This window comes from Pontibacter russatus (assembly GCF_009931655.1).
Lineage (GTDB): Bacteria > Bacteroidota > Bacteroidia > Cytophagales > Hymenobacteraceae > Pontibacter > Pontibacter russatus.
On record NZ_CP047984.1, the window covers coordinates 3,126,568 to 3,182,941 of the forward strand.

Annotated in this window: 52 protein-coding genes and 1 tRNA gene (2 of these 53 running past the window's edge); 32 read left to right on the forward strand and 21 right to left on the reverse strand. The window is 56.8% G+C overall.

What is annotated here, in order from left to right:
• A protein-coding gene (locus GSQ62_RS12795) for an O-methyltransferase (protein WP_161889865.1) crosses the window boundary here: on the reverse strand, positions 1-618 show its 5' portion. 258 nt of this gene lie to the left of the window's left edge; only the first 618 of its 876 coding nucleotides appear in the window; its start codon is at positions 616-618; its stop codon lies beyond the left edge, outside the window.
• A gap of 218 nt (positions 619-836) precedes the next feature.
• On the opposite strand from GSQ62_RS12795, the gene GSQ62_RS12800 reads away from it, so the two are divergent.
• Positions 837-1,283, forward strand: a complete 447-nt coding sequence (locus GSQ62_RS12800; protein ID WP_161889866.1) for a PepSY-like domain-containing protein — start codon at positions 837-839, stop codon at positions 1,281-1,283.
• A gap of 89 nt (positions 1,284-1,372) precedes the next feature.
• Here the strand turns inward: GSQ62_RS12800 and GSQ62_RS12805 are convergent, their stop codons facing one another.
• A complete protein-coding gene (locus GSQ62_RS12805) occupies positions 1,373-1,735 on the reverse strand; it encodes a hypothetical protein (RefSeq protein WP_237586616.1) in 363 nt (120 codons plus the stop codon).
• Positions 1,736-1,788: 53 nt separating this feature from the next.
• Entirely contained in the window at positions 1,789-2,520 is a 732-nt protein-coding gene (locus GSQ62_RS12810) for a YoaK family protein (RefSeq protein ID WP_161889868.1), read from the reverse strand.
• Between the two features lie 289 nt (positions 2,521-2,809).
• Here GSQ62_RS12810 and GSQ62_RS12815 point away from each other — a divergent pair, with 289 nt between their 5' ends.
• The 3 genes from GSQ62_RS12815 to GSQ62_RS12825 all read left to right on the forward strand — a co-directional run bounded on the left by GSQ62_RS12815 (position 2,810) and on the right by GSQ62_RS12825 (position 5,410).
• On the forward strand, positions 2,810-3,265 hold the full coding sequence (locus GSQ62_RS12815; RefSeq protein WP_237586617.1) for a PepSY-like domain-containing protein: 456 nt from the start codon (positions 2,810-2,812) through the stop codon (positions 3,263-3,265).
• Between the two features lie 119 nt (positions 3,266-3,384).
• A complete protein-coding gene (locus tag GSQ62_RS12820; protein ID WP_161888298.1) occupies positions 3,385-4,734 on the forward strand; it encodes a transposase in 1,350 nt (449 codons plus the stop codon).
• A gap of 247 nt (positions 4,735-4,981) precedes the next feature.
• Entirely contained in the window at positions 4,982-5,410 is a 429-nt protein-coding gene (locus GSQ62_RS12825; RefSeq protein ID WP_161889869.1) for an ATP-dependent Clp protease ATP-binding subunit, read from the forward strand.
• A 348-nt stretch (positions 5,411-5,758) separates the two neighbouring features.
• On the opposite strand, the gene GSQ62_RS12830 is transcribed toward GSQ62_RS12825, so the two are convergent.
• Together GSQ62_RS12830 and GSQ62_RS20690 are read right to left on the reverse strand one after the other, a co-directional pair.
• Positions 5,759-6,064, reverse strand: coding sequence for a type II toxin-antitoxin system RelE/ParE family toxin (locus GSQ62_RS12830; RefSeq protein WP_161889870.1), 306 nt, complete (start codon positions 6,062-6,064; stop codon positions 5,759-5,761).
• Positions 6,065-6,304, reverse strand: a complete 240-nt coding sequence (locus GSQ62_RS20690) for a hypothetical protein (protein ID WP_202621782.1) — start codon at positions 6,302-6,304, stop codon at positions 6,065-6,067.
• A gap of 262 nt (positions 6,305-6,566) precedes the next feature.
• Here GSQ62_RS20690 and GSQ62_RS12835 point away from each other — a divergent pair, with 262 nt between their 5' ends.
• From GSQ62_RS12835 to GSQ62_RS12860, 6 genes are all read left to right on the forward strand, one after another.
• Positions 6,567-7,364: a hypothetical protein gene (locus GSQ62_RS12835; RefSeq protein WP_161889871.1), complete on the forward strand. Its 798-nt coding sequence runs from the start codon at positions 6,567-6,569 to the stop codon at positions 7,362-7,364.
• A gap of 166 nt (positions 7,365-7,530) precedes the next feature.
• Entirely contained in the window at positions 7,531-10,911 is a 3,381-nt protein-coding gene (gene mfd, locus GSQ62_RS12840) for a transcription-repair coupling factor (RefSeq protein WP_161889872.1), read from the forward strand.
• Between the two features lie 166 nt (positions 10,912-11,077).
• Positions 11,078-12,703 (forward strand): PAS domain-containing protein, encoded by a 1,626-nt coding sequence (locus GSQ62_RS12845; RefSeq protein ID WP_161889873.1) that lies wholly within the window; start codon positions 11,078-11,080, stop codon positions 12,701-12,703.
• Positions 12,704-13,114: 411 nt separating this feature from the next.
• Entirely contained in the window at positions 13,115-13,522 is a 408-nt protein-coding gene (locus GSQ62_RS12850) for a response regulator (protein ID WP_161889874.1), read from the forward strand.
• Positions 13,523-13,694: 172 nt separating this feature from the next.
• The gene (locus GSQ62_RS12855; protein WP_161889875.1) at positions 13,695-14,534 is read left to right on the forward strand and encodes a hypothetical protein; all 840 of its coding nucleotides are present in this window, start codon (positions 13,695-13,697) and stop codon (positions 14,532-14,534) included.
• A 163-nt stretch (positions 14,535-14,697) separates the two neighbouring features.
• Complete coding sequence (locus tag GSQ62_RS12860) at positions 14,698-15,177, forward strand: hypothetical protein (RefSeq protein WP_161889876.1); 480 nt, start codon at positions 14,698-14,700, stop codon at positions 15,175-15,177.
• Between the two features lie 69 nt (positions 15,178-15,246).
• On the opposite strand, the gene GSQ62_RS12865 is transcribed toward GSQ62_RS12860, so the two are convergent.
• On the reverse strand, positions 15,247-15,828 hold the full coding sequence (locus GSQ62_RS12865; RefSeq protein WP_161889877.1) for a hypothetical protein: 582 nt from the start codon (positions 15,826-15,828) through the stop codon (positions 15,247-15,249).
• A 103-nt stretch (positions 15,829-15,931) separates the two neighbouring features.
• On the opposite strand from GSQ62_RS12865, the gene GSQ62_RS12870 reads away from it, so the two are divergent.
• From GSQ62_RS12870 to GSQ62_RS12880, 3 genes are all read left to right on the forward strand, one after another.
• On the forward strand, positions 15,932-16,519 hold the full coding sequence (locus GSQ62_RS12870) for a uracil-DNA glycosylase family protein (RefSeq protein ID WP_161889878.1): 588 nt from the start codon (positions 15,932-15,934) through the stop codon (positions 16,517-16,519).
• Between the two features lie 52 nt (positions 16,520-16,571).
• Complete coding sequence (locus GSQ62_RS12875) at positions 16,572-17,717, forward strand: methionine aminotransferase (RefSeq protein ID WP_161889879.1); 1,146 nt, start codon at positions 16,572-16,574, stop codon at positions 17,715-17,717.
• Positions 17,718-17,852: 135 nt separating this feature from the next.
• On the forward strand, positions 17,853-18,626 hold the full coding sequence (locus tag GSQ62_RS12880) for an amidohydrolase (RefSeq protein WP_161889880.1): 774 nt from the start codon (positions 17,853-17,855) through the stop codon (positions 18,624-18,626).
• A gap of 69 nt (positions 18,627-18,695) precedes the next feature.
• Here the strand turns inward: GSQ62_RS12880 and GSQ62_RS12885 are convergent, their stop codons facing one another.
• Complete coding sequence (locus GSQ62_RS12885; protein ID WP_161889881.1) at positions 18,696-19,091, reverse strand: hypothetical protein; 396 nt, start codon at positions 19,089-19,091, stop codon at positions 18,696-18,698.
• Positions 19,088-21,337, reverse strand: a complete 2,250-nt coding sequence (locus GSQ62_RS12890) for a T9SS type A sorting domain-containing protein (RefSeq protein WP_161889882.1) — start codon at positions 21,335-21,337, stop codon at positions 19,088-19,090. Before GSQ62_RS12890 ends, GSQ62_RS12885 begins: the two co-directional genes overlap by 4 nt.
• A 173-nt stretch (positions 21,338-21,510) precedes the next feature.
• On the opposite strand from GSQ62_RS12890, the gene GSQ62_RS12895 reads away from it, so the two are divergent.
• Positions 21,511-22,797, forward strand: coding sequence for a UDP-N-acetylmuramoyl-tripeptide--D-alanyl-D-alanine ligase (locus tag GSQ62_RS12895; RefSeq protein WP_161889883.1), 1,287 nt, complete (start codon positions 21,511-21,513; stop codon positions 22,795-22,797).
• 135 nt (positions 22,798-22,932) lie between these two features.
• Here GSQ62_RS12895 and rfbC read toward each other — a convergent pair whose 3' ends face one another.
• Together rfbC and GSQ62_RS12905 are read right to left on the reverse strand one after the other, a co-directional pair.
• Positions 22,933-23,475: a dTDP-4-dehydrorhamnose 3,5-epimerase gene (gene rfbC, locus GSQ62_RS12900; protein WP_161889884.1), complete on the reverse strand. Its 543-nt coding sequence runs from the start codon at positions 23,473-23,475 to the stop codon at positions 22,933-22,935.
• 136 nt (positions 23,476-23,611) lie between these two features.
• Positions 23,612-24,721 carry a glycosyltransferase family 4 protein gene (locus GSQ62_RS12905; RefSeq protein WP_161889885.1) on the reverse strand — a complete coding sequence of 370 codons (1,110 nt, stop codon included), beginning with the start codon at positions 24,719-24,721 and terminating at the stop codon, positions 23,612-23,614.
• A 134-nt stretch (positions 24,722-24,855) separates the two neighbouring features.
• On the opposite strand from GSQ62_RS12905, the gene GSQ62_RS12910 reads away from it, so the two are divergent.
• The 3 genes from GSQ62_RS12910 (at position 24,856) to GSQ62_RS12920 (ending at position 28,001) form a co-directional block, all read left to right on the forward strand.
• The gene (locus GSQ62_RS12910; protein ID WP_161889886.1) at positions 24,856-25,581 is read left to right on the forward strand and encodes a SirB2 family protein; all 726 of its coding nucleotides are present in this window, start codon (positions 24,856-24,858) and stop codon (positions 25,579-25,581) included.
• A 3-nt stretch (positions 25,582-25,584) separates the two neighbouring features.
• Positions 25,585-26,772: a GTPase HflX gene (hflX, locus tag GSQ62_RS12915; protein ID WP_161889887.1), complete on the forward strand. Its 1,188-nt coding sequence runs from the start codon at positions 25,585-25,587 to the stop codon at positions 26,770-26,772.
• Between the two features lie 77 nt (positions 26,773-26,849).
• On the forward strand, positions 26,850-28,001 hold the full coding sequence (locus GSQ62_RS12920) for a DNA-methyltransferase (protein ID WP_161889888.1): 1,152 nt from the start codon (positions 26,850-26,852) through the stop codon (positions 27,999-28,001).
• Here GSQ62_RS12920 and GSQ62_RS12925 read toward each other — a convergent pair.
• A complete protein-coding gene (locus GSQ62_RS12925; RefSeq protein WP_161889889.1) occupies positions 27,973-28,731 on the reverse strand; it encodes an MjaI family restriction endonuclease in 759 nt (252 codons plus the stop codon). The two genes, GSQ62_RS12920 and GSQ62_RS12925, sit on opposite strands and share 29 nt — an antisense overlap.
• Before the next feature lie 331 nt (positions 28,732-29,062).
• Here GSQ62_RS12925 and GSQ62_RS12930 point away from each other — a divergent pair, with 331 nt between their 5' ends.
• Both GSQ62_RS12930 and ppk1 read left to right on the forward strand, forming a co-directional pair.
• On the forward strand, positions 29,063-29,557 hold the full coding sequence (locus GSQ62_RS12930; protein WP_161889890.1) for a SixA phosphatase family protein: 495 nt from the start codon (positions 29,063-29,065) through the stop codon (positions 29,555-29,557).
• Between the two features lie 49 nt (positions 29,558-29,606).
• Positions 29,607-31,715: a polyphosphate kinase 1 gene (gene ppk1 / locus GSQ62_RS12935; protein WP_161889891.1), complete on the forward strand. Its 2,109-nt coding sequence runs from the start codon at positions 29,607-29,609 to the stop codon at positions 31,713-31,715.
• Positions 31,716-31,792: 77 nt separating this feature from the next.
• On the opposite strand, the gene GSQ62_RS12940 is transcribed toward ppk1, so the two are convergent.
• Positions 31,793-32,830, reverse strand: a complete 1,038-nt coding sequence (locus GSQ62_RS12940) for a DUF6268 family outer membrane beta-barrel protein (protein WP_161889892.1) — start codon at positions 32,828-32,830, stop codon at positions 31,793-31,795.
• An 86-nt stretch (positions 32,831-32,916) separates the two neighbouring features.
• Positions 32,917-36,744 carry a BamA/TamA family outer membrane protein gene (locus GSQ62_RS12945; protein ID WP_161889893.1) on the reverse strand — a complete coding sequence of 1,276 codons (3,828 nt, stop codon included), beginning with the start codon at positions 36,742-36,744 and terminating at the stop codon, positions 32,917-32,919.
• Positions 36,745-37,126: 382 nt separating this feature from the next.
• On the opposite strand from GSQ62_RS12945, the gene GSQ62_RS12950 reads away from it, so the two are divergent.
• From GSQ62_RS12950 to GSQ62_RS12960, 3 genes are all read left to right on the forward strand, one after another.
• Positions 37,127-38,326, forward strand: coding sequence for a Pycsar system effector family protein (locus tag GSQ62_RS12950; protein WP_161889894.1), 1,200 nt, complete (start codon positions 37,127-37,129; stop codon positions 38,324-38,326).
• An 86-nt stretch (positions 38,327-38,412) separates the two neighbouring features.
• Positions 38,413-38,484 (forward strand) — tRNA-Arg (locus tag GSQ62_RS12955).
• A gap of 278 nt (positions 38,485-38,762) precedes the next feature.
• Entirely contained in the window at positions 38,763-39,116 is a 354-nt protein-coding gene (locus GSQ62_RS12960; protein ID WP_161889895.1) for a hypothetical protein, read from the forward strand.
• A gap of 89 nt (positions 39,117-39,205) precedes the next feature.
• On the opposite strand, the gene GSQ62_RS12965 is transcribed toward GSQ62_RS12960, so the two are convergent.
• Positions 39,206-39,592 carry a T9SS type A sorting domain-containing protein gene (locus GSQ62_RS12965; RefSeq protein ID WP_237586618.1) on the reverse strand — a complete coding sequence of 129 codons (387 nt, stop codon included), beginning with the start codon at positions 39,590-39,592 and terminating at the stop codon, positions 39,206-39,208.
• Between the two features lie 166 nt (positions 39,593-39,758).
• Between GSQ62_RS12965 and GSQ62_RS12970 the strand changes: the two genes are divergently transcribed.
• The 4 genes from GSQ62_RS12970 (at position 39,759) to GSQ62_RS12985 (ending at position 43,133) form a co-directional block, all read left to right on the forward strand.
• On the forward strand, positions 39,759-40,874 hold the full coding sequence (locus tag GSQ62_RS12970; RefSeq protein ID WP_161889896.1) for an NAD(P)/FAD-dependent oxidoreductase: 1,116 nt from the start codon (positions 39,759-39,761) through the stop codon (positions 40,872-40,874).
• Positions 40,875-41,061: 187 nt separating this feature from the next.
• Entirely contained in the window at positions 41,062-42,189 is a 1,128-nt protein-coding gene (locus GSQ62_RS12975; protein ID WP_161889897.1) for a type III polyketide synthase, read from the forward strand.
• Positions 42,164-42,871: a methyltransferase domain-containing protein gene (locus GSQ62_RS12980; RefSeq protein ID WP_237586619.1), complete on the forward strand. Its 708-nt coding sequence runs from the start codon at positions 42,164-42,166 to the stop codon at positions 42,869-42,871. Before GSQ62_RS12975 ends, GSQ62_RS12980 begins: the two co-directional genes overlap by 26 nt.
• A gap of 52 nt (positions 42,872-42,923) precedes the next feature.
• Positions 42,924-43,133 carry a hypothetical protein gene (locus GSQ62_RS12985; RefSeq protein WP_161889898.1) on the forward strand — a complete coding sequence of 70 codons (210 nt, stop codon included), beginning with the start codon at positions 42,924-42,926 and terminating at the stop codon, positions 43,131-43,133.
• 186 nt (positions 43,134-43,319) lie between these two features.
• Here GSQ62_RS12985 and GSQ62_RS12990 read toward each other — a convergent pair whose 3' ends face one another.
• Positions 43,320-44,222, reverse strand: coding sequence for a histone deacetylase family protein (locus GSQ62_RS12990; protein ID WP_161889899.1), 903 nt, complete (start codon positions 44,220-44,222; stop codon positions 43,320-43,322).
• Between the two features lie 804 nt (positions 44,223-45,026).
• Here GSQ62_RS12990 and GSQ62_RS12995 point away from each other — a divergent pair.
• Together GSQ62_RS12995 and GSQ62_RS13000 are read left to right on the forward strand one after the other, a co-directional pair.
• Positions 45,027-45,656 (forward strand): porin family protein, encoded by a 630-nt coding sequence (locus GSQ62_RS12995; protein WP_161889900.1) that lies wholly within the window; start codon positions 45,027-45,029, stop codon positions 45,654-45,656.
• A 163-nt stretch (positions 45,657-45,819) separates the two neighbouring features.
• Positions 45,820-46,557, forward strand: a complete 738-nt coding sequence (locus GSQ62_RS13000; protein ID WP_161889901.1) for a YceI family protein — start codon at positions 45,820-45,822, stop codon at positions 46,555-46,557.
• A 246-nt stretch (positions 46,558-46,803) separates the two neighbouring features.
• On the opposite strand, the gene GSQ62_RS13005 is transcribed toward GSQ62_RS13000, so the two are convergent.
• A complete protein-coding gene (locus GSQ62_RS13005; protein WP_161889902.1) occupies positions 46,804-47,361 on the reverse strand; it encodes a type 1 glutamine amidotransferase domain-containing protein in 558 nt (185 codons plus the stop codon).
• Positions 47,362-47,534: 173 nt separating this feature from the next.
• On the reverse strand, positions 47,535-47,912 hold the full coding sequence (locus tag GSQ62_RS13010; protein WP_161889903.1) for a hypothetical protein: 378 nt from the start codon (positions 47,910-47,912) through the stop codon (positions 47,535-47,537).
• Between the two features lie 281 nt (positions 47,913-48,193).
• On the opposite strand from GSQ62_RS13010, the gene GSQ62_RS13015 reads away from it, so the two are divergent.
• The 4 genes from GSQ62_RS13015 (at position 48,194) to GSQ62_RS13030 (ending at position 50,969) form a co-directional block, all read left to right on the forward strand.
• Complete coding sequence (locus tag GSQ62_RS13015; protein ID WP_161889904.1) at positions 48,194-48,817, forward strand: C40 family peptidase; 624 nt, start codon at positions 48,194-48,196, stop codon at positions 48,815-48,817.
• A gap of 342 nt (positions 48,818-49,159) precedes the next feature.
• Complete coding sequence (locus GSQ62_RS13020) at positions 49,160-49,705, forward strand: YkvA family protein (protein WP_161889905.1); 546 nt, start codon at positions 49,160-49,162, stop codon at positions 49,703-49,705.
• A 9-nt stretch (positions 49,706-49,714) separates the two neighbouring features.
• Entirely contained in the window at positions 49,715-49,966 is a 252-nt protein-coding gene (locus GSQ62_RS13025; protein WP_161889906.1) for a hypothetical protein, read from the forward strand.
• Positions 49,967-50,228: 262 nt separating this feature from the next.
• A complete protein-coding gene (locus tag GSQ62_RS13030; protein WP_161889907.1) occupies positions 50,229-50,969 on the forward strand; it encodes a M48 family metallopeptidase in 741 nt (246 codons plus the stop codon).
• Between the two features lie 143 nt (positions 50,970-51,112).
• Here GSQ62_RS13030 and GSQ62_RS13035 read toward each other — a convergent pair whose 3' ends face one another.
• The 4 genes in view from GSQ62_RS13035 to GSQ62_RS13050 are tightly spaced (at most 20 nt apart) and all read right to left on the reverse strand, a layout consistent with a single transcriptional unit that may run on beyond the window.
• Entirely contained in the window at positions 51,113-51,373 is a 261-nt protein-coding gene (locus GSQ62_RS13035; RefSeq protein WP_237586620.1) for an acyl carrier protein, read from the reverse strand.
• A 6-nt stretch (positions 51,374-51,379) separates the two neighbouring features.
• A complete protein-coding gene (locus GSQ62_RS13040) occupies positions 51,380-54,787 on the reverse strand; it encodes an efflux RND transporter permease subunit (protein WP_161889908.1) in 3,408 nt (1,135 codons plus the stop codon).
• A gap of 20 nt (positions 54,788-54,807) precedes the next feature.
• Positions 54,808-55,971: an efflux RND transporter periplasmic adaptor subunit gene (locus tag GSQ62_RS13045; protein ID WP_237586621.1), complete on the reverse strand. Its 1,164-nt coding sequence runs from the start codon at positions 55,969-55,971 to the stop codon at positions 54,808-54,810.
• Positions 55,972-55,983: 12 nt separating this feature from the next.
• Positions 55,984-56,374, reverse strand: the final stretch of a protein-coding gene (locus GSQ62_RS13050) for a TolC family protein (protein WP_161889909.1). It continues 1,079 nt past the right edge of the window; only the last 391 of its 1,470 coding nucleotides appear in the window; its start codon lies beyond the right edge, outside the window; its stop codon occupies positions 55,984-55,986.

Sequence of the window (56,374 nt, forward strand, 5' to 3'; positions counted from 1 at the left end):
CTCGTGCTGCCCGTCAATAAACACGCAGTCGAAGGTGGCTTTCTCCGCCAGCAGCACATCAATGGCCTCATCAAACAGCATGTTCATGATGCGGTGTTTGGTTGAGAAGCGGTCCATGTTGATTCTGGCGATCTCGCACAGCGCCTCCGACCCTTCTATGGTCACCAGCTCCGTGCCCGGCACAGACAGAAAATAGCAGCCGGAAAAGCCGGTGTTGGTGCCCAGCTCCAGGATTCTTTTCACTCCTGCCCCGGCCACGATGCGGCGCAGCAGGATGCCGTTGAACGTGGAGGAGCCCGTTTTCATGTGGCCCTCTACCGAGCTGCCTATATATTCCCCGGGCAAGGCCTTGCCTTTCTCGTCGGTTTTAAAAGTGTTGGAGTGGGGCGAGGTATAGCTGTAGACCTCCTTTGCCGTGCTTACGGACGGGATTCTGGAGCGAAAGCTTTCGATCTCGCCCGCCAGTTTCTTTTCCTCCGCCGTGAAGGTAAAGTAGAAGAGGAGTTTGGCCGCGCCGTGGAATTTCTGCGGCAGCCGCCTCAGAAACTCATTCCTGAATTTGCCGTAGTGCAGCACCCGCTGCACCAGGTTCGAAACATAAAAGCCTATCTTCTTCATATAGCTGTTCCTTTCGTGAAGTACCGGTAAAGCACCGTTCTATAGTCCCGCCCGCCCGGGCAGGGCGGGACAGGCCGCTATTTCTTAAAATTACGCAGTCCTTGCAAATCTCTTTTCACTGGGAAAGGCACTATCCCGCTTAAGTGCCAGATTTCCTTCAGATTCGGGCCATACCTTTACACCTGTCAACAATTTATTTCACCTTTAATTTTACAAACATGAAGACGATCTTATTGGCAGTGCTTTTCTCTGGCAGCGCTGCCCTGGCAGCTAATGCGCAGGATATAAAAGCGGCAGATGTGCCGCAGGCCGTAACAAGCGCCCTGGCGCAGAAATATGCGGATCCCAAGGGCCTTGACTGGGAGATGGACGGCGCCAACTATGAGGCGGAGTTCGATGTAAACCGCACGGACCATACGGTGCTCATTGCCCCTTCGGGCGAAATAGTGATGGCCAAAAGCGATATGATGCAGAGCGAACTGCCGCAGCCTGTGCGAAACGCCATTGACCAAAAGTACAAAGGAATGCCCGTGGATGATGTGGAACAGGTTGAGAAGGGTGGCGAAACCTACTATCAGGTGGAGCTGGACGAGAACGGAACTGACCGCAAGCTTGTTTTCACGGCAGATGGCCAGGAAGTAACGGAGCCCGCCTATTGGGACTAACGAAACAGCTTCTATATAAAAAGCGCCCGGGGCCGTGGCCCCGGGCGCTTTTTATATAGAAGCCTTCTTATAGAGGATACTGCCGCCGCCTACAAGGCCTTGAGCCATCCCTCGGCGGCGGCAATGGTGTCGAAGCCCTTCACTATCCCCTTTTCCACCATCCGGATGGCTTTGTCCATTGAGAGGCGGCTGTAGATGTCGCTGGGGTACACGCAGGCGTGGTACTGGAGGCCCAGCGCCTCTGCCCTGGGGTGCCAGTTGCGGGCCATCCACTCGGCCTGTTCCACCCACATGCCCTGCACCTCCAGGTGGTTGTCGAGCAGCTTGTGGCAGAACTGCTTCTTCAAAAAGGAACTGATGTGCTCATACCCGTCTACAATTTCTTCTTTTGCAAGTGGGCCGGTCCAGTTGGCCACCACAAAATCATCTATCATATTGTACTCGATTTCCAAATATGAGGTAGTGAGAAGTTTGATGTGTTTCATGCTGGTACGTGAAATTTGCCTTAGGCCCGATTGCGCCCCCTGCGCAGGCGGTAGTACCTGAATTTCAGTGTGTCGTAAGCGAGTGCTACGGCCAGCAGCCCCGCCGCTACGGCCAAAGTGTGCAAAGTTAGGGTTTTATAAACATAACCGCCAACTATGCAGCCCGCAAAAAACGAGGAAATGATGACGAGCTTCAGATGCACGCTGCGTGTCAGCTTCTCCTGCTGCTCCTCCCTTTTGTAGAAGAGCAGCTGCGACAGCTCAATGCCCAGGTCCGTGAAAAGCCCGGTCAGGTGCGTGGTCCGGACAACTGATTTGGAGACCCGCGTCACCAGCGCATTCTGCAGGCCCATCGCAAACAGCAGCAGCAGGGCGATGTCGATGCCGCTTACCCCGGCCAGCAGCATATCGTCCGCCGCGAAGCCCAGTCCCAGCAAAATCGCGATTTCGAGTAGCATTGGCACCACGTGCACCGTTCTGTAGCCATTGCGCAGCGACGCCTCCATGGCCAGGCTCGACAGAAACGAACCCAGGAAGTAAGCCAGGATATAGAGCAGGAAGTTGAGCGCCGGGCCATATTCTCTCTGCTGCAACTGCTCGGCAAAGTAGGCGAAGTGGCCGGTAACGTTGGTGGTGAGCGTATGGACCGACAGCACCCCGCAAATATTGACGATGCCCGCGATAAACGACAGCAAACCGGCCAGTTTGATGTTGTGCCTGTACGTTCTGCCCCTCTCTACGTGCCGAAACATGCGTGTTGTGCTTTGTGCTGCAAATATACGGGTTTGTCTTCAGCAAAGGTAAGCAAGGGAAGGTATATAGCCGCTGAACGGCGCGGAACTCCGAAGTGCGCGCAGCCCGGGCGTGCTACGGAGGGCCAATCAAATCAAAGCCGGTTGCCTCACCTTTACGCTGCAAGCCCATCGGCCCGGGCCATATATAGCCTGCGCTGCTTCAGATTGTGTACAGGTTTGCTCCAGATTGCATACAGATTCGCGCCTTAAACTTGTGGGAACATTTGTTTAACCTAACACACTTACAATGAAATTAACAGCCAGCCTGATGTTGCTCCTGGGCCTGATCCAGTTCTCATGCGACGATGACAAAGACAACGACGTAAAGCCGGACAGCGTGCCGGAAACCGTAAAAACCACCCTTGCCGCTAACTTCCCGAACACCGTTGGCCTGGAGTGGGAGAAGGTAGGAAACGACTACGAGGCAGACTTTGACGTGGACACCGTGGACCATGAGGCCCTGATCAGCGCAAGCGGCGAGATGCTGAAGTACAAGTACGATATCACGGAGGCAGAGCTGCCGGAGGCCGTAAAGACGGCAATCAGCCAGAGCTACAGCAACCTGCGCCTGGACGACGCCGAGAAGCTGCTACAGGGCAACAGCGAATACTACCAGGTGGAACTGGACGACAGCGGCGCGGACAAGAAACTCGTTTTCTCTGCCGACGGCCAGGAGCAAACGCAGCCCGCCTATTGGGACTAAGGCCATATATGGCAGCAGTAACAAACATGAGTCATCCCGGAGTTTAGGACTGGGATAAAAAAGGAGAACCTCCTGTTTTAGTGGTACAGTCTATGTATCACCAAAGACGGGAGGTTCTTATGTTTACTACTTTCAAAAACGCAGCACGCCAAGCCGAGGTTCTCTCCCAGGCTCTGTTTTTCTCCTACCGCCTCGAAGGATTTCTTTCTCCTTTCCTTGCCAGGCTCGATGAGCTGCTGGACCGCCGCCTGGTCTACACTTTCCAGAACCTATGCCGGGCGCTGGTGCGCCACCGCAGCCGCTCCACCGGTCTGCTTCTAAGCGAGCTGGGTGGGGTTGTGCTCTCGCCCGACAAAGCCCCGGCGGGCACCAAGCGCCTGTCTAACCTGCTGCGCAGTAAGAAGTGGTCTGCCCAACTCATCACCGACTACCTGAGTCAAGAGGCCCAAACATACGTAGAGCAGCTGCTGGAAGCGGAACGTGAGCTGCCCCTGCTTTTGTGGGACGAGAGCGTGCAGGAAAAGTGCGAAAGCCTCCAAAGCGAGGGCTTATGCGCCGTGCGCAGCGTCAAAGCTAAACGGCAACTCAGAATCAAGAAGGGCTATTATGATCCCCCCACCCGGGAGCCGGTGCACGTGCCAGGCTTTCGGTGGGTGGGCCTCTTGTGCTGCGGCCTGTGGCAGGCTCCACGCATCGCCCGCTTTGCCTGGTGGAGTAGCCGGGGCAAAGAGGCCACCTCCCTGGAGCAGGTGAAGCTCACGCTGCTCTTGTGGGCCCGCCAGACCTTCGGCCAGGCCGTGCTGCACGTCTTTGACCGCGGCTATGCCTCCTCTAAGTGGCTGGGGCTGCTTTTAGGCCGCCACGACCGCTTCCTCTTGCGCTGGCCCTCCAGGTATAAGCTCGTGGATGGGCGTGGGCTTCTAAAGAATGCCTACCGCTTTTCGGTCGGCCGCAAAGCCACCTCCTCAAGAGTAGTAAGGGACATGGTCCGAAAGATCACTTACCGGCGCAGCCTCTTGTGGCAGCCCTGCCTGCACCCGGACTATGACCAGCCGCTCACGCTCCTGATCTGCCGGCCAGGTAAGAAAGGCCGCCAACCCTGGTATTTGCTCACCAGTGAAGAAGTCAGGAGTGATCGCCAGGCCTGGCGCCTGGTCTTTGCTTACGCCAGAAGGTGGCAGGTGGAGCAGGCCTTCCGCTTCAACAAATCAGAAATGGGCATGGAGTCGTGCCGGCTTTGGTTCTGGTCGAGCCGCATGAAGCTCTTGCAGGTGGTCACCCTGGTGTATGCTTTTCTGCTCTCGCTGCTGGATAAAGAGCTGCGGGAGGCGGTCTCCCATCTCCTTAGGCAGGGCTGCCATAGAACAGGAAAGCGGTGCAGGAAAACTCCTACACCGCTTTACCGTATCCGGCTGGCACTGGCCAACCTCTGGAATCTACTCTATCTATCCCTGCAAACTCCGGGATGACTCATGCTTGTTTTATATATGGAGTTTGAAGTAATGATATATGAATATTGAAGTAATGCCGCCAGTTTGTAAAGGCGAAAGTAGGCCTTGGAGAACGCCTTTACAAACTGGCATCACGGGCAGCCACATTTGCGCTGGCGCTAAACTTGCGGCATGGGAATGCAGAAGCTATTCTACGAAAAAGATTATTGTATCCAAATAAAATTACCTTATCTTGATGTAGTATATCACAAACAGCAAATTATATATGGAAGCCAAATTTTCTAAAAGAGTGAAAGAAGTCATTTCGCTCAGCCGCGAGGAAGCATTACGATATGGACATGACCATATCGGTACCGAACACTTGCTATTGAGCATGATCTGGGAAGGAAAAGGGAGTGCCATCTCCCTGCTCAAAAACCTGGGAGTTTCGGTAAATGAGCTAAAGCATGCTTTAGAGGACGCCACACGTAGTGCCTATACGCAGCGCCAAAATACGAACGGCAGTATTCCTCTCACCACACAGGCAGAGCAGGTGATAAAAACGACTTACCTGGAAGCCAAATTCGATGATAGTAAAGTCATCGGCACTGTACACCTTTTGCTTGCCATACTTAGAGACAGAGACGATCCGACTTCAAAAATTTTATCCAAGTATAACGTCACTTACGACGCAGTAAGGGATTTTGCCTCCTGAAATCCGGATGTTTTAGACGCAGCCGAAGATTCAGCAGGATAGCAAATGGCTGTAATTATACCTACTAATGCTATTCTGAACTCAGGATTCAAGCGGCAACCGTATCTTACTGGTAAGGCCCCCGCGCGCGTGAGCTTTTATGGTCTTTCTCAGCTCTCGCTTTTAAGCAAACCATACCACCAGTTTAAGCGAAGCGGTAAAGGTGGTTATATATGGCCGCCAGTTTGTAAAGGCGAAAGTAGGCTTTGGGTAACGCCTTTACAAACTGGCCTCATGGCAAGCCACATTTGCGCTGGTGCTAAACTTGCGGTATGGGGCATACATTCGTAGGCTGCGATTATGGCTGTGTTAAAGCTTTAATTTATCCGGACTTTGCCTGGTGTCGAAAACAGAAAGTAGCTGGATGTGCTTTTCCTGCTCGCGGAAGAAAATCGAGTTCTGGGGTGTACCGACACACCTTCTGATTGCCCTGGTCTGGTTAATCAGCGGAAACTGTGCCGGATTACGCGCTATACGGTCTATCTGATGGAAAATGGAATCTTCGAATCTTTCGGCAGCTTCGTTGCCCCAATGTTGCAGAATATAACCGAGTGTTGCCAGGTACTCATTCGTAGCTCTTGCCGACCATTCGACGGCTTTTCCCCCGGCAGGCATTTAAGCGCGTTTTTTTCGCAGTTCGCGGCTTATCAACAGCACTTCCTCATTCGGCACCACGCGCCCTTCCTCCACGTCTCTGATGCCAGCTTCAATAGCGGCTATCTCCTCAGCCGAAACGCCCTGCCACTCCTGTGCCTCGATTGATTTCAGTTTGCGCTCGATTTCGCGCCACTCCTGAATGGGTATCTGAATTGCCGTAATTTTTCCGCTCTCGTTCGATACAAACTGCAGGTTCATAAGCTTGGTATAATTTTCCTTGTCTTCAGCAATATACGTTTTACTTTAACGCAAGTCCACATACCGCCAGTTTGAGCGAAGCGGTAAAGGTGGTTATATATGGCCGCCAGTTTGTCAAGGCGGAACGGGAACTGGAGGAACGCCAGTTGCAAACTGGCATCATGGGCAGCCACAAGTTGCGCTGGCGCTAAACTTGCGGCATGGGCGGGCATGGGGAACACAAAGATTTAGAGCTTATACCTTAACTTCATTATATTTAAATATGGAGAAAGGGCATGAATCACAAAAGAGACGACGCGAGCGCCATTATGTAACAAGGTTTCTTGAAGCTATAAATTATGACTCAGAATATTTAACGGATAATATGCTGCCAGAACCTGATTTCAAACTATATATAGATGATAGGATAATTGGTATCGAAGAAACACAGATTTTATATATTGACTGTAAAGGTTTCAGTCGACCCCAATATATTTCAACCTGTGAAGCCATTACTACAAGAGCAAAAGAAATATTTGATAGTTATGAAACGCAGCAAAAGTTGGATGTATGTATTTCCTATGCTGATCACTCTGGTACTACAAATTATAAGGTTGGAAATCTTATAAGAAACAAGAAGGAGCAGGAAAGTTTAGCACTTGAAATTGCTGGCTTAGTCGTAAATAATATGCCTTGGATAGATGGGGAGCAAGCAGCGATAGATCATTACAACCCATCCTTTTTTAACTTATTATCTCCAAAGGTAAATTTTATACATATATATAATACCACAGGAAAGCATCCATCATTTTGGACTAATGCTTATGCAGGTGTATGTCCAAGGCTAACTCCTGAACTAATTAGCCAATCCATCAAGAAGAAGAATTCTAAACCACAGAGCTATAAAGAACAGTATTCTGGTATATGGCTGTTATTAACAATCAATGGATTTAGGTATGACGCCAACTATGTAACCGATGATCTCTATGAAGCATTAGACATTATATATACCACTGCCTTTAGCCGAGTATTTGTTTTTGATGTAGGCGATGAAAAAGTTATAGAACTTAAATTAAAATAATCAAAGATTCTCACATTCATAATTCCTTCCCCCCGCAACTTTCTCCCCCTCCTCCCAGTTCTGATAAAACATTAACTTGTAGTATCTTTGCACAAGAACTACCTGCAGAACACGGCTTATCCGAAAAGCCCGGTGTTCTGCCTTTGCTGTTTTGTTATAGAATTGGATGAAAGTTAAAGATTTCTTAGAACTGTATCGTCTCGACAGCGTGGTGCAGACCATTGCCGAGCGGCTGAAGGCCAACAAGAGTTATCGCCTGCAACTGAAGGGCCTGGCGGGCAGCCAGGACGCCGTGCTGGCCTCGGCCATATATACCCTGCAGCCGCAGCACCAGCTCTTCGTGCTGCACGACAAGGAAGAGGCTGCTTACTTTTATACCGACCTCAAAAACCTGCTCGGCGAAGAAAAGGAAATCATGCTTTTCCCGACCTCCTACAAGCGCCCCTACAGCTTCGACGACACCGAGAACGCCAACATCCTGATGCGGGCCGAGGTGCTCAACCGCCTCAACCAGAAAACCGGCAAAGGCGAACTGATCGTGACGTACCCCGAGGCGCTTACGGAGAAGGTAATCAACAAAAAATCACTGGTCGAGAACACGCTGGGCGCGAAGGTGGGGGAGAAGCTGGACGTGAATTTCCTGAGCGAGATGCTGGCGGAATATGGCTTCGAGCGCACCGAGTTTGTATATGAGGCGGGCCAGTACGCCGTGCGCGGCGGCATCGTGGACGTGTACTCCTACGCCAACGACCTGCCCTACCGCATCGAGCTGTTCGGTGACGAGATTGAGAGCATCCGCACCTTCGACCCCGACACGCAACTGTCGGTGGAGGCAAAAAAAACCATCTCGATTATCCCCAACGTGCAGACGAAGCTGCTGCAGGAAACGCGCGAGGCCTTCCTCGATTTTATCCCCGCCAACACCACCCTCTGGTTCAAAGACGTGCGCCAGACGCTGGACGTGATAGACGAGTATTTCGACAAGGCCGCGCACAACTTCGGGAAGATGCTGGCGGGCAGCGGCGGCACCCAGATTGTATCAGACCCGGAGCAGCTGTTCCAGACGCAGAAACAGTTCAAAAAGCTGCTCGACAATTTCAACGTGGTGGAGATCGGCAAGCGCTTTCACTTCAAAGGCGCCGAAACCATACAACTGCAGGCCAAGCCGCAGCCCTCGTTCAATAAGGATTTCAAGCGGCTGGTAAAGGATTTGCACGAGCAGCAGGGCAAAGGCTTCGTGAATATCATCGCCACCGACTCGCCGCGCCAGATAAACCGCCTCACCATGATTTTCGATGAGCTGGACCACGACGTGCGCTTCCAGCACCTGCCCATCTCGCTGCGCGAGGGCTTCATCGACCAGACGCTCAAAATCACCTGCTACACCGACCACCAACTGTTCGACCGCTTCTACCAGCACAAGGCCAAGGAAGGGCACTCCAAATCCAAGGCGATGACGCTGAAAGAGTTGCGCTCGCTGCAGCCCGGCGACTATGTGACGCACGTCGATTACGGCATCGGGCGCTTTGCGGGGCTGGAGAAAGTGGAGGTGGGCGGCCGCTTGCAGGAGGCCATCCGGCTGGTGTACCGCGACGACGATTTGCTGTACGTCAGCATCCACTCGCTGCACAAAATAAGCAAGTACAGCGGCAAAGAGGGCGGCCCGCCCAGCATGAGCAAACTGGGCTCGCCGGAGTGGGAAAACAAGAAGAAGAAGGTCAAGAGCAAGGTAAAAGACATTGCCGCCGAGCTCATCAGCCTCTATGCCAAGCGCAAGGCCGCGCCGGGTTATGCCTTCACCAAGGATGGTTTTCTGCAGGCCGAGCTGGAGTCGTCGTTTATATATGAGGACACGCCCGACCAGGCAAAATCGACGGAGGATGTGAAAGCCGACATGGAGCAGCCCCACCCCATGGACCGCCTGGTGTGCGGCGACGTGGGCTTCGGCAAAACGGAGGTGGCCATCCGCGCCGCTTTCAAAGCCGCCTGCGACGGCAAACAGGTAGCCATGCTGGTGCCCACCACCATCCTGGCCATGCAGCACTACCGCACCTTCCACCAGCGGCTGGAGCAGTTCCCGGTCACGGTGGATTACATCAACCGCTTCAAAACGGCCAAGGACACGAAAGAGACGCTGAAGAAGCTGGCGGAGGGCAAAATCGACATTCTGATTGGCACGCACCGCCTCGTGAGCAAGGATGTGAAGTTCAAGGACCTCGGATTGATGATCGTGGATGAGGAGCAGAAGTTCGGGGTGAAAACAAAGGAGAAGCTCAAGGAGATGAAAATCAACGTGGACACGCTCACGCTGACGGCCACGCCCATTCCGCGCACGCTGCACTTCTCGCTGATGGGCGCCCGCGACCTGAGCGTGATTGCCACGCCGCCGCCCAATCGCCAGCCGGTCAAAACAGAGCTGCACGTGTTTGATGAGACGCTGATCCGCGATGCCATTGTGTACGAGATGAAGCGCGGCGGGCAGGTCTTTTTTGTACACAACCGCATCAAAGATATTGAAGAGATGGCTGCCATGATTTTGCGCCACGTGCCCGACGCCCGCGTAACCTACGCCCACGGCCAGATGGAGCCGGAGAAGCTTGAAAAGCGCATGATGAAGTTCGTGAACGGCGAGTACGACGTGCTGGTGAGCACCAACATCATCGAGTCGGGCCTCGACATTGAGAACGCCAACACCATCATCATCAACCGCGCCCATATGTTCGGTTTGTCGGATTTGCACCAGATGCGCGGCCGCGTGGGCCGCTCCAACAAAAAAGCCTATTGCTACCTGCTCACGCCGCCGGTGGCCGGACTGCCTTCGGACGCCCGCAAGCGCCTGAGCACGCTGGAAGAATTCTCCGATTTGGGCGAGGGGTTCAAGATTGCCATGCGCGACCTGGATATACGCGGCGCGGGTAACCTGCTGGGCGGCGAGCAGAGCGGCTTCATCACTGACCTTGGCTTCGAGATGTACCACCAGGTGCTTGACGATGCCATCAAAGAGCTCAAAGAAACGGAATTCCGCGACCTGTTCCTGAAAGACAACCTGGAGCAGTTTGTGGAGCCGGTGCGCGAGTGCTCTATCGAAACGGATATGGAGGTGCTGATTCCGGACTGGTATGTGAGCAACATCTCGGAGCGCCTGAGCCTCTACAGCAAACTCGACAGCACGAAGGACCTGTCCGAACTCGAAAAGCTACGTGACAGCATCGTGGACCGCTTCGGCCCCTTGCCGGAGCAGGTGCAGCAACTGGTGGACATTGTGAAGCTGCGCTGGCAGGCCCAGCAGCTTGGCTTCGAGAAGCTCACCATCAAAAAGGAAGTGATGAAAGGCTATATCCCGTCCGAGAACAACGACGCCTACTTCCAGTCCGACACCTTTGGTAACATCCTGAAGTACGTGCAGCAGCATCCGCGCCGCTCGCGCCTGAAAGAAGCAAAGCACAAACTGGTGGTGACGGTGGAGGATATCCGGAGCATAAAAGACGCGAAAGCGGTATTTGAGGGGCTTGGTGTGAAAGAAACTGCCCCGGTGCAAAGCCCCTGATCCGGGGCAGCGCCGCATTTAAAAGTAGAAACAGGTAAAAAACGGCTCTTTTTCCGTAAAACAGGGAGAAGGGCCGTTTTTTATGATGGCACTTTTGCACCTTTTTATTACATTACTGCTTCCTCAGTTTTAATAAAAAGCAAATAAGTGATGTATCTACATTCTTATGCCCGAAAGTAACGCCATACCCCCTCACATTTGCTTCGGGTCTGTCTTTCATGCCCTGCCTGGGCTATACCTGGTCATGGCGCCCGACCTGACCATACTGGACGTCACAGAAGCTTACCTGCGGGCGCTCTTTCTGAGGCGTGAGGACATTGTGAACAAAAATATACTGGCTACTTTCCCGGACACAGCAAATGCATCCCATTCCAATGCAAGGCAGGAGTTGGAGCAGTCCCTGGACCACGTGCTCCGGCACAGGCAGCCGCACACCATGCCCGTGCTGCGCTATGACCTGCCGCTTCCGGCGGAGAACGGAGGTGCTTTTGAGCAGCATTACTGGAACACGACCCATACGCCCGTCTTTTTGGCCGGGGGAGAGATTGCCTACATCCTGCAGCAAACCCGCGACATTACCCACCAGGTGCGGCAGGAGCAGAAAGTGCGCTACAGCCAGGCACAACTGAGCATGCTGACGAGCGCCGCGCATGCGGTGGCCTGGGAGTACGACCTGCTGCAGGACCGCCTGCACTGGGGCACCGGTCTGAAGGAGGTGCTGGGCTATACTCCGGAAGAGATGGGCCTTGATGGCCACTCCTGGAACAGCCGCGTACATCCCGAGGATTATGCTGCCATGCAGGAGAGCATCACCAAAGCCACGGCCGCTGGCGAGAAGACCTGGACGGGCGAATACCGGTTTCTGAAGGCCGACGGCACCTACGCCCACGTGCTGGACCAGGGGTACATCATATATGACGAGAACAACCGCGCCGTGCGCACCATCGGGTCTATCATGGATGTGTCGCGCAGCAAGCTGGCAGAGCAGGAACTGGAGGAAAGCAACAGCCGGTTCCGGCACCTGCTGGAGGTGCTGCCGCACATGGCCTGGACCGCCGACGCGCAGGGCGGGTCGCTGTTCTTTAACGAGAACTGGTACAGCTACACGGGCATGCGGCGAGGACAGACCGACGGCTGGATCAGCGTGGTACACCCGGACGATTCTGCCCAGGTGCTGACGGTGTGGCATGAGGCCATCGTGAAGGGCCAGATGTTTGAGATGGAGTACCGCGTCCGCAACGCCTTGGACGGCAGCTACCGCTGGTTTCTGGAGCGCGGCGTGCCCATGTCGGGTGCCGATGGCAGGCCCACGCTGTGGATGGGCACTTTTACCGATATAGAGGAGCAGAAGCAGGCGCTGCAGCAACTGCAGCAGAAAGACCTGCAGATGGAGAATGTCCTGCGCCTCTCCCCAGCACACCTGTGCCTGCTGAAGGGGCCCAGCCATATATGCCGCTACGTCACGCCTGGCGTATACAATCTCTATGGCAACCGGCAGTACCTGGGCCGCACCGCCCGCGAGATATGGCCCGAACTGCAGCGCCTCGGCTTTCAGGACCTCCTGGACCAGGTGTACCAGAAAGGGGACACCGTGCAGATCAGTGAATTCAAGGCAGAGGTTGACCGCTACCGGAACGGGAGGCTGCAGGAAGCATACTTCAACTTCAAGTACCAGCCACTGCTGGAAAATGGCGAGGTAGAGGGTATCCTGATATCTGCCGTGGAGGTGACGGAGTTGGTGGAGGCAAAGAGAAGGGCGGAGGCCCTTGCCCAGGCGCAGCGGCGCCAGTAGCGCCCGGCACTGCACGGGCGACCGTATGCGGGGGGATGTGGCGGGAAATCATATATAGAGCCCTCCCCGCCACAGCAGGGCGCCGGGGGCTTGCAGCGCCATAAAACCTGCGCCGCCCTATACCACTCCCATCAACCTCTTCCGCAACACACCCTGAAGTGCCGCAGCTAAACTACCCTGGTCCGGGCGCAAAAGGCAACCCTGAACAAATGCCGGCACAAGCTGTTCCAACTGCCCAGGCGTTTTCATAACCGTGTGGACGGACCGGCCACGGGCTATATACCGTAACAAGCTCCTGACGAACCAAGGTCTGCACCAGCATATAAAAGTGACCGGCGCGAAGACACTGCTTTTCCCCTGTACTTTGAGCTGAAAAAGCGTTAGCTTTACTTGCACGTAAACGATGAAGCGATGAAAAAACTGAATACCGTGCTCCTGGTGGACGACGACGAGACAACGAATTATCTGAATCACCGCCTGCTGTCGCGCATGGAGATTGCCTCCGACATCCGTGTGGTGACAGACGGGGAGGAGGCGATGAATTACCTGAAGCGGGCTTTCGCCGCCTCAACAGACTACCCCCGCCCTGAGCTCATTTTCGTGGACATCAAGATGTCGGGCATGGACGGGTTTGAGTTCCTGGAGGAGTACCAGCGGCTCGCCGCCGACGAGAAAGAGGGAACCGTGATGCTGATGCTGACCTCCTCGGCCAGCTTTTACGATCTCGAAAAACTGAAGCAGTTTCCCGACGTGCGCCGCCACTACTCCAAGCCCCTGACCGAGTCGGATGTGCGCGAAATCCTGCAGACCTACTTTTAACGCAGCACACTTTCCGGCGCCCCTGGCCGCGGCATGTCTGCAGGCCAGGGGCGCCGCTGTTTTGGGGCCGGGCGGCACCGTCTTAACAATCGCCGCCACTATGCCGTAAATATAACTTACCCGCCTACTGGCCGGGTGTATATATACGCAACATCTAAAACAGAATAAAGCTATGGCAGACAGACCCATGAACCCCGAACGCAATGAGGGCGAGAACCACGAAATAGGCCGTGAACTATATAACAGGGACAGACAGCAGAACCAGGGCAGCAGCCGCCGCTACGGCTACCGGGGCGACAACGACCGCAAGTGGGACGAAGGCAACTTCTTCCACACCGGCCCCAGCCCCCGCGGCGCCCAGGACCGCGAACACACCGGCCCCTCCGGCAACGAGTACCGCAGGGGAGGCAGCAGCCACAGCTCGTATAACCAGGGGCAGAATGCTCACCTGAGCGATCACTACGGCAGCCGCTCCGACAGCACGTACCGCAACGAGCGCTCCTATATAGACCACGGCAACCACGGCAGCGGTCATTTCCAGCACGATGAAAGGCACAGCATGCATCGGCCCCATACACCGGGAGGCTCGCTGCAAGGCAACTACGACGACCTGAACAGCTACCAGAACGACCCGTGGCGGGAAGGGCCAGGCAGCGGAAGCCGTTACAAGGAGTCGGATTACCGCTACGGCAGCGGCTCGCACAACTGGTACCGGGAAAACAGGTACACGCCCGACCACCGCAGCCACGTTCAGGGCGAAGGGCGCGGCATCATGGACCGGGTGAAAGACACCTGGAACGACATCTGGCATTCAGACGACAAGGATTATCAGCCCCGCCACCGGCACCAGTCCAACGCAGACCGCCTCGACACGCGCACGCGCTACAGCTCAGATGCCTACCGCGACCGCAACTTTGACAGAGGTTATGAAGGCGGCCCACGCTGGGCGGATGAGTCGGACAGAGGGCACGACAGCCGCGACAGCGACAGAACCAGCCGCTACCGACGCTAAACCAAGCATTCTGTAAAACAGGGAAAAACAACGCCGGCTCTTGCAGCCGGCGTTGTTTTTCCGTAACTTCCTGTTTTATCCTCGCGCAAACATCCTCATTACCAGCCCGTACATATTTACAAAGGGCACACGAACTACTATATTCACATTAAAGATATCTACCATGCATCACGACGAAAACGACCCACGCCACCCACACTACCGGGACCCGCGCCACCGCCGGGAGCAACAGCCGGAGGACTTTGCGCGTGACCGGTACTTCAATGATTTCAAGAGCCGCTGGGGAGAGCCTGCGCCGCCCCTGAATCTGCACCGGGAAGAGTGGCAGCCCCGCGAAGCCGGTCGCTTTGAGCAGGAAGGCAGGTTCCATCAGCACCGGGAAGAGTGGCTGCCGAACGAGCGGCGGCACCAGCATCCGCAATATGAGCATCCGCAACACGAGCACCATCCGCGTGACCGTGACATATCGTGGCGGCAGCGCGACGTAAATTTCGACAGGGATAATCAGCGGGCCGAAGACCGCTGGCAACGGCACGATGACCTGCCGCACCCGGATGACCGTCGCCGTCACAGACGGGGCCTGCCTGACCAGGACAGGTTCTGGGATGATGAAGGCGAAAGAGACGACAGAAGCCGCCGTTAGCGGCCGCTAACGGCACTCGCGCAGCGATAGCCGGACATATATCCGGCTATCGCTGTTTTGATGATTCCCTCAAAACCTTTTCCGCAGACCGATTCCGAATGATATGAGTTCCGGAATGCCCGGCAACAGGTTTATGGACAGGTCTGTTCTCTCTTTCAATTTGTAGTTATATTCCAGTTCGCCGGCGTACCAGTAAAATTTGTACTGCCACTTGCCACGGCGCTTGAAGTAGCCGTCGTCCACGTAGGCGTCATTGTCGGCCCAGTCGTGGCGGTACACCAGCGTGGGGCCAATGCCGCCGTTGAGCGAGTGCCTGCCCTTGCGCAGGATGAGCCCGCGCCAGCCGATATGGGTGAAGCCCGCCAACTCTGCGGCGCAGTCGGCATACAGGCCCTGCTCCACGCGCACGCTGATGACGTCGCGCACCACAAACCGGTCGTACCCCACAATAGCCCCGTAGTTAAATGCGATGATGCCTTTGTCGTCCAGGCGGTTCGGAAACATCTCCGGGTAAGGACTCTCCTTCAGATGCACCGAAACGCCAAAAAACTTAACGGTAACCGCATTTTTATATATAGCCGGCTCCTGTGCCAGCAAGGGCTGCGGGCAAAGCAGGAGGATATATAAAAGAAGCGGCTGCAGGCGAGGCATAGGGTTACGCGGAAGCATCAGGCATTTTTACTAAATTATAGGAGGGAGGTTGCCGGCATGTGCCGATACTGCCCGGTTACCGCTTTCCTTTGTATCTTTGCCCATGCCCGAATTAGAAGATCTACTGCAAAGGATAAGGGCCTGCCGCCTCTGCGAAGCACACCTGCCCCTGGGCCCGCGCCCGGTGCTGCACGCCAGCGCCACCGCCAAACTCCTGATTGTGGGGCAGGCGCCCGGCACCAAGGTGCATGCCAGCCGCATTCCCTGGGACGACCAGAGCGGCAGGCGGCTGCGGCAGTGGCTCGGGCTGGAGCCCGCCGCGTTTTATGATGCGGCACAAGTTGCCATCATCCCGATGGGCTTCTGCTATCCCGGCAAGGGGAAAAGCGGCGACCTGCCGCCCCGCCCGGAGTGCGCCGCGCACTGGCATCAGTCACTTCTCGCGTTATTGCCCGATATCCAACTCACGCTGCTGGTCGGGAAGTATGCGCAGGATTACTTTTTAGGCCGCACCGCCAGGCCCACGCTCACGGAAACGGTGGCCAACTGGCACGAGTACCTGCCGCGGTATATGCCCCTGCCGCACCCGTCGCCCCGCAACCAGTTCTGGCTCCGGCGCAACCCGTGGTTCGAGGCCGGCGCGGTGCCGGCGCTGCAGCAACTCGTGGCGCAACTGGTGGTAAAAACCTAGCGCGCCGGTTCGCGTTGCAGCTTAGTACGCTTCAGACAAAACTACCCAGCCCATGAACTACCCTCTTAGCAAGCTGCCGGATACAGGCACGAGCATTTTCACGGTTATGTCGGCTCTGGCCAATGAGCACAAGGCCCTCAACCTCTCGCAGGGCTTCCCCGACTTCAACTGCCCCGACCCCCTGCTGGAGCTCGTCTACCGTTATATGCGGGAGGGATTTAACCAGTATGCCCCGATGGCCGGTGTGCCGAAGCTGCGGGAGAATATCAGCCTGAAAACAGAGAAGCTATACGGCTACCGGCCTGATGCGGAGACGGAAGTGACGGTCACGTCGGGCGCGACAGAAGCCCTGGACGCGGCCATTACCGCCGTGGTGAAAGCCGGGGATGAAGTGCTGCTGCTGGAGCCCTGCTACGACTCCTATGCGCCCGTTATCCGGCTGTGCGGCGGCGTGCCCGTATATGTCCCGCTGGCGCTGCCGGATTTCAGCGTGGACTGGGACCAGGTGAAGCGCCGCCTCTCCTCCCGCACGCGCCTCATCCTCATCAACACGCCCCACAACCCGACCGGCGCCGTGATGGCGAAGCAGGACATAGACATGCTCGCCAACCTGCTGGAGGGGACCGATATTTTGGTGATCAGCGACGAGGTATATGAGCACATGGTGTTCGACGGGCAGCAGCACTACAGCGCCCTGCAGCACCCGCAGTTGCGCGCGCGAAGCATCGTCATGTCCTCCTTCGGGAAGACCTTCCATGCCACCGGCTGGAAAGTGGGCTATGCCGTGGCACCGGCTCCGCTCACCACAGAGTTGCGCAAGATGCACCAGTTCATCACGTTCAGCACGCCCACCCCGTTCCAGATGGCCATCGCCGACTTTCTGGAAGAAGAAGCACATTACCTGAACCTGCCGGACTTTTACCAGGCCAAGCGCGACTTTTTCGTAGCGCAGCTAAAAGGCTCCCGCTTTGAAATCATCCCGTCGGCAGGCACCTATTTCCAGTTGGCCCGGTATAACCAGATATCGGAGGAGCATGACCTGGACTTTGCAAAGCGGATGACAAAAGATATTGGTGTTGCGGCGATACCCGTCTCTGCTTTCTATCACGATAAAACCGACCATAAGTACCTGCGCTTCTGCTTCGCCAAAGACGAGGAAACGCTGCAGGCCGCTGCTGAAAAGCTGGTGCGGCTGTAATTACTGGCTGTGCTATATATAACCTCTGCGAAAGATGCAGGCGTGAGTTATCCGATACCGTGCCTGCCACCATAGCATATATAAATCTTCCTGCTGAAACCTCCTCCGAAAAGCGAACAACGAAAAACGACTCAAATGGACTTACGCGTAACCATCGTTCAGACACAGCTGCACTGGCAGGACGCCGGGGCGAACCGCACCATGTTCTCAGGAAAGCTGGCTGCCGCCGCTCCGCAGACAGACTTGATTGTGCTGCCCGAGATGTTCACGACCGGCTTCAGCATGGAGGCGGCCGCGCTGGCAGAAGAGGCGGAGGGCCCGACCCTCAGTTGGATGCAGCAGGAAGCGCGAAAGCATCGGGCGGTGGTAACTGGCAGCGTGATGGTGCAGGGGCAGGGGAAGTTCTTTAACCGCCTGTATTGGGTGCGCCCCGACGGCAGCCACGCCCTATATGACAAGCGGCACCTCTTCCGGATGGCGAAGGAACACCACACCTACACGGCTGGCACAGAGCGTTTAATTGTTGAACTGAACGGCTGGAGCATATGTCCGTTGGTGTGCTACGACCTGCGCTTCCCGGTATGGAGCCGCAACACCGGCAGCGGCTATGATTTGCTCCTGTATGTGGCCAACTGGCCGCAGGCGCGCAGCCTTGCCTGGCGCACGCTGCTGCAGGCCCGCGCCATCGAGAACCTGGCTTACGTGGTTGGCGTGAACCGCGTGGGCACCGACGGCAACAACCATCCCTACTCCGGCGACTCCGCCATTATCCATCCAAAAGGCCACCACCTACTCGAGACAAGCCAGGCGGAGGGTGTTCACACGGTTACTCTGAGCAAGCAGGAGCTGACAGATTTCCGGGAGGCTTTCCCGGCACACAGGGATGCGGATGGGTTTCAGCTCTTTTAATGTGAGAGCGGATATTGTTTATATCAGGTTAAACTGCGACTCCTGATCCAGGAAGGGCGGCTGCAATGGCTAAGCCTTTTTATATAGGAACAGCCTCACCTCTCCCAGCGCGTTCTCCTCATCTGTTTGTGCAAACCGTACCTGCGGGCGCGCCTGCAGCATGCGCAGGAGGCGCGGGTGTTCGCCTTCCAGTAGAATCATCCTGTTTCCCTGGCTTTGAAAAAGCTCCTCCAGCAGCGGCAGCATGGCACCGAAGCCAGTCACGGCAGCATCGGCTTTTATATATACCACGGCCTTCTCGCTTTCGCGGAGCAGGCGCAGGGCGTAGTGCAGCACCAACTCGCCTGAGGTTGCGTCTATGTCCAGCACTGCCAACGCCGGCAGCTGTTGCTGCACCTGCTCCGGCAGCGCCTTCCGGTAAGCAACGGCAGCCGTCAGGTCCAGGTAAAGGAATGCCTCCATCACCTCACCACGAATTTTGATGAGACATGCTTCCCGCTTTCGGAGGTGGCCCGGATGATGTACATGCCTGCCCGCAGGTGCTGCAGCGGCACGACATGGTTGCGGCTGTAAGCACCAGCGTTTATATATACCCGCCTTCCGATGGCGTCATATACCTGCAACGTTACGGGCTCTGTGGCTTTTACCTGCACACCCGCTGCGGCACTTCTATCGGCCGGGTTAGGGTATACCTCCAGCGTCAGGCCAGTTTCGGGCGTGGTGGGCGATCCGGAGTTGCCGCTTACCTGCTCCAGCATATATAACCCGCCGCCCTTGGTGCCGATGAGTAGATACAGTGTGTTCTCGCCGCCAAGCGCAGCTGTCGTGATGCTTAGCCCTTTGCCGAAGCGTGTAGCTTGAAGACCCTCCAGCAATTCATTTTCCAGCAATTCCGTTTCGGGGGTGAGGGCATTGCCCTGGAGGATGGAAGGCAGGTTCCGGTATATACGAAGTGTGCCGCTCTCGTCTGTAGTGAGCAGGTCTGGTGCGCCGTCGCCGTCCACATCTGCGGTGGCAGGATAAAGGGAGTGGCGGGTGTAGTCCTGCCCGAGGCTGACGAGGGGAGTGTTTTCTGCTGCATATACCGGCGCGGCTGCGTTGCCGGTGTTGCGGTAAAAAGCGAGGCTGCCGTCGCTTTTGCCCAGCAGCAGGTCCAGGTCGTTGTCGGCGTCCACATCCACAAAAGCAGGCGCGGCATTATCCGGTATAGCCTGCACCAGTTGCACATCCGAAAAGTCATATAGCGCGGCCTGTCCTGTGGCGGCTTTGTTTGGGATATAGCTGATGCGGGTGGAGTTGTGTGCGGAGGTGCTATATGTAAGCACAAGGTCTGTGGCTCCGTCTCCGTTGATATCGGCAAAAGCTGGCCTGATGTTGAAAAGCTGCGCCTGCTGCAGGCCCAGATAATCTTTTGTCTCCAGTTCGAAAGCAGGGGCCGTGGCCGTGCCGGTGTTGCGGTACAAATGAAGGGAGGCGCTATAGTTTCCGTCTTTGGCAGAAGCGGCGTTACCCACCAGCATATCCAGGTCGCCGTCAGCGTCTATATCGGCAAAGGCAGGAAAGGCGCTCTCGCCTATATCCAGCATCTGCCCCTGCAGAAAGTCGTCCTGCACAAACCGGAAATCAGGCTTGTTGTCCGCCCCCGCGTTTCGGTACAGCCAGGTGGAGCTTTCGTAATTGACGGCCACAAAATCATGCGCATCCTGTGTGCCCTGCGCCACCTGTGGGGCCACCAGCATATCCGGCACCCCGTCAAACGTCACGTCCTCGTAAAATGCCGCCGGGAAAATCGGGAAAGAAGCCGGGGTAGCCGCCGGGAAAGAAGGCGAGAAGCTGGTCATTAGGGCATTTTCCGCCGTGCCTTCGTTCTCCATCAGCACGAGGTTATTACACTGCACACCGCCCATCACCAAATCCCTGTCACCGTCGGCGTCCATGTCCAGCAGCAACAAGGCGGAGCCGTCGTGGCCCGAGTGCAGGGGGGCGGCCACGCGGCAGAAGGCACCGAAGAGGTAACTGTTGCAGCCGTCGCACTCGGTTATGCCGCCCCACCAGTTGGTCTGCTGCTCGAACCGCAGGCTGCCGCAGGCCAGGTTCTGCTCTGCCCGCTGGTTGCGGTAAAGCTCCAGCGTAAAGCCCCTGGAGAACTCTGAGATGAGGATATCGAGGTCGCCATCGCCGTCCACATCTGTAATGGCAGGTACGTCTGCGCCCTGCATCTGCATGTTCACTTTGTTGTCCTTGTAGTAAAGTGCTTCCTCCGCCAGCGAGAATTTCAACTGGCCTGAGGGGGCTGCCTCCTGCATATATACCTTGATGCCGAGCGGGCTGCTGGTGAAAATGTCTTTCAGGCCGTCGCAGTTGTAGTCGCGCAGCAAGGCCCAGTTCTCCAGCTCCGCCGGGAAAAACACCTCGTAGGATGGTGCGTACCGGTATTGCCACTGCCCGTTCTGCTGCACCGCCAGCCACGTATATACCTTGCGCAGCTGCCTGTCGAAGACGAACAAGTCCTCCTGCCCGTCCCGGTTCAGGTCGATGGTGGAGAACTGGGGTGTGTTGAGGCCGCCGCCCCAGGGGCTGCTGAGCTGCCTGCCCTGCACCGACACGGGCACATCGTGGCGGAAGCGAAACTGCAGCGGCTCCTTTTCCTGGGCAACGGCCATGGCCACACTGCAAAGCGCAAGGTATATAAAAGTGAGATACTTCTTCATGGGGAGGAGGCCGTCGTTAGCTCTCAGGCCACTGCTTCAATTTCGGCAGTGGCGCCGGCGGGTGCTGTCGCTTTTAAGGTTTTGAATGTATATTGCCACTGCGGAAGGCTGCTGCTTATATGAACGATAACACCAGCCGGAAACGCATTGTTAACGCTAAAAATACGCATTTCATGCAGAACAGCATTGAGTTTATATATCAGAAGTACCTGGCGTGCCGCCACGTGAGCACCGACTCGCGGGCGGCGCAGGACCAGAGCCTGTTCTTCGCCCTGAACGGACCCAGCTTTAAAGGGGCGAAGTTCGCCGCAGCCGCCCTGGAGAAGGGGGCAAGGTATGCCGTGGTGGATGACCCCGCCCTGGCCGCTGACAACGTGTTTGTGGTGGAGGACACGCTGCAGACGCTGCAGGAACTGGCGCGTCACCACCGCCGCCAGCTGAGTATCCCGGTGATTGGCATTACGGGCTCTAACGGCAAAACAACCTCTAAGGAGCTGGTGCATGCGGTGCTCAGCCGGAAGTTTAACACGCTCTACACGCAGGGCAACCTGAACAACCACATAGGGGTGCCGCTCACGCTGCTGCGCATCAAACCCGAGCATGAAATGGCCATCATCGAGATGGGCGCCAACCATATAGGCGAGATTGAGTTGCTCTGCAGCATCGCCCTGCCCACGCACGGCCTCATCACCAACATCGGCAAGGCGCACCTGGAGGGCTTCGGGAGTCTGGAGGGAGTGGCGCGCGGCAAGAGCGAGTTATATGTACACCTGCTCCACTCCGGTGGTACCGCCTTCGTGAACACTGGCAACGAGCACCTGATGCGCATGAGCCGCCGCCTCGAGAACAAAGTCACCTACCCGGCCCCCGGCGACTATTACCACAGCGAACTGCTGGAGGCCTCGCCATATGTGGTATATAAAGACGAGGAAGGCAACGAGGTGAAAACGCAGTTGGTGGGTAGCTACAACTATGAGAACATGGCCGCCGCCGCCTGTATCGGAAAGTATTTCGGGGTGCCGCTGCAGCAGGCCAACGAAGCCATCGCAGCCTATAGCCCCGTCAACAACCGTTCGCAGGTACTGCAGAAGGGCAGCAACACCATCATCCTGGATGCCTACAACGCCAACCCCACCTCGATGGCTGCCGCCGTGCGCAACTTCGGCAGCATGAACGCGCCGCGCAAAGTCGTGATTTTGGGGGATATGTTTGAGCTGGGCACGGAAAGCGCAGCCGAGCACCGCGCTTTGGGCGAAGTAGTAGCCGCCCAGGCGTTCGATACGGTGCTGCTCTGCGGCAAGGACATGCAGCACGCGGCAGCGGTGAAAACCAGCTTCCTGCACTTCGAAACCAAGCCCGCGCTACAGCAGTGGCTGCAGGAGCACCCGGTTAAGGACAGCTATATCCTGGTGAAAGGCTCGCGCGGCATGGGCCTGGAGACGCTGCTGGAGGTGTTGTAGATTATAAGATTTGGAGATGCGAAGATTTGAAAATGTGAAACGGGAGGCTTGGCTATATATGGCCGGACCTCCCGTTTTGTTTATAATATCCTTCTTTTGTCCGACGTCTTATGTCTAACGTCTTGCGTCTCGACCCTAAAAAGGGGAAGTGAAATTCTGCAGCGGCGGCAGCACCTCGTCCTTCGGCGACACCAGCGGCTGCGTCACTCCCCAGTCGATGCCGAGGGCTGGGTCGTTCCAGAGAATGCCGCCTTCGGAGGGCTGGTTGTAAAAGTCGGTGCATTTGTAGAGGAAGGTGGTGTTATCCTCCAGCGCCGCAAAGCCGTGGGCAAAGCCCTCGGGGATATAAAACAGGTTGTGCTTCTCGGCATCCAGCACGCACGTCACATGCTGCCCGTAGGTGGGGGAGTCCCTGCGCAGGTCTACGGCTACATCCAGGGCGCTGCCCGAGGTGACGCGCACCAGCTTGCCCTGTGCGTGCGGCGGCTTCTGAAAGTGCAGCCCGCGCAGCACTCCTTTCTTCGACACCGACTGGTTGTCCTGCACAAAATTCGGCTGCAAGCCCAGCGGCTCAAACCACTTCAGGCTGAAGGTCTCCAGAAAATAGCCCCGGTCGTCCCGGAACACGCGCGGCAAAAACTCTATCAGGCCCTCAATGTGGAAAAGTCTGTGTTCCATGGTTGGTATTTCTTATGCTTTCGTTCTTTGTATATAGGTTGATTGACGGCTAATGGTTATCGCGTCAATCAACCAAGTTTTGAATGAGTGATTGAGTGAATAACTGAATAAAGAAAAAGAATACTGTTGTAAATATTCACTCATTCAAAATTGAATCTATCGCCTGCAGGTACTTTCCGATGACGATGCGGTCGTCGAAGCGGGTGACGGCCAACTGGCGGCTGGCCTGCCCCATGCGCTGCAACTCCCCGTCTGGCAGTTGCAGCATCCGCATCATCTTATCCGCCAGGTCGGCTGCGCTTTTTACCTGGCAAAGGTAGCCGTTCTCCCCATCCTGCACCACCTCCCGGCAGCCGGGCACATCCGTCGCAATCAGGGGTTTGGCCAGGGCCGCCGCCTCCAGCAGCGTGCGGGGCGTGCCCTCGCGGTAAGAGGGCAGCACCACGCAGTCGGCTTGGCGCACCACGGCGGCCACGTTATCTGTGGCACCCAGATACTCGACTACACCGGTTGCCAGCCACTCCTGCAGTTGCCGCCGCTTCACCCCCGACCGGCTCCGCTCATCCACCTGCCCCAATAGCTGGCACTTCACCTGTGGGTGCTTTTCCCGCACCAGCCCGCTGGCCTGCACAAACTCCGCCACGCCTTTGTCATATAAAACCCGCGCCACCATCAGGAACACAAACGGCTCCTGCCGCTTAAACTCTTTGGCCGGAGCAAACTCCTGCAGGTTGATGCCCGAGCCCGGCAGCACTTCTGTGATGCTTTCGCGCACCAGCCCGTGGTGCAGGAACAGTTTGCGGTCGTCCTTGTTCTGGAAAAACACCTTCGCCGGATACCGGAAAGCGAACTTGTACAGGCGCAGCGCGATATGGGATATATAATCCTTGGTGATGAACACGGTGCCGAGCCCCGAGACGTTGTTGATGGCAGGAATACCGGCCCAGTGTGCGGCCACGGCCCCATATATGTTGGGCTTGATAGTGTAGTGCAGCACCACATCCGGCCGCACCCGCCTATAGGCGCGGTACAGGCGCCAAACCAGTTGCAGGTCCTCCAGCGGGTTCGTGCCCTGCTCCATGCGCACCGGCACAAAACGGCACCCTACCGCCACCAGCCGCTCCGAATACGCATCCTCCGGTGCCATGGCCACCACCTCGTGCCCCTCCGCCAGCAGGGCCTTTATCAGGCTCATGCGGAAGTTGTAGATGTTCCAGGAAGTGTTGATGACGAGGGCTATCCGCATAAAGTGCAAATCAACCCGAGGCAGCGCCGGGGCGATGGCTGAAAAGCCGTAAGTTAGCATTTTAGCAGCAGCATCAGAAAAATTAAAGTAAATTGCAGCAAATCCGACTCAATTCTGACACCTGACATATACCAATGCCTTTTGTTGCCTTCCTGCACGCCCACGTTCTGGCAGTTGTGCTTTTCCTCTTCCTGTTCGCCGCAAAGGCGCTGCTGCTGCTGCTGAACAAGCGCGCGGCGCTGCACAAGGTGAGGAGCAAAACCAGGGCGCTGGACATGCTGTTCGGCACGCTGATCCTGCTAACGGGCGGTTACCTGCTGTTCCTCTACAACGGCGGCATCCCCACCTGGCTTATCCTGAAAATCGCGCTGGTGCTGGTGGCCGTCCCGCTCGGCATGGTGGGCATCAGGCGCGAAAACAAAGTGCTGGCCACGCTGACGCTGCTCATCTTCCTGTACGTATATGGGGTGGCGGAGACAAAAACCCTGGTGATGGGCAAAGACAGCGGCCTGGCCCAAAACACTGCGCCTGCCACACCAGAGGCGGATGCCGTCGAAACCGGCGATGCTGGCCTCAGCCAATCGGCAAGCGCGCAGGCGGCGATTGTGGCCGCCATGGGCGAGGCGCAGCTGGCCAACGCCAAAGCCATATATGACCAGCTGTGCGCCAACTGCCACGGTGCGGACGGCACGAAGGGGATGGGAGGGGCCGCAATTTTAACGGCGTGCCATCTCAGCCTCAACGACAGGATTCGCGTTATTGAGGAGGGCCGCGGCCTGATGCCCGGCTTCGGCGACCAACTGACGGAGCAGGAGCAGGAGGCGCTGGCAGCTTATACCATCACGCTGAAAAAAGAATAATTAATGGGGAAACAGCATTTCTATGAAACGGCCAAGCCACAGGAGACCGCTGTGCTGGTGGCCGTACCGAACCACCGCCAAACCGACGCGCAAACCAAGGAGTACCTTGACGAACTGGCCTTCCTGACGGAGACGGCGGGAGCCGCCACGTTGAAGCGCTTTGTGCAGAAGCTCGACAGGCCCGACATCCGCACTTTTGTGGGAACCGGTAAACTGGAAGAGATCAAAGCCTATGTGAAGGAGCACGACGTGGACATGGTGATCTTTGACGATGACCTGAGCGCCTCGCAGGTGCGCAACATCGAGCGCGAGCTGCAGGTGAAGATCGTGGACCGCAGCCTGCTTATCCTGGACATATTCGCGCTGCGGGCCAAAACGGCGCAGGCGCACGCCCAGGTGGAGATGGCGCAGTACCAGTACCTGCTGCCCCGCCTCACCAACCTCTGGACGCACCTCTCGAAGCAGAAGGGCGGCATCGGGATGAAGGGACCGGGCGAGACCGAGATTGAGACCGACCGCCGTATCGTGCGCGACAAGATTGCCTTGCTGCGCGACCGCCTGAAGAAGTTCGAAAAGCAGAACTTTGAGCAGCGCAAGGCCCGCTCGGGCATTGTGCGCGTGGCGCTGGTGGGCTACACCAACGTGGGCAAATCCACGCTGATGAACCTGCTCTCCAAATCAGAGGTGTTTGCCGAGAACAAGCTGTTCGCCACCGTGGACGCCACCGTGCGCAAGGTGGTGCTCGACAATATCCCGTTCCTGCTTTCCGACACCGTGGGTTTCATCCGCAAGCTGCCCACCAAGCTGATTGAGTCCTTTAAATCCACGCTGGACGAGATACGCGAGGCCGACTTGCTGGTGCATGTGGTGGACGTGTCGCACCCCTCGTTTGAGGACCATATAGCCGTGGTGAACGAGACGCTGAAGGATATAAACTCGGCGGAGAAGCCGGTGCTGCTGGTGTTCAACAAAGTGGACCTGTACCTGCAGCAGCGGGAGCAGGAACTGGCGGAGGAGGGGGCCGAGGTGCGCCCGTCCATCGAAGACCTGAAAGCGACCTATATGGCGAAGATGCACGCACCGGCCCTGTTTATTTCCGCCACCAACAAGATCAACATCGAAGAGCTGCGCGAGGAACTGCAACGAAGAGTGGCAGAAATCCATTACCAGCGCTACCCGAACAACGTGTAAATCCACACAGCCCGCATCACCCGCCACGGTATATATAAATCATATATAAACGTGGCAGGCGGTTGGCCCTGCTATATATGACGACCCGACACCGCATCATTTCCGGAGCCGCCCAAAAAATGGAAGCCCTGGCCAACGCCTCCATCGACCTGGTGGTCACGTCTCCGCCTTACCCGATGATCGAGATGTGGGACGGCATCATGGCGCAGCAAAGCCCCGGCATTGCGGCGGCCCTGGCCGATATGAATGGCGAGGAGGCCTTCGAGCTGATGCACCTGGAACTGGACAAGGTGTGGCGCGAGGTGGAACGGGTGCTGAAACCGGGCGGCTTCGCCTGCATCAACATCGGCGACGCCACCCGCACCCTCGGCGGAAAGTTTGCGCTTTACCCGAACCACGCCCGCATCCTCTCCGCTTTTCTGAAACTGGGCCTTACCAACCTGCCCAACATCCTGTGGCGCAAGCAAACCAACGCCCCCAATAAATTTATGGGCTCGGGCATGTTGCCGGCCGGCGCCTACGTTACGCTGGAGCATGAGTGGATTCTGATTTTCCGGAAGGGCGGCAAGCGGCTTTTTAAGACGGCGGAGGAGAAGCGGCTGCGCAGCGAGAGCGCTTTTTTCTGGGAAGAGCGCAACGCTTGGTTCTCGGATATATGGGATTTGAAAGGCACGAAACAATCCATTAAAAATGCAGAGACAAGGGCGCGCAGTGCGGCTTACCCCTTCGAGGTGCCCTACCGGCTCATCAGCATGTACTCTTTGAAGGGCGACACCGTGCTGGACCCGTTCCTGGGCACAGGCACCACCACCGTGGCCGCCCTCGCCGCCGAACGCCATAGCGTGGGCTATGAGATAGACAGCGCTTTTACCGAAATTGTCAGCGGCAATATCCTGAACCAGGATGTGGCGCAGCTGAACAGCTATATCCGCAACCGGGTGATGCAGCACCGGGAGTTTATCCGGAGCAGGCAGGCAGACCCGAAGAAGGACGCCATCAAGCATTTCAACCAAAGCCTCGGCCTGCCCGTCATCACCTCGCAGGAGCGCGCCATGACGCTCTCGTTTGTCAGCGCCATCCGCCGCAGCGAAGCAGCAGATTTGCTGTTTGAGGCACAGTATCTCCCTGCCGGCATCGCAGACTTCAGCGAAGACAACGCGGTCACAGGTTCTCAGAAGAAAAAGAGCAACAGGCAGGCGGCTATAGATTCAGAAGCACCTCAGAGTTAAGGATGTTGCCCTTATGGTCTGCAATGATGTCGTATACGGGTGCGCCGAAGCGTGCTTTGTACAGCTGGTTTTTCCGGCTGTTGGCCTGCCGGGCGTTCAGGAGGTAAGTAGCGTTGCCCGTGTAAGACTTCGGTTTCACCTGCAGCGCGTAGCGCAACTGCCCGCCCACATAGGCCTCGTAATCCACAGCGTAGCTATGGTCGATCACACCTTCCACCTTCCGGAAATCCACCTGCGGGTAGAGCGCCTGCAGCGTCTTGACCGTGTTCCGCTCCCGGATGATCACGCCGTTCCAGGTCTCGCATATCACGCGGTAGCGTACGCACTCCACACAGTCTTCCACCGTCAGCCCGTGCCCGTTGTCTTTAACGTGGTTGTAGAGTATCTCCCCTTTTTCGCGGAGCCGTTCACGCGTTCTGCCGAACTGGGTGTTCAGGTTCTTCAGGTTCCAACTCAGGCCGCGAACATAAACCGCGTCCTTTCTGATCAACTGAGTGTCGTGCAGGATGGCCTGTGTGGCCTCATCCCATCTTGATATGATCACTTCCCTCTCCTCGCCGCTGCGGTAATAAAAAGCCTCCCACTCCTCCTTTTCGGTGAAAGGCTTGAGTTCGATGAGCGTCGTAACGTAGCCCACCGACCAGGGGTCGTTCAGCATCAGGCTGTTCCAGGCGCTGTTCGTCGACCTGAATTTTGCCGCATCGAGCGCCAAAACAAATTCTGTTTCCATGACCATGATAATCCGGGTAAATTAAATTCCTCTGGGTGCCGCTGGCCCCGCTATATACCTGTGCGTTCAGAAGCTTCGCGATTAAGCATTGCCTGCGCTACAATACGTTTTTTGAATGCACTATATAAATGTTTATACGAGTATTAGCAAATACAACCAATTGTTTAATTTTTGGCAAAACTATGGCCTGTATATCATGAGTATTATATATAGAAAGCATGACATGGCGGCCCTGCCCGCCGGGGCACAACCATTTGCCGGAAGTTGCAGTAAGTAGCAATGCCCTGGCTGCTCCTGACCGGCAGCCGGCACGTATGCTAGAGAACACTGTATGAAGACGCTATATATTCTGAGGCACGCCAAATCGAGCTGGGAGTTTAACGAGCTCAGCGACCACGACCGGCCGCTGAACAAGCGGGGGCGCAGCGACGCGCCGCTTATGGGCCAGGAACTGGCAGCCCGCGGTGTGCAGCCAAACCTGATTATATCCAGCCCCGCCGTCCGGGCCCTCACCACCGCCACGCTCGCTGGCAAGGAATTGGGCTACGACCCCGATGACATTGCGGTGGACGAGCGTATATACGGCGCCGGCAAAGAAGACCTGCTGGAGGTGGTGCGGGGCGTGTCTGACGACGTGGACTACCTGATGCTGGTGGGCCACAACGAGGCCATCACCGAGTTTGCCAACCTGCTGGCGCCGGAGCGCATCAGCAGCCTGCCCACGGCGGGCGTGGTGGCGCTGGAGTTTAAATGCGGCAGCTGGCACGATATCAGCAAAGAAAACGCATCTATGCTGTTCTACGACTTCCCGAAAAACTATAAATAAACCAGCGGCGGGCCTGTGGGAGCGGCAGAAAGCAGAAAAGGAAACCCTTATGGAAGAAGAAAAAGTACAGACAGCCACCTCGCATTACCCCCTCATGGACAGGGAACTGAGCTGGCTGGCTTTTAACTACAGAGTGCTGCAGGAGGCGAAAGACCCGCGCGTGCCCCTGCTGGAGCGCGTCAAGTTTATGGCCATCTTCTCGTCTAACCTCGACGAGTACTTTAAGGTGCGCGTGGCTACCCTCAAACGCCTCATCAAACTGAATGAAAAAACGCGCCGGAAGCTGCAGGAAGACCCCTCCGACACGTTCGGCCAGGTGATGCAGGAGGTGAGGCGCCAGCAGGAGGAGTTCGGGGAGGTGTTCCGGGAGGGCATCCTGAAGGACCTGCGGGAGCACGGCATCCACCTGCTGACAGAGCATGACCTGAACCCCGAACAGCAGGAGTGGGTGCGCGCCTACTATGAGAAAACGCTGGAGCCGCTGCTGCTGCCCATCATCCTCGACGAAACGGAGACGCAACTTTTCCTGAAAGACCAGACCGTGTACCTCGGCATCAAGATGTGGGAGCCGCAGGCGGGGGAGGAGGGCAAGCCAGAGCGTTTCGCCATGCTCGAAATCCCGACCAAGAAACACGGCAGCCGCTTCGTAAAACTGCCGACGGTGGGCGACAAGCGCTATGTGATGTTCATCGACGATGTCATCCGCCTCTGCCTGCCCCTGATGTTCGGCGCGTACAGGCAGTTCGACGCCCACGCCGTGAAAGTGTCGCGCGACGCGGAACTGGACATTGAGGAGGAGGTGTCGGGCAACCTGATGGCCAAAATACGCAAGAGCCTGAAAAAGCGCGAAACCGGCTACCCGGCCCGCCTGCTCTACGACCCCGAAACGCCGCAGGACCTGCTGGACATGATGATGGCCCACACTGGCATCACCCAGGACGAACTGGTGGACGGCAGCAAATACCACAACTTCCGCGATTTCTTCCAGTTCCCTGATTTCAACCTGCCCGGGCTAAAGTACGAGCCGCAGCCCACGCTGGTGCATCCGCTGCTGGAGCAGGAGCCAAGCCTGCTGGCCGCTATGCAGCGCCAGGATTACCTCGTGCATTACCCCTACCAGTCGTTCGATTACGTGCTGCGCCTGTTCAACGAGGCCGCCGAGGACCCCAAGGTAACGGCCATGAGCGCCACGCTGTACCGGGTGGCCGACGACTCGGCCATCGCCAAAGCCCTGGCCAGGGCCGCTAAAAACGGAAAGCTGGTAACGGTGGTGGTGGAGCTGAAGGCGCGCTTCGACGAGGAGGCGAACATTTTCTGGGCCGGGAAGCTGCAGAAGGCGGGCGCCAACGTCATATATGGCGTGCCAGACCTGAAAGTACACTCCAAGCTGGGGCTGATTACCCGGAACGAGGGGGGCAAACTGAAGAGCTACGCCTACCTGAGCACCGGAAACTACAACGAGGACACCTCCACCATCTATGCCGACCACGCCCTGTTCACCTCCGACAGGCGCATCACGCGGGATGTGGAGCAGGTGTTCAACTTTTTCATAGACGGGCAGCCCGACAAGGAGTTCAGGCACCTGCTGGTCGCCCCCCTGAACATGCGGGAACAGTTTGTGCGGCTGGTTGACAGGGAAATAAGGCATGCGAAGAAAGGGCTCCCTGCCCGCATGGTTCTGAAGATGAACGCGCTGCAGGACGAGCGCATGATCAAGAAGCTATATGCCGCCAGCCAGGCCGGGGTGCAGATTGATTTGCTGGTGCGCGGCATCTGCTGCCTGGTGCCGGGTGTGGAGGGCGTGAGTGAGAACATCCGGGTGCGCAGCATCGTGGACCGTTACCTGGAGCACGCGCGCGTCTATATCTTCCACAACAACGGTGAGGAGCAGTATTACGTGGCCTCGGCCGACTGGATGACGCGCAACCTGAACCGGCGCGTGGAAGTGGCTTTCCCGCTGCTGCAGCCCGACCTGGTAGAGCAGGTGCGCACCATCATCGGCCTGCAACTGTCTGACGACAACAAAGCCCGGGACGTGGCTAACACCTATATACCCGCCTCGCCGCCCACCGACGTGCGCTCGCAGTACGCCACCTACAACTACCTGCGCAGCCTTGTGCCGGAGGGCGTGCATCCCTACCGGGAGAAGAAAAAGTAACAGAAGGCTATATATAAAAGAGGGAGCGGCTTGATGAAGCCGCTCCCTCTTTTATATATAGCCCCTGCTTATTCGTGCTAGTTCTCATCCACCCAACTGCGCGGCGGCACCAGGTACAGCTCCACGCCTATATACCCTGCGCCCGCCAGGTCGTTGTGGATAAGCTCGTCCCTGGAGCCAACCTTATCATATACCCGGTTGCGGTAGTACTGCCGGAAACCGCCCTCCACGGCAAACCACAGAAAATCGTATATCTCCCGCTCCATGCGCACCAGCCCTTTTATATCCGTGCGGCGCAGTTCCAGGTCCCCGAACTCCGACAGCGGCGGCTCGCTTGCGTACAGGTTGTAGCTGGCGCCCTCCAGCCTGTAGCCGGCATAAAACAGGGTTTTCTCGTTTGCGTTGTAGCGCAGGCGGGCATTGGCCGGAAAAATGGACTCCACCCCCCATTTTGGGTTGAAGGTGCGGTTGTATAAAATACCGGGATATATGCTCTTCCGCCCGAAAGTGTACCCCAGCTGCGCCCCGACGCCAATCACATAGTCCGGGCTTTTTTTCCAGCCGTAGGCCAGGTCAATGGTCGTTTTCAGGTAATCCGCAATGTTGATGTCGTCGCGCGTATAATCGCCGTTCAGGTCGCCTTTGATGCGGATGAGGTAAAAGCGGCGCTCATCGATGGAGTGCAGGTAAGCCAGTTGCAGCCCGAGGCTTTTGAGGTCCCGGTCCTCCAGATAGCTGTAGAGCGGGTAGCTGCCGTTGGTCAGTTCGTCGAAGTTGAATTCCTCTATGCTGTAGCCAATGCCCAGTATCAGCTTGGTTTGCGGCCTGTTCATCAAGGGAGCGAGCGAGCGCATGAAAAACTGGTTGTTGCGCCGCACATGGGCGCTGCCATTCCCCACGCGCGGGTCATCGGACTCGGAGTCGACGTCGAACTGCGGCAGGCGCTCGTAACCGACCACCACGCCGCGCGACCGGCCCATCCCCGTAACGGAGGGCGAGGCATAATCAATGATGTCGCTGATGGCCTCGGCCTCGCTGTCGGTGTCCTGGGCCTGCGCCTGCTGCTCAAAGCACAGCAAGGGCAGGGCATATAGGAGTAGTTTGATTTTTTTCATAGTTGTTTCAGCATGGTACGGCTTGTGTCTTATGGGGCCGCCGGAGCGGTGCGGCTCTCTCTATATACTGGTTTAGCAGTTTTCTGTTAAAAAAAGAAACCGAAATTCAGCATGGTCAACTCGTCGTCTTCGCCGATGGCATGGGTAAGCGAAAAGACGGTGCGGTTCAGCAAATCGACCCACACCCCGGCACCGTACCCGGTGTGCAGGCTCCCGAAGAAGGCCTGCTTCGGATCGCTGTCGTGGTACACCCGCCCGGCGTCGATCAGGCCCAGCACCCCGATTTTGCCGGGCGTCAGGTAGAGGTTAAAGTCGAACAGCTGGATGCGCGCCTCGGCGTTGGCAAACAGGCTGCTGCGGCCGCCGAAGCGCGTGCGGCGGTAGCCGCGCAGGTTGGAGGTGCCCCCCAGGGTGTTGGCCTGGTAAAAGCGGAAGTCTCCGAAGTTGTGGGCCGCGCCCACCCGGCCCGCCCACGTGAGCTGCAGCGGGAAGTTGGGGCTGATGTAGAAACTGAATTCGGAGCTGAGGTTCGTGTAGCTGAGGCGCTCGCCCCCCAACTGCCGGTTGTGGCTGATGCGGTTATGCATGCGGATGCCGATGCGCGGGTTGGCGTCGGTGCTGCTGCCCGCCCCAATCACGTCGAGGTTGGCGTAGGCTGTCGCGCCGGCATAGTGCTGCACCCCGAATTGCCCTTCCTCCATGTCATAGGTGCCCGGCTCCAGCTGGCCGGCGCGCGCCTGGTCCAGTAGATAGTTTGGCCTGTCCGGCGTCTCCACCTGAAACCGATCGTAGGTTGGCCCGATGCCCACTTTCAGGAAGGAGGTAAGGTCCTTGTAAAGCGAGGCGTCCAGGAAAAGGCGGCTGAACCGCACCCGGTAATAGCTGTCGTCGGAGTCGGAGGTCTGCTGTGTCAGGTTGCCGAGGCCGTAGAAATTGCGCTGATACTGTGGCCCCTGCAGCGCGGCGTTCATGGCCAGGCTCCAGTCGCCCATCACCTGGCGCACGTCGCCGGTGTAGCGCACGTTAAAGGACTTCGTCAGGAAGGCGTAGTTGGCCTCCAGCAGGTGCTCGGCGGCGTAAGGCGACTTCCGGAACTTCTGCGTGCGCAGCAGCACGCCCGCCCCCAGAAAAAGCCCGTCGTCCACGTTGTACTCCGCCGACAGCCGGGGCCCTATATATGGCAACTGGAAGTTGTCGCGGTCGTAGCGGGTCACTTCCTCGTCGGGGGTGGTTCTGTCCTTGCTCTCGGGGCCCAGCGCCAGCACGCTGCCGGGGTTGGTGTCATATATAACCGTGTACTTTTTCGGGCCGCTCACGCGCGAGCTGTCCACGATCTCGTCCTCGTTGCCGCCGCCGATGATGCGCACCAGGATGCTCTCGTCCACGTCGCCGGTGACCTTGAACTCGTCTTCGCCGTCGCGGCCATATATCCGGATCTCCTTTGTCTCGTCGGTGAAGAAGGTGCGATGATACAAGTCCTCCAGCACTTCCCCCTCCTTCGATATTTTGTAGCCCGTCACTTCCACCCGCTCATCGTCGAGGCGGTCCACCACAAAGCGCTCGTGCTTGTCGCTGCCCGATATATCCACGTACTGCGCCAGGAAGCTGTAATACTCCTCGGCCACCTGCGGCAACTGGTCTCGCCTGGACTTCAGCTTGGCGGCCACCTCCGGGCCGGTTAGCTCACGCACACTGTCGGGCCACTGGGCGATGGCCTCCTCAATCACCTCGTCCGTCACGTTCTCCTTGATGTCCTGCGCTATATTTATCCAGTCCTGGCGGGTGGCCCGGGAGGTAAAGGTGCGGTCGAGGGTGAGGGCGCTCAGGTTCAGTCCGATGACGTCGGTAAACTCATGCCCGAAGTTCTGGACGTTGCGCACGCCCCACTTGCGGGTGGCCAGCCAGGGCAGGAAGCCGTCTGCCTTGAAAAAGGCCATGTCGCGGTCTTCGGGCACCGGGGTATATAGCTTGCCCTTGTCGTTTTTCTTCTCTTCCTCCACCCAGCGCCACTGGCCCTCGTGGCGGTCCCAGTCGCCGATGAGCATGTCCAAGAGGCGGGCGCGCACGTACTCCTGCTGGTCCACCTCGTTGTCGTTGTCGTCCTCCAACTCATCCAGTAGTTTCTCGGTGCCGATCAGGTTCTCGGCGTGCCCCAGGCTGGCTGTTTCCTCGTGGTTCTCGTCGGCGTCCTCTTCCAGAAAGGCGAGGGTGTTGCCGAACTCATCGATATACTGGCGCAGGTAAGGCGTGTTGGGGATATAGACCAGTTGCGGGTTGGTGTGGTACACGCCGGCGGCGTCGGCCAGTTTCGGGATGGCCAGTGCGCCGAAGGGGTGCTGCGCCGATATCTGGTCCTGCAGCAGGGTGCGCGCCGCGGTTTGCTGCAGGTATTCCGGCAGGGCCTTAGCCGGGTCTTTGTTGATGGTGCGCAGCGAGTACTCTCTGGCGTCTGGGTTGCGCACTTTCAGCGAGGCGGTCTGCTTGCCGCCGCCTTTCTGGTAGGGCGTCAGGCCGCCAAACGTGTTTTTCATGTCCAGGAGCGGCACCTCCACCGGTGTGGCCCACACCTCGCGGTAGTGCTCGCCCAGCAGGCTCTCGCGCAGGCCCGAAGCCAGGTACTCGGTGCTGGCGGCCAGGGTGATGGTGCTGTCGGCGTAGTTGGTGGTGTCGGCCACCAGGGGCACCTCCCTGCGGGGCTTCTTGGCATACAGCGGCGTGCGGTAGGTGATGTTGCCGGTCGTGCCGTCTTCTGAGGGCTCCCAGAACTCTACCCAAGCCTCGCCGTTTTCGTAGTACATCACCTTGGCAAAGCCTTTCACCTTCTGCACATAGCTCTCACCGCCGCCCGGGTTCACATACTGCACCTTACAGCCCGACCCGCTCACGATGTGCGACAGATTCTTGTATTTGTAATACTCCAGCGCGTGCTCGTGGCCCGCCGCATATACAATGTTGTCGTACTTGTCGAAAATGTTGAGCAGCCCCTCTATATAGGCCTGGTAGCGGGGGTGGGGAATATCCTCTAGAATGCCGCCGTACTTCCGGGCAAAGGGATAGATGGAGCCGATGACCGGCAGCGGCAGGTATATCCAGTCGCGCAGCATGGTGAGTGGGAAGAAGTGGTCTTTGAGCGAGAAGAAGCCGCCGTGCGCCCCCCGGCTCATCAGGGGGTGGTGCCCCACTATCAATATGTCGCTGCCGCTGTTCTTCTCGATGATGTCCTCCAGTTGCACCAGGAAATCCACCTCGGTGCCCGCCTCACAGGGGGAGTCGTCGCCGTAGGGCCGGTCGAAGGGGTGCAGCCACCACTCTGAGTCGATGGCAATGAGCACGATGTCGTCGCTTATCTTCACCTCGTAGGGGCCGGGGCAGCCGTCGCCGGGCACGAAGAAATCACCGCCCGTCACAATGTTCTCTTCTGTCAGGTACTCGTTTACGTAGCGCTGCTCGCGCAGGATGGCCTCGATGCCGCCGCGTCCGCTGTGGTTCCAGTCGTGGTTGCCCGGTATCATGTATTTCTCGCCGGGGTAGCCTTTCATGATGTCGAGCTGGGCATTCAGGCGCGCCTCCGAAACCTCCCGGTCGTAGGCGTCTTGCTCGGGCAGGCCGTTGTAATACACGTTGTCGCCCAGGAAAATGGTGGCGCTTTGCAAACCAGCCTCCTCCATCTGCTTCCGCATCAGCAGCAGCGAGGGCTCCCCGTTCTCAAGGTCGGGCGCGCCCACGTCGCCGATCAGGAAGACCGTATATATGACTTTGTTCTGGGGATCGGGCACGTCCTGCCGCCAGTTGGAGGCTTCGCGGCTGTAGAAAGGCTGGTTGGAGACGCCGCAGGCTGTGAGAGTAAGGCATAAAAGGACCTGGCAGAGGGGGTAAAGGTGCCGCCGGCGCCATTTTAGTAAGTGTTGGGTCATAAGTTGCTGCGTTCTGTTTAATCCTGCTGCCTGGGTTGCTGCCTGTAGAGGGTGCCGCCCCGAAACGCCCCTTGCATTGGCGCGCCGGCTGCGGGGGCCGGTACCGTAGCTGCATAGGCGCGCTGTGGGATTTGTTCCTTCACCATAATATTAGATATATATAGAAGGGAACCGCAGGCACCGCAGGACTGAAATTGATAAACGAAATGAGGTCGCTTTTAGTTGTTGGGCGAAGCTGTGCCTTTACCTGCCCACAGCCGGCATTTCACTAACAAAAAGCCTTACTTTACCGTAACCGCAAACAGCGTACGACAAATCTGCACCATATGCCACTCGGTGTGCCGGGAAAAGCCCTGTGCCCGGTACGCAGGCACCACCTTTTATGGAAGAACCTACATTGATAAAGCAAGCCAGCGAGTTTGTTTTTAAATTATTTAAAGACAAACTCTCCAAGAAACTGGTGTACCACAACTACCGGCACACGCTGGAGGTGGTATCGGTGGCGCAGGAGCTTGGCCGCCACAGCGGCATAAGCGCCGACGAACTGCAGGACCTTGTGCTGGCAGCCTGGTTTCATGACACAGGCTATATAAACGCCTATGAAGGCCACGAGGAGGAGAGCGTGCGCATCGCGAGCGAGTGGCTGGCAGGGCGCAATTACCCCAAGGAGCGCATAGGATTGATAGAAAGCTGCATCAGAGCCACCAGGCACAATGTGGAGCCCCAGACACTGCTGCAGGAACTGCTGGTGGACGCCGACCTGGCAAACATCGGCAAGCCTACCTTCTCGGCCACCGCCGAACTGCTGCGCGTGGAGTGGGAGATTTTCCTGGACAGGTTTTTCTCTGACAGGGAGTGGGCGCAGTTTCAGATGGACTTCCTGCTGTCCACCAGTTTCCACACGCCCCAGGCGCAACACCTGTTTGCCGGCCAGCTGGGCCTGAACATACAGGAGCAGCGGGAGCGCCTGAGCGAGGAGGATAAAAAGAAGAAGAAGGAGGACAAGAAGCAGCGCGAGACCCTGGCGCAGCCGAAGCGGGGCATCGAGACGATGTTCCGGAACACGTACCGCACCCACCTCGACCTCAGCGCCATGGCCGACAACAAGGCCAACATGATGATAAGCCTCAACGCCATCATCCTGTCCATCGTCATCACCTACCTCAGTGCACAGTCTGCTGTTATCGGGACGGATTTTGCCCAGCACCGCACCACCATCATCCCGATTGGCATGCTGCTGCTCACCACGCTGGGGTCGCTGGTGTTTGCCATCATCTCGGCGCAACCCGAAATCACCAGCTTCAACATCAACAAAAAGAAGAAGAAAAAGATCAACACGCGCAGTGTCAGCCTGCTCTTTTTCGGCAACTTCACCAAACTGCCGCTGGAGGATTTCCAGGAAGGCATGAACGAAATCATGCGCGAGAAAAGCCTGCCCTACAACAACATGGTCACCGATATCTACTACCTCGGCGAAGTGCTGGCCCGGAAGTACAGAATCCTGCGCATCTCTTACTCCATCTTTATGCTGGGCCTGGTGCTGACGGTTATCGGTTTTGCCATTGCCTTTGCCACCTACTAAACCTGAAAAGCGGCAACGGTGGCTGCTTGTAAAATGGATGTAATTGCTGTACATTTGCAGCGGAATTCATTTCAGCCATCTATATCGGCCTCGTAGTTCAACGGATAGAATAGAAGTTTCCTAAACTTTAGATCCCAGTTCGATTCTGGGCGAGGCCACAAACAAAGCGCCCCACTTTCTTGACAGAAGGCGGGGCGCTTTGTTTGTGCCATTTATATATGTAGCGATGAGCAGCAGCCATCTTCTGTGCTGAAGACATGTATATATGATCCGGTGCTACAGAGGCAGGCCGGGGAAGGGGAGAAGCTGAAAAGCCGGGGGCAGTATTGCGAATCCAGCCATATATGAGACGGGCTTCTCCACCAAAAACTGCGCCGGATCGGCAACCTTATCTTCGGAAATACATATATAGATAGTGAGCCATATCCTGACGCAGATGAGACTTTTTTTTGCATTCGTAGCTTTCGCCGCCCTGCTTGGGGCTGCCTCCTGCAACGACAGCAGCCATGATATAGCCCACGACGATGCAGCGGCCACAATTGCCAGCGAGACAGGCGTTGCGGCGCCGCTCCCCGACGACGTCCTGTATTCTTCGAAGGCGCTCATCAGCGGAAAGCTATATGCCCGCCCCAGTTTCGACGGCACGGTGCTCGCCCATTTCGACACGCTGCAGCAACTGCACATCATCGACACCACAGGCGGCATCTTTGTGAAGGCGCGGCTGCTGCACAATTCCTCCGCCAAAATCGGCTACGTACCGAAGGCCATTTTGCCGGAGCGCCAGCCCTGACGCCTTGGCTGCGGCCCCGCATGGACATAAAGAAAGGCAGCCCTATGCAGCGGCTGCCTCACCTGTCTTACCGTAAAATTTATATCCAGTTATTTCACCACCACCCGGCGCACCGTGCTGTACCCGTCCGTTTCCAGTTTCACGTAGTAAAGGCCCTTGGCATAGTTGTTCAGGTCTACCGTCACCGAGAACTGGGCGTCGTAGCGGGTCAGCTCTTCGTGGAAAATCTCGTTGCCGATAACATTTATAATGCTGAGGTTGGCCGTGGTCGCCTCCAGGTTTTTAGCCGTTATGGTAAAAACGCCGTTGCTCGGGTTGGGGTATATAGCAATTTTCTCGTCTGAAGATTCTAAATTGAGGGGGTTCTGCTTCTCAGCCTGCTGGGTGTTGGCCTGCACCTGAACAGGCTGCCGGTGCTGGGCGTGCGCCAGCAGCACGGACATACAGGCGAAAAGCGTAAGTACAAAGTGTTTCATATGGTTTATATCGTAAAGTCTTATTCAAAATCATCAAAAGTTGTTCCACTTATTTAAAACGGGAGGCACAATATTTTGTTCTTGCATTGTACATCCTGAAATTACGCTGCTCACTAAATTTAGGCTATTGGATTTGGATAAAAATCATATATAAAAACAAAATAATTTGCCGGAGGATGTTGTTATAATAGGTGGCGGCCTGGCTGGCCTGACAAGTGCGCTGGGTTTGGCGAGGGCCGGGCTGCAGGTAACTTTAGTCGAGAAAAAAAGCTACCCCCTGCACCGGGTGTGCGGCGAGTATGTCTCGAACGAGGTGCTGCCCTTCCTGCGCGCGCTCGGCGTGGAACTCAGTTCCCTCGGCCCCGCCCGCATCAGCCGCTTTCAGCTTTCTTCCCCTTCCGGCAAAACCCTTGAAGCCAGACTGGACCTCGGGGGCTTTGGCCTCAGCCGCTTCACCTTCGACCACTACCTTTACCAACTGGCGCAAGCCCAGGGCGTGCGCTTCGTGTTGCAGCAAACGGCGCAGGAAGTCACCTTTGCCGACGATGCCTTCGCTGTGCATTTGTCGGGCGGTGCGGTGCTGCAGCCCCGCGTGGTGCTGGGCGCCTACGGCAAACGCGCCAACCTGGACCGCCAATTGAACCGCCGCTTCTTCCGGGCCCGCTCGCCCTATATCGGCGTGAAGTACCACATCTCCTATGATTTGCCCAGAGATTTGATCGCCCTCCATAATTTCAAGGGCGGCTATGCGGGCATCTCGGCCATAGAGGACGACCGCTACTGCCTCTGCTACCTGACCACCCGCCAGAACCTGAAGCAGCAGGGCAGCATCGGGCAGATGGAGCAGGCCGTGCTCTCCCAGAACCCGCACCTGCGGCGGGTATTCGAGCAGGCTTCTTTTCTATATGAGCAGCCGGAGGTAATCAACGAAATCTCCTTTGCCACCAAAACCTGTGTCGACAACCACATGCTGATGTGCGGCGACGCGGCCGGTATGATTACGCCGCTGTGCGGCAACGGCATGGCCATGGCCATGCACTCCGGCAAAATCGCGACCGATCAGATATTGCAGTATTTCCGCAACGGCCGCAACCGGCAGGAGCTGGAGGAGGGCTACAGCCGCCGCTGGAAAAAGAACTTCGAGGGCCGCCTGAAGACGGGCCGCGCCGTGCAGCAGCTTTTCGGCAACACCCTCTTGTCGGAAGTGGCGGTAGGCGCGCTGCGGCGCCTGCCCTTTGCCACGCAGCTTATCATGCGCCGCACGCACGGGCAGCCCTTTTAGCGCCGCATTTCCCGCCGCCTACATCTAATCAGCAGGCGCATGCGTAGTTACAAGCGTTCATCATTGCCGGTTTGGCTTCTTCGTCTCAAAGCAGTTAGCCATAACTATTCCCCTGGCTCTGTGTTGGGTATATGGCTGCCTCTGACGGCGCAGGCAACGGTTAACAAATCACGTACAGCGAAACCACATGAAGAGCTATATATGCGCCATCGGCACGGCCAACCCGTCTCATAAAATACCACAGATGCAGATCGCGGACTTTATGGCGGCGGCGCTGCAGTTTGACGAGCAGGCCACCCGGAAACTGAAGGCCCTGTACCGCGTGTCGGGCATCGGGCAGCGCTACAGCGTGCTCCAGGATTATACCCGCCAAAACGGGGATTTTACCTTTTACCCCAACACGCCCACGCTGGAACCCTTCCCGACGGTGCAGCAGCGCATGGATGAGTACCGGAAATACGCTGTGGAGCTGTCGGGAGAGGCCATTCGCAACTGCCTGGCGCAGACCTCCTCGGTTTCGCTGGCGGAGATCACGCACCTCATCACGGTGAGCTGCACCGGCATGTATGCCCCCGGCCTGGATATTGAGCTGGTGGAGAAACTGGGGCTGTCGCCGTGCGTGCAGCGCACCGCCGTTAACTTTATGGGCTGCTATGCCGCCTTCAACGCTATCAAGCTCGCAGACGCCATCTGCAAGGCCAGCCCCGAGGCAAAGGTGATGCTGGTATGCACGGAGATCTGCACCATCCACTTTCAGAAATACACTGCCCAGGACCACCTCGTGTCGAATGCCTTGTTCGGGGATGGCGCCGCCGCCGTGCTGATGCAGGGGCAGCCGAACGGGGAGGTGAGCCTGGAACTGCAGTCGTTTCACTGCGACCTAGCCCCGGCGGGCAAGCGCGACATGGCCTGGCACATCGGCGACACCGGCTTTGAGATGACGCTCTCTTCCTACGTGCCCGACCTCATCAAGAAAGGCATCAAGGAGCTGACGGAGCGGTTGTTGCAGGGGCTGATGACAACGGTGTCGGAAATCAGGCTATTCGCCATACACCCCGGCGGGCGGCGCATCCTGGAGGTGATTGAGCAGGAGCTGGGCATGACGCGCAACGACAACCGCTTTGCCTACCAGGTGCTGCGCGAATTCGGGAACATGTCGTCGGCCACGGTGCTGTTTGTGCTGAAGGCGCTGATGGAAAGCCTGACGACGGAAGAGCAAAATGAGCCGGTGCTGAGCTTTGCCTTCGGCCCCGGCCTTACCCTCGAATCCATGTTACTGAAGGTACACTATGCGGAAGCTAAGGCGGCGGTCTGACGAGCAGGAGTTGATGGATGACCTGTCGCTGACAGGGGAGGAGCTGCGCTGGAACCTGCGCGAGCTGGAGGTGATCAACAGCTGGCTTGGCGGCTATATGGTGGTGCTGGACGCGCTGGACAAGCTGGTTGCGAAGCACCCGGAGCAGCCATTGCACATTGCCGACATTGGCTGCGGCGGCGGCGACACGCTGCGGCGCATTGCCCGCTGGTCGCGCCGTAAAAAAATAGCCGTGGCGTTGACAGGGGTGGATGCCAACGATTTCACGGTGCAATACGCCCGCCAGCGCTGCCAGGCCTACCCGGAGATCCGCATTGAGCAGCACGATGTTTTCTCGGAGGCCTTTGCCCGGCAGCCCTGCGACATCGCCGTCTGCAGCCTGTTCTGCCACCACTTCACGGATGCGCAACTGGTGCGGCTATTCGGGCAGCTGCACCGGCAGGCGCGGCTGGGCGTCATCATCAACGACCTGCACCGGCACTGGCTGGCCTACTACTCCATCAAGTACATCACCAGAATTTTCCCGAGCTCTCCCCTTGTGCGGAACGATGCGCCACTGTCGGTGTGGCGGGCATTTAAGCGCGGAGAGTTACAGGAGTTGGTGCGGCAGGCGGGCGTGCAGAAATTTGAGCTGCGCTGGATGTGGGCTTTCCGGTGGCAGTTGCTTTTGCATAAGCGTTAATTATCCGTATATTCAGCTGAAAGCCACCTATATCTGTAACCATCACAACTCTATGAGCAAAAGAACGCTTTACTTCTGGTTCATTTTTGTCGCTTCTATTATCATTTCGGCGGCCATCATTTCCGTTCTGGTCAAGGCGCTGAAGCTGATATTGGCGGTGATACTGGTGCTGGCGCTGGCTCCTGTCATTTTCTTCATCCTGAAGAAACTCCTGCTGCCCGACAAAAAAGACGAATCCGAGAAACTCAAAACCCGACGTTAGTTTTAGCTGCTACCAGAGCTATGCCCGCCGTGGTTTGGCTATATATGGGTCAGACTTTAATATTACAGCCCATAATGTTTTATATATAGCCGTTTCTTTTTTGGATATGCCATAGTTGAAGCCCGGAAGTAATACCCGTTCCCTGAAGTTGTTCCTAAGTGCTTGTCTCTATATAACTCTGCTGGCCTAAAAGTATATATGCTGCGCCAGCCGGAAGGTGTTGGCGTGCGCCTCTACGATGTGCGCGATCTGTTTGGAGTAGCCGCCGCCCATGCTCACCGTTACCGGCAGGCGGTGCCGGTGGCACAGTTCCAACACGGTGCGGTCGCGTTCTTTGCAGCCCGCGATGGTCATTCCCAGTTTTCCGAGTTTGTCCGTTGCCAGCACATCCACCCCCGACTGGAAGAAAACAAACTCCGGCTGCACCTCGTCGAGGAGGCGCGGCAGGTGGTGGCGCAGTTGCCGCAGGTAAGTTTTGTCATCGGTGCCCTCGGCGAGCGGCACGTCCAGGTCCGATTGCTCTTTGTGGAAAGGGTAATTGTGCCCGCAGTGCATGCTGAAGGTGAACACGCGCGGCTCGTGCGCGAAAATCTGCGCGGTGCCGTTCCCCTGGTGTACATCCAGGTCCACCACCAGTATCTTCCGGAGGCCCTTGTGCCTGAGCAGGTAATTGGCAGCGATGGCGATGTCGTTGAGCAGGCAGAAACCCTCGCCGCGGTCGGTAAAAGCGTGGTGGGTGCCACCGGCAATGTTCATCCCGATGCCGAACTCCAGTGCAAACAGGGTGGCCTGCAGGGTGCCGTTCATGATCACCAGCTCGCGCTGCACCAACGCCTCCGACAGCGGAAAGCCTGTCTTCCTGATCTCTGCGGGCGTGAGTTGCAGCTGGCTGAGGCGCCGCCAGTAAGCGGCGTCGTGCGTATTGAGCACGTACTGTTCCGGCAATGTCGCTGGCGCAAAAAGGTTCTCACCGGTGATGGTGCCCTCATACAGCAGTTGCTCGGGCAGCAGGTCGTACTTCGCCATCGGGAAGCGGTGGCCTTCGGGGAGGCTGTGGGAAAAGATCTCGGTCCAGGCAATTTTGAGCATCGCACAAAGCTAACAGGAAAAGTGGCTGGATGTTCTTGTAAAATATCCTATGCCGCGGTGCCTTGCTAAAGAAGGTAATGCCCGGACAGTGCAAAAACTAAGAGCCTTAGCAGTAGAAACAGAGCGGTGGGTGAATGTGGATAGCTTTCATAGAGAGGCTGCCTTTCCCCACTTTTGCTGTGTGGTTTTGTGGATAACTTTGTTGGTACCCCCTACTTGTCCACGATTCCATGTTAACTACAGGTTAGGAATGGGCCTGCCCCTTAACAATTTCATATTGTTGTCAGCGGAAGTCGGCAATTGGCTAAGTTTTTTAACTTTATAGGCGGCATGTTATATATAGCCTTATTTGCCGAAATAATCCAATACCCGCAGAGGCGGTTGCACAGCGGCCAGACACGGATATCCATGCAAAATATCTGTATATAGTTTAGAACCTACGATAGTTGTTCCACGAGTTATATATAAACCGGTTGCAATTCATTATTGCTGTTGGTATTTAACCTGCCTCTCCCAAGAAGGGGGAAACACCCCGTTTCAAATGAATTTCTCTGCAGGGGTTGGGGCCCCTTGTCGACGGAGGGGCAAGGCTGAGTTTCCGGTTATCAGAATTCGGTCGAGTTTATATATCGCAACTTGAGTATATACCCTGTAATATATGAGCAGCAGCAGTAACGAGTTAGGGCGCGCGTGCGACACAATCTTTCCGAAAAACAGTATAACTATATATAAGCATCTTGTTTAACAAGGGGTAACCCACAGGTGAGGACTTGCCTGTGGGTTGCCCCCTATAAACCCGGAACTATGAGAAAACTATACCTGCTTCCCCTGTTGCTGCTCTGCAGCCTGGCTGCTTCTGCCCAGACAGAGGGTCCCTCCACCATCCGGCAGGACCACAACGCGTACAGCGGCCTTGACGCCCCGAACGCCGGAATAGGGTTTAAGGCGGGCGTGAACTTCGCGAACCTGCACGGCAGCGACAAGGACCTGCTCGGTGCCGTGAGCGGCCACACGGACTTCCATGCGGGGATATTTGCCCAGATAGCCGTCGGGGAGGTGTTTTCGGTGCAGCCAGAGCTGCTCTACTCGCGCAAAGGCTATGCGCGCAACGACTCGACTTTCCGCCTGCACTATTTCGACGTGCCGGTGCTGGCGGTATGCCGCATCTCAGACAATTTCAGCGTGCATCTCGGGCCGCAGGTGGGCTTTATGATAGCAGCCAACGAGGGAGGCGCCGAGGTTGACCTTCAGCCATATAACATCTTCGGGTACGGAGCCGCCGCCGGATTGGAGGGCCGCGTTAGCCACTTCAGGGTAGGCGCCCGCTATGTACACAGCTTCGAGCAGCTGCGCAACGCAAACCAGGAAGGCGAGCCCATAGCCCAGGACATCGGCAACAGCGTGGTGCAGGTGTACATCGGTATTGCTATCTGAGTCCCCCGGTATATGGGCAACGGCTTTTCCTGAAGTCAGTCTGAAGAGAGCTTTACTGCTGCTTCCGGGGCTGCGCCGCCGCGTTGCATATCATTTTGGCCTTTTGCCGCGTACTCCCGAAATAGGGGCGATAATGGCTATTGTTCCACTTTCAAAAAACACGATGTACAGAACACGCCGATATCCATTGTTCCGGCTACTGCCGGGGCTGCTGCTGCTCATGGCCACAGCCTGCGACACCACCGTTAAGACTGACGAGGCGGTGATTGCTGAGGCTGTGCAAAAGAAGGAAGAGCCGGAACCCACGCACATCCTTATGGTTGATACAGCCCAAAGCGAGGTAACCTGGATAGGGGCCAGGATGACGGGGCGGCACAACGGCGTGTTCCCCATCAGGAACGGGGAGCTATATATGAGCGGCGAGCTGCTGACGGGCGGCAATTTTGTGCTGGATGTCGCCCGCACGGCTTCTGCCGACAAAACCATAGACAGGGAAAGCAACCAGAAACTGACGACCCACCTGCGCTCCGCCGATTTTTTTGACGTGGAGAAATACCCCACCGCCCAGTTCGAGCTTGTGGGCATCGCCCGCCTCGACAGCACCGGAGACAAGGAACGGACCGCCGAGGCCAGGGAAGAGCCTGCGCTGGGCGATGAACTCCGGATAAAAGACCCGACCCACCGCATCACGGGCAACCTCACCATCAAGGGCAAAACAAAGAGCGTTTCCTTCCCGGCCCGCGTCACCATTGACTCGCTGCTCCGGGCCAAGGCCAACTTCAACATCGACCGCACCCATTGGGGCCTGGTGTACAGGTCGGACCGCTCTTTGGGCGATAAGACGATTTACCCTGCAGTCAACATCGGGATAGACCTGGTGGCAAGGCCGGAGGAGAAGTAATCCCCCATGTCGATTGAAAATGGCGCCATGAAACCGTTCCGTGTTTTGCGCGCAGCCCCATCACACCCCTAACTCCTCCGAGGAGGGGAATCTCCAGGAAGTGTGTAAAACGATAAGCGCACCAACCAACTGGTATTGACCATATATGGATGGATTATCTCGCTTCTTTATATATAGGCTGGGGCATAAAAAAAGCCGCGCCGGATTTCCGGCGCGGCCTCTACTGCAAGGTATAGGATATACCGCTTAGCGGTCGTGTTTCCCTTCGGCAAACTCTTCAATCATTTTTTTGTTGAAGGCCGGGATATCGTCCGGCTTGCGGCTCGTCACCAGGCCTTTGTCCACTACCACCTCCTGGTCTAGCCACTCGGCCCCGGCATTCTCCAAATCCGTTTTCAGGGTATGGTAGCTGGTCATCTTCTTGCCCTTCACTTTTCCTGTCTCTATCAGTGTCCAGGGGGCATGGCAGATGGCCGCCACTGGCTTGCCCGACTCCATAAAGTGATTGACGAAGCGCACAGCCTCCTTGTTGGTGCGCAGGTTGTCGGGGTTCATCACGCCACCGGGCAGCAGCAGGCCGTTGTAGTCTTCGGCCTTCACGTCGCTCAGCTTTTTGTCTACTGTAAACTTATCGCCCCAATCGGTGTGGTTCCAGGCTTTTATCTGGCTGTTTTGGTTCGGCGAAACGATGTGCGCCTCTGCCCCCTCGTCTTTCAGGGCCTGCAGCGGCTTGGTCAGTTCGACCTGCTCAAACCCTTCTTCTACCAGTATCGCTATCTTCTTTCCTTCTAATTTGTTACCCATTATTAAGTTTGTTTTCGTGTGTTACAATTTGTCGCTTTATATATAACGGGTGAAGGGGGCGGATTGTTAAACGGGCATCTCCGGCAAAGGATATTTTGACAAATCGCAAAACGAAGGTCTTCAGGAATTCTTCCGCTATATGCTTCCTTCGTCCTTTATACTTTGTCCAAACCTCACTCCTTTTGCCTGCTGTCGGCGGGGAGTGGCATGTCTGTGGGACTGATGGTGTGGCCGGCGCGCCTGGCGGGGCTCATATGCCGCTGGTGCTTCATGCCCTCCACCCGGGCCTCCACCTCATATTTGTTGTTATAGTACCCTACCCGCATCGACTCGCGCAGGTAGAGCCACAGAAACCGGAAGAAGCCATGCTCCTGAAACTGGCGGATATGGCACAGCTCGTGCGCCACCCAGCCCTCGTCTTTCAGGAAGGTGTCGCGGTTCACACCGCTCAGGTGTATGCTCCTGCCCAGCACCATGGCCACATTGCTGCTTTTAAGCACCGTGCGGGCAATCCGGGCGAAAGGGGAGCGTTCTACAACTTTGTAATCCATTTTTCAATCACATAAAATTACAGGCCCGTCTAAATATAGCTCAGGCAATAAATTATACATTAGCGGTAAATACGCTGCGGCTATTGGCAGAAGCGCCACATTTACAGCCCCATACAAGGCGGTTTGTTTTGGCGCTTAGGATAGTTTGTGTATTTTTGCAGGTCCCCTGGGGTGCAGTTGCGAGCCGGGGGGCACAGGCAGGCCTCTGTTTGAGAGCCCGTTTGTTCGCCAAAAGGTGAAACTGTGAAGCTGCCCCGGCAGCCGTAGACAAGCCAAACCCTATGACAAAAGCAATTATCCTGAGCGTGCTGGCGGTGCTTTCGCTGGCGCTGTCTTACCTCTTCGAGGCCGCCCCGGCCCGGCCGCCCGCGCCGGAAGCAAGTGCCGTCGCACTTTCCCCTGTTACTCCCTACGCAATAAACTCGCCTGAGGACGTGGTGCGGGTGCTGAAGTTTACCGCCCCGGCCGACACGGCGGCGGCCCCTGTGCCGGAGGAGTATTATATAAAGAAGCTGGGCCTGCGCTTCCGCAACCCGGATTACAGGAAACTGGTGGAGACCGCCTCCGGCTGGATTGGCACCCCTTACCGCTACGGCAGCAGCTCTAAAAGAGGCACCGACTGCTCCGGCTTCGTTACCCGCGTTTACCGCGAGGTGTACGGCATCTCCCTCAGCCGCAGCTCGCATTCCATGTTCGGGGATGTGAAGCGGGTGAAGAAAGACATGATGCGCACCGGCGACCTCGTTTTCTTCCGGCGCGGCCCCAAAAGCCCCATCTACCACGTGGGCATCTACCTCAAGAACAACAAGTTCATCCACTCCGCCACCAGCGGCGGCGTGATGGTGAGCTCGCTGAAAGAACCTTACTACAGCAGGAATTTCTACGCCGCCGGCCGCGTGAACTAAACCTGCCTATATCGCCTGAAGGCCCTGCAGCTGCGTTGCGGGGCCTTTTTGTTTGCCTGCGGTATAACAAAATCGGTGGCGGCAAGTATAGAAAGCTTACCGCGCATGAAGCAGGTTGCATCAAAATAATGCGGGGATAAATCAGTTAAGTAAAAAGACACAGGTATCAGGACGTAAGCGGACCGCCCCGGGCATCGGGGACACTGGGCTTTTGATGCGATATCCGATTGGTATACAGCAGGCAAATGGATGTATTTCTTTTATGGATGGAGCAAGTTAATTTTGTCCGGGTATTTTTCATATATAACCTAAGCGTAAGCGCACCTATAAATCATATATAAAATGGAGAACCAGAGACCAGAAGGCAAGAACATAGCGCAAAGCCCTTTCTTTCAGAATATCCTGAAAAAGGCGGAGACTTACCTCAAGCACCCCTCGCAGGTGGCGCAGCTCATATCCGACAGCCTGAAAAAGGCCTCCTCTAAAAAAGGCGTGGGCGCGCTGGCGGGCGAGGTGTGGGAAAACCTGCAACTGCTGACACGCATGCTGAAGGCCGTGATGGCCGGAGACTACAAAGGCATCCCGTCTTCCACGCTGGTGGGCGGCGTGGCCGTGCTCATCTACTTCATCACCCCGATTGACCTTATCCCGGATATGATACCCGTTATCGGCCTGCTGGACGACGCCACACTGCTGGCATGGTTTATGACGAGCATTAAATCGGAGCTCGACAAGTACAAGGAGTGGGAGATGACACAGCCTATAAAGGTGAGCCCCGCGGAAACAGAGCCCGCCGCACCGCACAATGCCGACACCTCGTGGGGAACCCCCAAGTACAGCGACAGAACAGGAAGCGACGTAGAGACCCAGACGCGAAACGATATATAAAACACCGCTATGGAAACGAATGATAAGCAAGGCTGGAAAAAGCTAAAGACTACATACAAGCCGGGCGGGCAAGCCAGCTCCGGGGAAGAGGAGAATCAGGACAAGCCAGGGGCGAACCACTCCCTGCATGACCACACCGCCGGTGCAGAGGGCAGCGCCACCAGCACCCACGAGCCCACCCTGCGCGGCGCCACCACCGACAGCAGCCGCGTGCCCAAAAACGAGAACGATGAGCGCCCCACAGGCGGAAATGTACGCTAAATCGATAGAAAGTATAACATTTCGGCGGCGGCAGGCTTACATTAGGCCAGCCGCCGCTTTTTTTGTACTTATAGCATAAATTTCACACTCTCCTCAAATCAGATTATAACGTGTTTGGAGAGGGCCCGAATAGCTTAAATATAGCATAATAATGATACCTTAATTTAAAATAAATCTTTTAAATCATTTGCCATTAGACTTTTTTTAAGAAAATAAATCTATATATTTGACCATTGAATTTGTACTTTAACTCTTAGCCACAGTGAATTCATCATTTCTTCGTCTTACCTCCGTCAATCTGCACATTGATGGAATAGGGAAAGTTTTGTTTGAGCGCAGCGACAAAGCAAAGCGCCTGAGCATCAGCGTGCGCCCCCTGAAGGGCGTGCGGGTGGCCGTGCCGCCGCACATCAGCTTTGAGAAGGCAGAGCAGCTTATCTACACCAAAGCCGATTGGATACGGGAGCACCAGACCCGCATGGAGCAACAGGAGGACAAAGTGACGGTGTATACCCAAGACTCAGAGTTCAGGACCAAGCACCATACCCTGCGCCTGCTCACGCACGCCCGCTACGACATGCGCTGCCTGCTGGAGGATGGCTATATCAACGTGTTTTTCCCGGCGTTCAAGGATGTGCGCGACAACGACGTGCAGAAGTTTATCCGGAAGTCGATTGAGGAGGCGTACCGCAAAGAGGCGAAGCAGCACCTGCCGCAGCGGGTGGCGCACTTTGCCGAAAAATTCGGGTTTCAGTACCAGAGCGTGTTCATCAAGAATGCCAAGTCGCGGTGGGGCAGCTGCTCGTACACCAACAACATCAACCTGAACCTGCACCTGATGCGCCTGCCCGACGACCTCTGCGACTATGTGATTCTGCACGAGCTGGCGCACACCGTGGAGAAAAACCACGGGCCGCACTTCTGGGACCTGCTGGACAGCATCTGTGCCGACTCGCAGAAACTGGACAAAAAGCTGAAGAACTTCCGCATCTCCATTTTTTAACGCCACGCTATCGACCAGACTTTACAAAACCACCACCCGCTACTGGCATCACCTTGCAGCTGTGGCAGCAAAGGGGTCTATATAAAACAGGCGGCGGGGAGCATACATGCTCCCCGCCGCCTGTTTTATATAGGTTCTAAAAATTACTCAGCCTTCGGGACGGTGTGCATGGCCACATAATTGATAAAGTCGCCGACGGTGTCGATGGGCACCTCGTCCGGAATGGTGATGCTGAAGTTCTTCTCCAGCTCCAGAATGATGTCCACCAAGTCCACGGTGTCGAAGCCAAAATCCTGGGACAGGCGCTTGTTAGCCTGCAGGCGGCCGGGCCGTATCTCCTTGGTTTTGCTAATGATGCGGATAACCTCCTTCTCAATAGCTCTGTTTTTAGTTAACATTGGCATAAGTTGTTAAACGGTGTATTCTCTCACTTTCTTGTTTCGCAAAGGCTCCTGCTCCCGTTGCGCTCCTGCCTTCCTTTTTCCGCGTAGCCGGGTTTTCAGCTTCTCGTTGAGCAGGTACATCACCGGCACAATCAGCAGGGTGATGATTGTCGCGAACCCAAGCCCGAAGATAATCGTCCAGGCCAGCGGCCCCCAGAAAGCGGCACTGTTGCCTCCCATGAAGAAGTTCGGCTCAAACGCAGTGAACAGGGTATAGAAGTTGAGGTTGATACCCAGCGCCAGCGGAATAAGTCCCAGAATGGTGGCCGTGGCCGTCAGCAGCACGGGGTTCAGACGGGTTTTGCCCGCCTCTACGATGGCATCCTTCAGTTGCATGCCCTCGCCAAGGAGCACATCCGTGAACTCTACAATTAATATACCGTTTTTCACCACAATGCCGGCCAGCGCCACAATTCCCACCCCCGTCATCACAATGGAGGCATCCATCCCGAAAATAGAGAAGCCCAGCAGTACCCCGATGATGCTGAAGAGCACCTCCGAGAGAATGATGAACGGCTTGGACACCGAGTTGAACTGCGTCACCAGAATCATGAAGATAATACCGAAGGCTGCCACCAGCGCCACCAGCAAGAAGCCCATGGTCTCCTGCTGCTCCTCCTGCTGCCCGCCCATGCTCACCGTGAAACCCTCCGGCGCCTGGAAGCTTCCCAGCGACTCTTCTATCTGCTGCACCACCTCGTTGGGGTTGTAGCCCGCCAGCACGTTAGACTCCAGCGTCACCATGCGCTTCAGGTCCTTTCGCTTGATGCCTCCGTACGAAGTGGAGTACTCGATGGTGGCCACAGAGGAAAGCGGTATCTGGCGCACCCTCCCCGTGTTCATATCCCGGTAGGTGATGCGCATGCCCATCAGCGCATCGATGTTTTCGCGGTAAGGCTCGGCGTAGCGCACCTGGATGGGGTACTCGTCTTCGTCGCGCTTGAACTTGGAGGCCTCTGTGCCGAAAATGGCCGTCCGTATCTCCGATCCGATTTGACCGGTGCTGATGCCCTCGCGGTTGGCGCGGGAGCGGTCAATGTTGATGACGATTTCGGGTTTGCTGTCTTCCAGGTCGGACCGGAGCTCCTCGATGCCCCCAATACCCTGCTGCCCGATATAGGCCTCCACCTGCTTCGAGAGCCTGATCAGCTCCGGGAAATCCTCCCCGGCAATCTCGATGCTGATGGGTTTGCCCACGGGCGGCCCGCTCTGCTCTTTGTCCACGGTGATGTCGGCACCCGGAATGCCCTGCACCGCCTTGCGTATCTCCGTCAGGTACTCGGCGGAAGTCTGCTCGCCGGTACGGTCCATGAACTCTATGAAAGCCACCGTTACCTTGCCTTTGTGCGACTGGGGCGTAACGCTGCGCTCATTCTGGTCTCCGGCCCCGATGGCCACGTTGGATATCACCGACTCCACATCCGGGTTGTCCTCCCCGATGACGCCATAAATGCGCTTCTCCACCAGCTTCGTCACGGAGTCCGTCACGGCTTGGTCTGTGCCGACGGGCATGTTGATATAGGTATACACGAAGTTGGGGTCAGAATCTGGGAAGAACACGACCTTCGGTGAGCGGATGCCGATGAGCACGAAAGACAGGAGCAGCAGCACCCATATGCTGGCAAACACCCACACGGGCCGCCAGGAAACCAGCATCCAGCGCAGCAGGCGCTCGTAGCCACGCATGAAGCGGGGCAGCGTGTTGCTCTGAAACCCGTTGATTAGGCGCGTGAATACAAATTTGTTGAGCGCCACCAGCAGCACCGCCAGCACAATGAGGTTAGCAGTGCCATACCACCCGATGCTATAGCACACCACGGCCACGGCCAGCGCGACCCCGTTGAGGATGGCAAACCTGCGGCGGGAGTTTGGTGACACCTGCTGCTCGTGCTCCTTCCGCATGAAGGACACTGCAAATACCGGGTTCATGATAAAAGCCACCAGCAGCGACGCCGCCAGCGTGATGATGAGCGTGATGGGCAGGTACTGCATGAAATTGCCCACGATGCCCGGCCAGAAGAGCAGCGGGAAAAACGGGGCGATGGTAGTGAGCGTGCCCGCCAGCACCGGCACAAACACCTCCCCGGCCGCTTCTTTTGCCGCCTTATCAATGCTCAGGCTGGACTGGTGGTAAATGCGGTGCGTATTTTCTATCACCACGATGGCGTCGTCCACCACGATGCCGAGCGCCAGCAGAAAGGCGAACAGCACAATCATGTTGAGCGAAACGCCGAAGAAGTACAGGACGATGAAAGCAATGCACATGGATATAGGCACCGACAGCCCTACAAAGATGGCGTTGGTGGTGCCCATGAAAAACATCAGGATGAGCGTGACCAGCACAAAGCCGATGATGATGGTGTTGATCAGGTCGTTGAGGGTGTGCCGCGTCATGGTAGACTGCTCGCCGGTAACGGTAATCTTTAGGTCGTCAGGCAGCACGGTGCCCTGCATCTCCTCAATTATAGCATGGATATTGTCTGAGGCCTCAATCAGGTTCTCGCCGCTGCGCTTGATCACGTTCAGGGTAATGACGGGGGCGTTGTCGAGGCGGGCGTAGCTCTCCTGCTCCTCAAAGCCCTCTTTCACTTCTGCGATGTCGCCCAGGCGTATGTCGCCGCCCGCCACCGACTGCACGACGATATCGGCGATCCTGGCCGGATCTTCGTACTGCCCCACCACCCGCACCGAGCGCTTCATCTCCCCGACGGTCACGTTGCCGCCGGAAATGGTCATGTTCTCGCGGGCAATGGCGTTCACGATATCGTTGAAGGTAACTTTGGCTGCCTGCATCTTGTACATGTCCACGTTCACCTGCACCTCCTTGTCCAGGGCGCCCACCATATCCACGCGCGTAATCTCGGGCATCGACTCAATGCGGTCCTGCAGGTCTTCGGCGTAGTTCTTCAGCCGGTCGAGGCTGTAGTTACCCGACACGTTCACGTACATGATCGGAAACTCAGAGAAGTTGATCTCCTGTACGTCCGGGTCCTGGTCGAGGTCGGTGGGAAGGTCGGTGCGGGCCTTGTCCACGGCGTCTTTCACCAGCTGCTTGGCGGCCGTCACATCCACATCGGTGTTAAATTCCACCGTAATCATCGAGAAGTCCTGGATGGAGTTGGACGTGATTTCCTTCACGCCGGAGACAGCCTTCAGCTGCTTCTCGATGGGCCGAGTCACCAGGTTCTCCACATCGGAGGGGGAGGTGCCGGGGTATATGGTGCCCACGAAAACAGTCGGAATCACAATGTCCGGGAAGTTTTCCTTCTGCAGATTTATATAGGAGAAGATCCCCGCCACGGTAATAATAATGGTCATGATATAGATGCTCGTTCTATTATCGATAGACCAACTGGTTGGCTTAAACTGCTTCATAGTTCTATGCTTGTAAGTCCTTATATCTGGCTGAGGCTTTCCTGCTCAAATACCACGGGCTGCCCTTCGTTCAGGTCCCGGAAACCCGCCGTAATCACCTGTTCGTTGCCTGTGAGCCCGCGCAGCACCTCTACCTTGCCGTTGTAGCTCATGCCCGTCTCAACCTCTTTGCGCGCGGCCACATAGCGGTCGCCCTCTTTTTGGGCTATATATACATAAGCTTTGTTTTCGTCCCGCTGCACAAGGTTCACCGGCACTACCACCACGCTATCGTTGCTGTAGTCCTGTATGCGCACCACGGCCACCATGTTCGGGCGCAACGCAATATCATTTTCATCTTTAAAGCGAAGCTCCACGGTGAAGGCGCGGCTGGTGGGGTCTATATAGCGGCCAACCACATCCACCTCCATCTCCACCTCTTTGTCCAGGTCGGGGAAGTAGACCATGGCCTCGTCGCCTTTATTTATTTTGGACTGATACGCCTCCGACACCTCGGCCACGATCTTTCCGCCCTGCGTGTTCACCACCCGGATGATGCCCATGCCCGGCATCACGGCCTCGCCCGCGTTGGGCACCACATCGTCTACCACGCCGCTGATGGGCGCTTTCACGTTGAACTGCTCGCGCTGCTGCTGCAGTGTGGCGAGGCTGCGCTCCAGCGCCTCTTTGTTGTTTTTGGCCGTGAGGTACTGCATCTCCGTGCCGATTTTCTGGTCCCACAGGTTTTTTTGCTTCTCGTAGGCTATCTCGGCCAGGTCGAGGCGCGTCTGCAGTTCGGCCATGTTCTGCTCCAGCACCTGCGCATCGATGGTGGCCATGGTCTGGCCCTTGGAGACGCGGTCGCCGCGGTTTACGCGCATGCTGGTCAGCACGCCGCCTACTTTGGGGCTCACCAACACGTTCTGATTGAAATCAACGCGGCCCTGCACCTCCAGGTAATGGCGGAAGGTGTCCTGCGCCGCCGTGGCCACGCTCACCGGCACCGTTTTCTTTTCGGTCGCCACGGTTTTGCCATCGGCTTTCAACTCTTCCTCCAGCGCGGCAATCTGTTGCTCCAGGCTCTCCCGCTGTTTTTTCAGCTCGGCCAGTTGCGCCTCTTTGTCTCCGCTTTCCCCGCAGGCCGCTAGGCCGAGCAGCAGGGCAACAGCATATATCCCGATGTTTCGTTTCATTTTCTTTTTCACAGTTTTTAGTTTTTATTTCGTGAGTAAGGTGCCGGTGGCTTTGTCGAGGTTCACTTTGGCGATCAGGGCGTCGTACATGGCGGCGTAGTAATTGGTCTGGGCCTCGCGCAGGTCAGTTTCCGCCGACACCACCTCCAGGTTGGTGCCCACGCCCTCCTGAAACTTTATCTTGGCTACGCGGGCAATCTCCCCGGCCAGCGCCAGGTTGTCTTTCTGCGATGCCAGCACATCCAGGGCGTTCGTGAGCTCTGTGGAGGCCTGCGCCAGTTCCAGGTCTATGCGCTGGCGCAGTGTCTCGAAGCCGAGTTTTGTGTTCTCCAGGGCGATTTTCGCCTGCTGCACCTGGTAGTGCTTGCGCAGCCCGTCAAAAATGGGCACCTGCAGCTGCGCCCCCACATAGCCG

What these genes read in the sequence shown, in the direction of transcription:
- GSQ62_RS12845 (WP_161889873.1), top strand. Translation starts at nt 11,078, where the DNA reads ATGCCCGAAAGTAACGCCATACCCCCTCACATTTGCTTCGGGTCTGTC.
- GSQ62_RS12875 (WP_161889879.1), top strand. Translation starts at nt 16,572, where the DNA reads ATGAACTACCCTCTTAGCAAGCTGCCGGATACAGGCACGAGCATTTTC.
- mfd (WP_161889872.1), top strand. Translation starts at nt 7,531, where the DNA reads ATGAAAGTTAAAGATTTCTTAGAACTGTATCGTCTCGACAGCGTGGTG.
- GSQ62_RS12980 (WP_237586619.1), top strand. Translation starts at nt 42,164, where the DNA reads ATGCGGAAGCTAAGGCGGCGGTCTGACGAGCAGGAGTTGATGGATGAC.
- GSQ62_RS13005 (WP_161889902.1), bottom strand. Translation starts at nt 47,361, where the DNA reads ATGGGTAACAAATTAGAAGGAAAGAAGATAGCGATACTGGTAGAAGAA.
- GSQ62_RS13000 (WP_161889901.1), top strand. Translation starts at nt 45,820, where the DNA reads ATGTACAGAACACGCCGATATCCATTGTTCCGGCTACTGCCGGGGCTG.
- GSQ62_RS12810 (WP_161889868.1), bottom strand. Translation starts at nt 2,520, where the DNA reads ATGTTTCGGCACGTAGAGAGGGGCAGAACGTACAGGCACAACATCAAA.
- GSQ62_RS12895 (WP_161889883.1), top strand. Translation starts at nt 21,511, where the DNA reads ATGCAGAACAGCATTGAGTTTATATATCAGAAGTACCTGGCGTGCCGC.
- GSQ62_RS12870 (WP_161889878.1), top strand. Translation starts at nt 15,932, where the DNA reads ATGCCCGAATTAGAAGATCTACTGCAAAGGATAAGGGCCTGCCGCCTC.
- GSQ62_RS12950 (WP_161889894.1), top strand. Translation starts at nt 37,127, where the DNA reads ATGGAAGAACCTACATTGATAAAGCAAGCCAGCGAGTTTGTTTTTAAA.
- GSQ62_RS12910 (WP_161889886.1), top strand. Translation starts at nt 24,856, where the DNA reads ATGCCTTTTGTTGCCTTCCTGCACGCCCACGTTCTGGCAGTTGTGCTT.
- ppk1 (WP_161889891.1), top strand. Translation starts at nt 29,607, where the DNA reads ATGGAAGAAGAAAAAGTACAGACAGCCACCTCGCATTACCCCCTCATG.
- GSQ62_RS13040 (WP_161889908.1), bottom strand. Translation starts at nt 54,787, where the DNA reads ATGAAGCAGTTTAAGCCAACCAGTTGGTCTATCGATAATAGAACGAGC.
- GSQ62_RS13025 (WP_161889906.1), top strand. Translation starts at nt 49,715, where the DNA reads ATGGAAACGAATGATAAGCAAGGCTGGAAAAAGCTAAAGACTACATAC.
- GSQ62_RS12830 (WP_161889870.1), bottom strand. Translation starts at nt 6,064, where the DNA reads ATGCCTGCCGGGGGAAAAGCCGTCGAATGGTCGGCAAGAGCTACGAAT.
- GSQ62_RS20690 (WP_202621782.1), bottom strand. Translation starts at nt 6,304, where the DNA reads ATGAACCTGCAGTTTGTATCGAACGAGAGCGGAAAAATTACGGCAATT.
- GSQ62_RS13035 (WP_237586620.1), bottom strand. Translation starts at nt 51,373, where the DNA reads ATGCCAATGTTAACTAAAAACAGAGCTATTGAGAAGGAGGTTATCCGC.
- GSQ62_RS12825 (WP_161889869.1), top strand. Translation starts at nt 4,982, where the DNA reads ATGGAAGCCAAATTTTCTAAAAGAGTGAAAGAAGTCATTTCGCTCAGC.
- GSQ62_RS12945 (WP_161889893.1), bottom strand. Translation starts at nt 36,744, where the DNA reads ATGACCCAACACTTACTAAAATGGCGCCGGCGGCACCTTTACCCCCTC.
- GSQ62_RS12860 (WP_161889876.1), top strand. Translation starts at nt 14,698, where the DNA reads ATGCATCACGACGAAAACGACCCACGCCACCCACACTACCGGGACCCG.
- GSQ62_RS12940 (WP_161889892.1), bottom strand. Translation starts at nt 32,830, where the DNA reads ATGAAAAAAATCAAACTACTCCTATATGCCCTGCCCTTGCTGTGCTTT.
- GSQ62_RS12800 (WP_161889866.1), top strand. Translation starts at nt 837, where the DNA reads ATGAAGACGATCTTATTGGCAGTGCTTTTCTCTGGCAGCGCTGCCCTG.
- GSQ62_RS12995 (WP_161889900.1), top strand. Translation starts at nt 45,027, where the DNA reads ATGAGAAAACTATACCTGCTTCCCCTGTTGCTGCTCTGCAGCCTGGCT.
- GSQ62_RS12985 (WP_161889898.1), top strand. Translation starts at nt 42,924, where the DNA reads ATGAGCAAAAGAACGCTTTACTTCTGGTTCATTTTTGTCGCTTCTATT.
- GSQ62_RS12880 (WP_161889880.1), top strand. Translation starts at nt 17,853, where the DNA reads ATGGACTTACGCGTAACCATCGTTCAGACACAGCTGCACTGGCAGGAC.
- GSQ62_RS12925 (WP_161889889.1), bottom strand. Translation starts at nt 28,731, where the DNA reads ATGGAAACAGAATTTGTTTTGGCGCTCGATGCGGCAAAATTCAGGTCG.
- rfbC (WP_161889884.1), bottom strand. Translation starts at nt 23,475, where the DNA reads ATGGAACACAGACTTTTCCACATTGAGGGCCTGATAGAGTTTTTGCCG.
- GSQ62_RS12850 (WP_161889874.1), top strand. Translation starts at nt 13,115, where the DNA reads ATGAAAAAACTGAATACCGTGCTCCTGGTGGACGACGACGAGACAACG.
- GSQ62_RS12975 (WP_161889897.1), top strand. Translation starts at nt 41,062, where the DNA reads ATGAAGAGCTATATATGCGCCATCGGCACGGCCAACCCGTCTCATAAA.
- GSQ62_RS12820 (WP_161888298.1), top strand. Translation starts at nt 3,385, where the DNA reads ATGTTTACTACTTTCAAAAACGCAGCACGCCAAGCCGAGGTTCTCTCC.
- GSQ62_RS12865 (WP_161889877.1), bottom strand. Translation starts at nt 15,828, where the DNA reads ATGCCTCGCCTGCAGCCGCTTCTTTTATATATCCTCCTGCTTTGCCCG.
- GSQ62_RS12990 (WP_161889899.1), bottom strand. Translation starts at nt 44,222, where the DNA reads ATGCTCAAAATTGCCTGGACCGAGATCTTTTCCCACAGCCTCCCCGAA.
- GSQ62_RS13010 (WP_161889903.1), bottom strand. Translation starts at nt 47,912, where the DNA reads ATGGATTACAAAGTTGTAGAACGCTCCCCTTTCGCCCGGATTGCCCGC.
- GSQ62_RS12930 (WP_161889890.1), top strand. Translation starts at nt 29,063, where the DNA reads ATGAAGACGCTATATATTCTGAGGCACGCCAAATCGAGCTGGGAGTTT.
- GSQ62_RS12890 (WP_161889882.1), bottom strand. Translation starts at nt 21,337, where the DNA reads ATGAAGAAGTATCTCACTTTTATATACCTTGCGCTTTGCAGTGTGGCC.
- GSQ62_RS12960 (WP_161889895.1), top strand. Translation starts at nt 38,763, where the DNA reads ATGAGACTTTTTTTTGCATTCGTAGCTTTCGCCGCCCTGCTTGGGGCT.
- GSQ62_RS13015 (WP_161889904.1), top strand. Translation starts at nt 48,194, where the DNA reads ATGACAAAAGCAATTATCCTGAGCGTGCTGGCGGTGCTTTCGCTGGCG.
- GSQ62_RS12965 (WP_237586618.1), bottom strand. Translation starts at nt 39,592, where the DNA reads ATGAAACACTTTGTACTTACGCTTTTCGCCTGTATGTCCGTGCTGCTG.
- GSQ62_RS12835 (WP_161889871.1), top strand. Translation starts at nt 6,567, where the DNA reads ATGGAGAAAGGGCATGAATCACAAAAGAGACGACGCGAGCGCCATTAT.
- GSQ62_RS12905 (WP_161889885.1), bottom strand. Translation starts at nt 24,721, where the DNA reads ATGCGGATAGCCCTCGTCATCAACACTTCCTGGAACATCTACAACTTC.
- GSQ62_RS13020 (WP_161889905.1), top strand. Translation starts at nt 49,160, where the DNA reads ATGGAGAACCAGAGACCAGAAGGCAAGAACATAGCGCAAAGCCCTTTC.
- GSQ62_RS12920 (WP_161889888.1), top strand. Translation starts at nt 26,850, where the DNA reads ATGACGACCCGACACCGCATCATTTCCGGAGCCGCCCAAAAAATGGAA.
- GSQ62_RS12855 (WP_161889875.1), top strand. Translation starts at nt 13,695, where the DNA reads ATGGCAGACAGACCCATGAACCCCGAACGCAATGAGGGCGAGAACCAC.
- hflX (WP_161889887.1), top strand. Translation starts at nt 25,585, where the DNA reads ATGGGGAAACAGCATTTCTATGAAACGGCCAAGCCACAGGAGACCGCT.
- GSQ62_RS12815 (WP_237586617.1), top strand. Translation starts at nt 2,810, where the DNA reads ATGAAATTAACAGCCAGCCTGATGTTGCTCCTGGGCCTGATCCAGTTC.